The sequence below is a fragment of the Bradyrhizobium sp. 164 genome (genome assembly GCF_023073715.1).
Classification (GTDB): Bacteria; Pseudomonadota; Alphaproteobacteria; order Rhizobiales; family Xanthobacteraceae; genus Bradyrhizobium.
Window position 1 is genome coordinate 1 of record NZ_JADPKA010000038.1, and the last position, 57,671, is coordinate 57,671.

52 protein-coding genes and 6 pseudogenes (1 of these 58 running past the window's edge) are annotated in these 57,671 nt (G+C 58.6%); 33 read left to right on the forward strand and 25 right to left on the reverse strand.

Going from position 1 to position 57,671, the window contains the following annotated elements:
- The 3 genes and pseudogenes from IVB01_RS14435 to IVB01_RS14445 all read left to right on the forward strand — a co-directional run.
- Nucleotides 1–437, forward strand: a pseudogene (locus IVB01_RS14435) (IS3 family transposase); the annotation flags it as partial.
- A 215-nt stretch (nt 438–652) separates the two neighbouring features.
- Entirely contained in the window at nt 653–1,375 is a 723-nt protein-coding gene (locus tag IVB01_RS14440; protein WP_247494626.1) for a hypothetical protein, read from the forward strand.
- Between the two features lie 28 nt (nt 1,376–1,403).
- Nucleotides 1,404–1,707 (forward strand): annotated as a pseudogene (locus IVB01_RS14445) (IS3 family transposase); the annotation flags it as partial.
- Between the two features lie 272 nt (nt 1,708–1,979).
- Here IVB01_RS14445 and IVB01_RS14450 read toward each other — a convergent pair.
- The gene (locus tag IVB01_RS14450) at nt 1,980–2,261 is read right to left on the reverse strand and encodes a helix-turn-helix transcriptional regulator (RefSeq protein ID WP_247296147.1); all 282 of its coding nucleotides are present in this window, start codon (nt 2,259–2,261) and stop codon (nt 1,980–1,982) included.
- A 433-nt stretch (nt 2,262–2,694) separates the two neighbouring features.
- Here IVB01_RS14450 and IVB01_RS14455 point away from each other — a divergent pair, with 433 nt between their 5' ends.
- Together IVB01_RS14455 and IVB01_RS14460 are read left to right on the forward strand one after the other, a co-directional pair.
- Nucleotides 2,695–2,973, forward strand: coding sequence for a DUF2285 domain-containing protein (locus tag IVB01_RS14455; RefSeq protein ID WP_247296149.1), 279 nt, complete (start codon nt 2,695–2,697; stop codon nt 2,971–2,973).
- 414 nt (nt 2,974–3,387) lie between these two features.
- Nucleotides 3,388–3,927 carry a DUF2285 domain-containing protein gene (locus IVB01_RS14460; protein WP_247494627.1) on the forward strand — a complete coding sequence of 180 codons (540 nt, stop codon included), beginning with the start codon at nt 3,388–3,390 and terminating at the stop codon, nt 3,925–3,927.
- A 226-nt stretch (nt 3,928–4,153) separates the two neighbouring features.
- On the opposite strand, the gene IVB01_RS14465 is transcribed toward IVB01_RS14460, so the two are convergent.
- The 3 genes and pseudogenes from IVB01_RS14465 to IVB01_RS14475 all read right to left on the reverse strand — a co-directional run bounded on the left by IVB01_RS14465 (nt 4,154) and on the right by IVB01_RS14475 (nt 7,496).
- Nucleotides 4,154–5,062 (reverse strand): LysR family transcriptional regulator, encoded by a 909-nt coding sequence (locus IVB01_RS14465; RefSeq protein WP_247293801.1) that lies wholly within the window; start codon nt 5,060–5,062, stop codon nt 4,154–4,156.
- A 361-nt stretch (nt 5,063–5,423) separates the two neighbouring features.
- Nucleotides 5,424–6,296, reverse strand: coding sequence for an isocitrate lyase/phosphoenolpyruvate mutase family protein (locus tag IVB01_RS14470; RefSeq protein WP_247494628.1), 873 nt, complete (start codon nt 6,294–6,296; stop codon nt 5,424–5,426).
- 12 nt (nt 6,297–6,308) lie between these two features.
- A pseudogene (locus IVB01_RS14475) lies at nt 6,309–7,496 on the reverse strand (pyridoxal phosphate-dependent aminotransferase).
- Nucleotides 7,497–7,884: 388 nt separating this feature from the next.
- Here IVB01_RS14475 and IVB01_RS14480 point away from each other — a divergent pair.
- The 6 genes from IVB01_RS14480 (at nt 7,885) to IVB01_RS14505 (ending at nt 13,654) form a co-directional block, all read left to right on the forward strand.
- Nucleotides 7,885–9,465, forward strand: a complete 1,581-nt coding sequence (locus tag IVB01_RS14480) for an ABC transporter substrate-binding protein (protein WP_247494629.1) — start codon at nt 7,885–7,887, stop codon at nt 9,463–9,465.
- Between the two features lie 74 nt (nt 9,466–9,539).
- Entirely contained in the window at nt 9,540–10,526 is a 987-nt protein-coding gene (locus tag IVB01_RS14485) for an ABC transporter ATP-binding protein (protein WP_247494630.1), read from the forward strand.
- A complete protein-coding gene (locus IVB01_RS14490; protein WP_247494631.1) occupies nt 10,523–11,521 on the forward strand; it encodes an oligopeptide/dipeptide ABC transporter ATP-binding protein in 999 nt (332 codons plus the stop codon). The genes IVB01_RS14485 and IVB01_RS14490 overlap by 4 nt, the downstream gene beginning before the upstream one ends.
- Nucleotides 11,521–12,453: an ABC transporter permease gene (locus IVB01_RS14495; protein ID WP_247494632.1), complete on the forward strand. Its 933-nt coding sequence runs from the start codon at nt 11,521–11,523 to the stop codon at nt 12,451–12,453. The genes IVB01_RS14490 and IVB01_RS14495 overlap by 1 nt, the downstream gene beginning before the upstream one ends.
- A 39-nt stretch (nt 12,454–12,492) precedes the next feature.
- Nucleotides 12,493–13,329, forward strand: a complete 837-nt coding sequence (locus IVB01_RS14500; RefSeq protein ID WP_247494662.1) for an ABC transporter permease — start codon at nt 12,493–12,495, stop codon at nt 13,327–13,329.
- 4 nt (nt 13,330–13,333) lie between these two features.
- Complete coding sequence (locus IVB01_RS14505) at nt 13,334–13,654, forward strand: hypothetical protein (RefSeq protein WP_247458676.1); 321 nt, start codon at nt 13,334–13,336, stop codon at nt 13,652–13,654.
- A gap of 533 nt (nt 13,655–14,187) precedes the next feature.
- Here the strand turns inward: IVB01_RS14505 and IVB01_RS14510 are convergent.
- The 4 genes from IVB01_RS14510 to IVB01_RS14525 all read right to left on the reverse strand — a co-directional run bounded on the left by IVB01_RS14510 (nt 14,188) and on the right by IVB01_RS14525 (nt 15,710).
- Nucleotides 14,188–14,472 carry a hypothetical protein gene (locus tag IVB01_RS14510; RefSeq protein WP_247458674.1) on the reverse strand — a complete coding sequence of 95 codons (285 nt, stop codon included), beginning with the start codon at nt 14,470–14,472 and terminating at the stop codon, nt 14,188–14,190.
- 235 nt (nt 14,473–14,707) lie between these two features.
- The gene (locus IVB01_RS14515) at nt 14,708–15,025 is read right to left on the reverse strand and encodes a DUF1778 domain-containing protein (RefSeq protein ID WP_247494633.1); all 318 of its coding nucleotides are present in this window, start codon (nt 15,023–15,025) and stop codon (nt 14,708–14,710) included.
- Between the two features lie 78 nt (nt 15,026–15,103).
- Nucleotides 15,104–15,445: a type II toxin-antitoxin system PemK/MazF family toxin gene (locus IVB01_RS14520; RefSeq protein WP_247450926.1), complete on the reverse strand. Its 342-nt coding sequence runs from the start codon at nt 15,443–15,445 to the stop codon at nt 15,104–15,106.
- A gap of 19 nt (nt 15,446–15,464) precedes the next feature.
- Nucleotides 15,465–15,710, reverse strand: a complete 246-nt coding sequence (locus tag IVB01_RS14525) for an AbrB/MazE/SpoVT family DNA-binding domain-containing protein (RefSeq protein ID WP_247281279.1) — start codon at nt 15,708–15,710, stop codon at nt 15,465–15,467.
- A gap of 617 nt (nt 15,711–16,327) precedes the next feature.
- Here IVB01_RS14525 and IVB01_RS35700 point away from each other — a divergent pair.
- The 3 genes from IVB01_RS35700 (at nt 16,328) to IVB01_RS14535 (ending at nt 17,186) form a co-directional block, all read left to right on the forward strand.
- Nucleotides 16,328–16,627, forward strand: a complete 300-nt coding sequence (locus IVB01_RS35700; RefSeq protein ID WP_346659337.1) for a helix-turn-helix transcriptional regulator — start codon at nt 16,328–16,330, stop codon at nt 16,625–16,627.
- On the forward strand, nt 16,534–16,923 hold the full coding sequence (locus IVB01_RS14530) for a hypothetical protein (protein ID WP_247494634.1): 390 nt from the start codon (nt 16,534–16,536) through the stop codon (nt 16,921–16,923). Before IVB01_RS35700 ends, IVB01_RS14530 begins: the two co-directional genes overlap by 94 nt.
- An 83-nt stretch (nt 16,924–17,006) precedes the next feature.
- Complete coding sequence (locus tag IVB01_RS14535; protein ID WP_247473851.1) at nt 17,007–17,186, forward strand: type II toxin-antitoxin system HicA family toxin; 180 nt, start codon at nt 17,007–17,009, stop codon at nt 17,184–17,186.
- 73 nt (nt 17,187–17,259) lie between these two features.
- Here the strand turns inward: IVB01_RS14535 and IVB01_RS14540 are convergent, their stop codons facing one another.
- Both IVB01_RS14540 and IVB01_RS14545 read right to left on the reverse strand, forming a co-directional pair.
- Complete coding sequence (locus IVB01_RS14540) at nt 17,260–17,433, reverse strand: hypothetical protein (RefSeq protein ID WP_247473848.1); 174 nt, start codon at nt 17,431–17,433, stop codon at nt 17,260–17,262.
- A gap of 139 nt (nt 17,434–17,572) precedes the next feature.
- On the reverse strand, nt 17,573–17,797 hold the full coding sequence (locus IVB01_RS14545) for a hypothetical protein (protein WP_247494635.1): 225 nt from the start codon (nt 17,795–17,797) through the stop codon (nt 17,573–17,575).
- A 1,251-nt stretch (nt 17,798–19,048) separates the two neighbouring features.
- Here IVB01_RS14545 and IVB01_RS14550 point away from each other — a divergent pair.
- The 4 genes from IVB01_RS14550 to IVB01_RS14565 all read left to right on the forward strand — a co-directional run bounded on the left by IVB01_RS14550 (nt 19,049) and on the right by IVB01_RS14565 (nt 27,558).
- Nucleotides 19,049–20,458, forward strand: coding sequence for an MATE family efflux transporter (locus IVB01_RS14550; protein WP_247494636.1), 1,410 nt, complete (start codon nt 19,049–19,051; stop codon nt 20,456–20,458).
- Nucleotides 20,459–21,360: 902 nt separating this feature from the next.
- Nucleotides 21,361–22,863 carry an alkaline phosphatase family protein gene (locus IVB01_RS14555; protein ID WP_247494637.1) on the forward strand — a complete coding sequence of 501 codons (1,503 nt, stop codon included), beginning with the start codon at nt 21,361–21,363 and terminating at the stop codon, nt 22,861–22,863.
- Between the two features lie 520 nt (nt 22,864–23,383).
- Nucleotides 23,384–24,412, forward strand: a complete 1,029-nt coding sequence (locus IVB01_RS14560; RefSeq protein WP_247296178.1) for an endonuclease/exonuclease/phosphatase family protein — start codon at nt 23,384–23,386, stop codon at nt 24,410–24,412.
- 1,430 nt (nt 24,413–25,842) lie between these two features.
- Nucleotides 25,843–27,558, forward strand: a complete 1,716-nt coding sequence (locus IVB01_RS14565; RefSeq protein WP_247494638.1) for an outer membrane beta-barrel protein — start codon at nt 25,843–25,845, stop codon at nt 27,556–27,558.
- 177 nt (nt 27,559–27,735) lie between these two features.
- Here IVB01_RS14565 and IVB01_RS14570 read toward each other — a convergent pair.
- The 6 genes and pseudogenes from IVB01_RS14570 to IVB01_RS14595 all read right to left on the reverse strand — a co-directional run.
- Nucleotides 27,736–28,032: pseudogene (locus tag IVB01_RS14570) on the reverse strand (IS21 family transposase); the annotation flags it as partial.
- A 131-nt stretch (nt 28,033–28,163) separates the two neighbouring features.
- On the reverse strand, nt 28,164–29,255 hold the full coding sequence (locus IVB01_RS14575) for a histidinol-phosphate transaminase (RefSeq protein ID WP_247494639.1): 1,092 nt from the start codon (nt 29,253–29,255) through the stop codon (nt 28,164–28,166).
- 250 nt (nt 29,256–29,505) lie between these two features.
- A complete protein-coding gene (locus IVB01_RS14580; RefSeq protein WP_247494640.1) occupies nt 29,506–30,111 on the reverse strand; it encodes a CDP-alcohol phosphatidyltransferase family protein in 606 nt (201 codons plus the stop codon).
- Nucleotides 30,112–30,118: 7 nt separating this feature from the next.
- Nucleotides 30,119–30,919 carry a phosphocholine cytidylyltransferase family protein gene (locus IVB01_RS14585; protein ID WP_247494641.1) on the reverse strand — a complete coding sequence of 267 codons (801 nt, stop codon included), beginning with the start codon at nt 30,917–30,919 and terminating at the stop codon, nt 30,119–30,121.
- A gap of 366 nt (nt 30,920–31,285) precedes the next feature.
- Nucleotides 31,286–32,158 (reverse strand): phosphoenolpyruvate mutase, encoded by an 873-nt coding sequence (aepX, locus tag IVB01_RS14590; protein ID WP_247281334.1) that lies wholly within the window; start codon nt 32,156–32,158, stop codon nt 31,286–31,288.
- 695 nt (nt 32,159–32,853) lie between these two features.
- Nucleotides 32,854–33,307, reverse strand: a pseudogene (locus IVB01_RS14595) (transposase); the annotation flags it as partial.
- Nucleotides 33,308–34,310: 1,003 nt separating this feature from the next.
- On the opposite strand from IVB01_RS14595, the gene IVB01_RS14600 reads away from it, so the two are divergent.
- From IVB01_RS14600 to IVB01_RS14610, 3 genes are all read left to right on the forward strand, one after another.
- Nucleotides 34,311–35,033 carry a hypothetical protein gene (locus IVB01_RS14600; RefSeq protein WP_247494642.1) on the forward strand — a complete coding sequence of 241 codons (723 nt, stop codon included), beginning with the start codon at nt 34,311–34,313 and terminating at the stop codon, nt 35,031–35,033.
- 471 nt (nt 35,034–35,504) lie between these two features.
- Entirely contained in the window at nt 35,505–35,654 is a 150-nt protein-coding gene (locus IVB01_RS14605; protein WP_247463599.1) for a hypothetical protein, read from the forward strand.
- Between the two features lie 11 nt (nt 35,655–35,665).
- A complete protein-coding gene (locus tag IVB01_RS14610) occupies nt 35,666–36,409 on the forward strand; it encodes a LuxR family transcriptional regulator (RefSeq protein WP_247281335.1) in 744 nt (247 codons plus the stop codon).
- Between the two features lie 2,486 nt (nt 36,410–38,895).
- On the opposite strand, the gene IVB01_RS14615 is transcribed toward IVB01_RS14610, so the two are convergent.
- Genes IVB01_RS14615 through IVB01_RS14625 form a run of 3 tightly spaced genes read right to left on the reverse strand, consistent with a single transcriptional unit; the run spans nt 38,896 to nt 42,114 of the window.
- Nucleotides 38,896–39,822: an NAD(P)-dependent oxidoreductase gene (locus IVB01_RS14615; RefSeq protein WP_247494643.1), complete on the reverse strand. Its 927-nt coding sequence runs from the start codon at nt 39,820–39,822 to the stop codon at nt 38,896–38,898.
- An 11-nt stretch (nt 39,823–39,833) separates the two neighbouring features.
- A complete protein-coding gene (locus IVB01_RS14620; protein WP_247296196.1) occupies nt 39,834–40,517 on the reverse strand; it encodes an HAD hydrolase-like protein in 684 nt (227 codons plus the stop codon).
- 4 nt (nt 40,518–40,521) lie between these two features.
- Nucleotides 40,522–42,114 carry a class II glutamine amidotransferase gene (locus IVB01_RS14625; RefSeq protein WP_247494644.1) on the reverse strand — a complete coding sequence of 531 codons (1,593 nt, stop codon included), beginning with the start codon at nt 42,112–42,114 and terminating at the stop codon, nt 40,522–40,524.
- 1,800 nt (nt 42,115–43,914) lie between these two features.
- On the opposite strand from IVB01_RS14625, the gene IVB01_RS14630 reads away from it, so the two are divergent.
- Entirely contained in the window at nt 43,915–44,169 is a 255-nt protein-coding gene (locus tag IVB01_RS14630; protein ID WP_247494663.1) for an arylamine N-acetyltransferase, read from the forward strand.
- On the forward strand, nt 44,162–44,431 hold the full coding sequence (locus tag IVB01_RS14635) for a hypothetical protein (protein WP_247494645.1): 270 nt from the start codon (nt 44,162–44,164) through the stop codon (nt 44,429–44,431). Before IVB01_RS14630 ends, IVB01_RS14635 begins: the two co-directional genes overlap by 8 nt.
- A 181-nt stretch (nt 44,432–44,612) precedes the next feature.
- On the opposite strand, the gene IVB01_RS14640 is transcribed toward IVB01_RS14635, so the two are convergent.
- The 6 genes from IVB01_RS14640 to IVB01_RS14665 all read right to left on the reverse strand — a co-directional run bounded on the left by IVB01_RS14640 (nt 44,613) and on the right by IVB01_RS14665 (nt 49,295).
- A complete protein-coding gene (locus IVB01_RS14640) occupies nt 44,613–45,041 on the reverse strand; it encodes a LysE family translocator (protein ID WP_247494646.1) in 429 nt (142 codons plus the stop codon).
- A gap of 162 nt (nt 45,042–45,203) precedes the next feature.
- On the reverse strand, nt 45,204–45,833 hold the full coding sequence (locus IVB01_RS14645) for an FMN-binding negative transcriptional regulator (RefSeq protein ID WP_247494647.1): 630 nt from the start codon (nt 45,831–45,833) through the stop codon (nt 45,204–45,206).
- Nucleotides 45,834–45,894: 61 nt separating this feature from the next.
- Nucleotides 45,895–46,389, reverse strand: coding sequence for an ester cyclase (locus tag IVB01_RS14650; protein WP_247494648.1), 495 nt, complete (start codon nt 46,387–46,389; stop codon nt 45,895–45,897).
- A gap of 38 nt (nt 46,390–46,427) precedes the next feature.
- On the reverse strand, nt 46,428–47,636 hold the full coding sequence (locus IVB01_RS14655; protein ID WP_247494649.1) for a PLP-dependent aspartate aminotransferase family protein: 1,209 nt from the start codon (nt 47,634–47,636) through the stop codon (nt 46,428–46,430).
- Between the two features lie 98 nt (nt 47,637–47,734).
- On the reverse strand, nt 47,735–48,718 hold the full coding sequence (locus tag IVB01_RS14660) for an MDR family oxidoreductase (RefSeq protein WP_247494650.1): 984 nt from the start codon (nt 48,716–48,718) through the stop codon (nt 47,735–47,737).
- 13 nt (nt 48,719–48,731) lie between these two features.
- On the reverse strand, nt 48,732–49,295 hold the full coding sequence (locus tag IVB01_RS14665) for a TetR/AcrR family transcriptional regulator (RefSeq protein ID WP_247494651.1): 564 nt from the start codon (nt 49,293–49,295) through the stop codon (nt 48,732–48,734).
- A 291-nt stretch (nt 49,296–49,586) separates the two neighbouring features.
- On the opposite strand from IVB01_RS14665, the gene IVB01_RS14670 reads away from it, so the two are divergent.
- The 10 genes and pseudogenes from IVB01_RS14670 to IVB01_RS35350 all read left to right on the forward strand — a co-directional run.
- Nucleotides 49,587–50,627, forward strand: a complete 1,041-nt coding sequence (locus tag IVB01_RS14670; RefSeq protein ID WP_247494652.1) for a tripartite tricarboxylate transporter substrate binding protein — start codon at nt 49,587–49,589, stop codon at nt 50,625–50,627.
- Nucleotides 50,628–50,645: 18 nt separating this feature from the next.
- A complete protein-coding gene (locus IVB01_RS14675; RefSeq protein ID WP_247494653.1) occupies nt 50,646–51,824 on the forward strand; it encodes an acyl-CoA dehydrogenase family protein in 1,179 nt (392 codons plus the stop codon).
- A gap of 20 nt (nt 51,825–51,844) precedes the next feature.
- Complete coding sequence (locus IVB01_RS14680) at nt 51,845–52,507, forward strand: 3-oxoacid CoA-transferase subunit A (RefSeq protein WP_247494654.1); 663 nt, start codon at nt 51,845–51,847, stop codon at nt 52,505–52,507.
- The gene (locus IVB01_RS14685; RefSeq protein ID WP_247494664.1) at nt 52,504–53,181 is read left to right on the forward strand and encodes a 3-oxoacid CoA-transferase subunit B; all 678 of its coding nucleotides are present in this window, start codon (nt 52,504–52,506) and stop codon (nt 53,179–53,181) included. The genes IVB01_RS14680 and IVB01_RS14685 overlap by 4 nt, the downstream gene beginning before the upstream one ends.
- The gene (locus tag IVB01_RS14690) at nt 53,178–54,836 is read left to right on the forward strand and encodes a thiamine pyrophosphate-dependent enzyme (RefSeq protein WP_247494655.1); all 1,659 of its coding nucleotides are present in this window, start codon (nt 53,178–53,180) and stop codon (nt 54,834–54,836) included. The genes IVB01_RS14685 and IVB01_RS14690 overlap by 4 nt, the downstream gene beginning before the upstream one ends.
- Before the next feature lie 19 nt (nt 54,837–54,855).
- Complete coding sequence (locus tag IVB01_RS14695) at nt 54,856–55,365, forward strand: MOSC domain-containing protein (protein ID WP_247296228.1); 510 nt, start codon at nt 54,856–54,858, stop codon at nt 55,363–55,365.
- A complete protein-coding gene (locus tag IVB01_RS14700; RefSeq protein ID WP_247494656.1) occupies nt 55,366–56,316 on the forward strand; it encodes a PDR/VanB family oxidoreductase in 951 nt (316 codons plus the stop codon).
- 48 nt (nt 56,317–56,364) lie between these two features.
- Nucleotides 56,365–56,940 carry a helix-turn-helix domain-containing protein gene (locus IVB01_RS14705; RefSeq protein WP_247296234.1) on the forward strand — a complete coding sequence of 192 codons (576 nt, stop codon included), beginning with the start codon at nt 56,365–56,367 and terminating at the stop codon, nt 56,938–56,940.
- Between the two features lie 84 nt (nt 56,941–57,024).
- A complete protein-coding gene (locus IVB01_RS35345) occupies nt 57,025–57,429 on the forward strand; it encodes a tripartite tricarboxylate transporter permease (RefSeq protein WP_346659338.1) in 405 nt (134 codons plus the stop codon).
- Between the two features lie 40 nt (nt 57,430–57,469).
- Nucleotides 57,470–57,671 (forward strand): annotated as a pseudogene (locus IVB01_RS35350) (tripartite tricarboxylate transporter permease) (it continues 184 nt past the right edge of the window).

Below are 57,671 nucleotides of genomic sequence, written 5' to 3' on the forward strand. Positions count from 1 at the left end.
CTCGCTCTACGTCGCAGCGGTGATCGACCTGTTCTCACGCCGGGTGGTGGGTTGGTCGATGAGCGCCGCCATGACAGCTCAGTTGGTAACCGATGCCCTGCTGATGACCGTCTGGCGACGCGGCAAGCCGGACGCCCTGTTGCACCACTCCGACCAGGGCAGTCAGTACACCAGCGAGCAGTTCCAGCGTTTGATGGCCGACCACGGCATTCTCTGCAGCATGAGCCGTTCCGGCAACGTCTGGGACAACGCGGCGATGGAGAGCTTCTTCTCGTCGCTCAAGACCGAACGGACCGCCAACAAGATCTACCGAACCAGAGACGAGGCACGAGCCGATGTGTTCGACTATATCGAAAGATTTTATAACACGATCCGCAGGCACTCGACTCGGGTATCTCAGCCCGGTTGAGTTCGAGCGCAAGGTGGGATTAGCTTAACCTGGTGTCCATCAAACCGGCAGCAGCTCAGACTGTATAGTTCCACCCTACTTGGCTTGTAAGAGACGGCAATGAAGATGCTTAGGCGCTTCAAGCCTCAGATTATTCAGAGCGCGCTTCACCCGAGCCTGGAGCGATGAGACTGCTTAGCAATTGCTGCTAGCTCAAGCTCGTCAGCGACTAGCGTACGTTACACATTACACGAGGCGAAAAGCGTGCCCGGTGCTAATACCCCCAATTCGAAGCCTTCGATTGCCACGAAGCCGGCAGCTGGCCGGCTATTTTTTCTCGAGGTCAGCACCAACCGCATTCAGACCATGAATCCGGACGGCTCCAATCGAAAGGTTATTGTCACCGATTGTCAACTTCCGGACAGTCTCGCCGTCGATGTCCGTGCCGGTCAAGTCTATTGGACCAATATGGGTTCAGCTATCGATGTCAACGACGGGTCAATCGAGCGGGCTGACATTGATGGAAGGGCTCGGAAAGTGATTGTCCCACTTGGTGCGACGTTCGCGCCAAAGCAGATCCAACTCGATCAAAAGAACAACAAGCTCTATTGGTGCGACCGCGAAAGAATGCGCGTGACCCGCTGCAATCTCGATGGGTCAGAGATCGAGACGCTCATCGAGGCCGGTCGCGGCGAAGTCGATCGACGGGATCCAACCAAATGGTGCGTGGGCATCACGATCGATACCGAGCGTCAGCAGATGTATTGGACGCAGAAAGGTCCAGAAAATGGCCGCCCTAGAGCAGGCAACGAAGCCGCTGCGCGCCGGTCGCGGCGTCGAACACTGGCACCTTACCGCCCACGCATTCGGCGCCAGAACACACCGGCAGTATTCGGCGGAAGAGAAGATGCTATCATCTTGGAAAAGACTGCGGGGGCGAGGAGAATATCTTTAGGCGCGGGGGCATTGCCGCCTCGATCGATGTAGTATGGCGGGCCAAAGGAGTTCGTGGGGTGCGGCAACTTCTGGCGAGATGAAAGATCTGCGTCGTGAGACGACGGCGCCAAAGGAAATCGGTGGCCGACCTTAGGCTGGGGAACCGGTCGCCCAAAAAAGCATGAACGGGGATGGGGGAGGACGAGGCATGAGATATCCTGCGTCCGAGGAAAACCGATCATTTAGCTGGTGGAGCAATCGCATTTCTGGCCAGGCGGGACAGTCTTGGTATCCCACGCGCCACATTCTATCGGTGGTATGAGGGTTACCGGGAGGGCGGCAGCGACATGCTGACCGATCATCGATTTCGACCGGAGCGGGTCTCGGCGAAGACGAGAACTGGCTGTCAGACGTCGCCTTTAAACCTTAAATGGACCCCGAGGACGGCCTCATCTGATCTTCGGTCTCGGTGACCGTGGCATCATGGCGTTGCGAGAACCTTGGTGGAGCTCATCAGGATACACAAGGAAAGCCTGAACTCCTCAAGCGGTGAAATCGGCGGGTCCACTGTCCGCCCCCCGGGGAGGTTTGCGGCAGTCGCGAAATTGATGTGAGCGGCTTGGGCAGCAAGTACAATGCTCGTGCGTGAGGAGTGTCATTTCTTTCTGCTACGTGGGGGTAGGGGCTTTCGACCCTTACGCAACGGCTTGGGAGCCGTCGCCCCTTTGGGTGGCTGAAGAAAGAATTCAGACAAATGAACCCCAAGCGTTTCCGCGATACGGTCGAGAAGATCGATTGTCGGGTTCTCCGATTGCTGCTCGATACCGCCCATATAGGAGCGGTCGATCTTGGCATCGTATGCCAATCGCTCTTGCGAAACACCGCGATCTACGCGGATCCGGCGCACATTCCAGGCGACAAGCGCACGAGCTTTCATGCGCTAAAGCAGCCATTCCGACGGCCATCAAACCACTGGCTATAACCATACTATTGCGGTACGTTCGCCCAACATGCAGATGAGCAGAGTCCGCGCGTAATCCGAATAATGGAGCGGTACTGGATTCAGATGGCGCGCCGAATCAGCCTGTGCTGACGAGCTACGACGAGCTGCGTCCCATTTCGCCTCTTGATTCGAAAGGCTGGACGACAGTTCTGCTGATGGAGCGGAACGGACTGCGATCAGATGCATTCGGACGATGGTCGGAGCGAACGAATTGAAGGGAACGACGGCAGTCAGCGCTGTTAGGTATTCATTGACTTTGGCAAGAATGCTCCTGCAGGCCGCGACAATCGGCTCTCTACGAAAAGGTTCTGAATACGGCTACCGTCCCTAAAATCGAGGCTTCTCAATCTGTTAGGACTTTCAGGCCGTGCCGTCCGATCCCAAGATCGCAGATTTCGCGCCTAACGCGCCGCAGCTCACGCCCTATGACGAGCAACATGCCGTCACGTATATGCGTCTGCTGGATGCCGAGGCCGATAATGCTGATTGGCGAGAAGTTGCGCGCATTGTGCTTGGTATTGATGCCACCCTGGATCCGGATCGCGCCCGACGTATCTTTGAAAGCCATCTGGCTCGCGCCAAGTGGGCGGCACGTCATGGCTTTCGGCAGCTCCTGCAGCGCGGTTGGCCGAAGAGTGAGGAATAAGTGCGTTCGAAACGGACGTCCCTTCTGGTGATGACCGATCGCAAAATTAGATCGTCATATCGCGCAAACTGCATGAATCGCGAAGACCTGCATTGGGTCAACCAGAAATAGTCACATTCGTCGGGCTGCAATTCCCTGCATGTGTGTTATCAACATACGGGGAAAGTGGTGCGATGCCAGGTGCTGACTGGAGATCAGAGAAGGCCTATCCCGATGCCAACAAAGCAGGGGCCGCGGACATAGCTTGGGAGTGGCTACGCCGCAACGGCGAGTACCAACGAGACTATTTGGCTCTCGCCATGAGCGAACGATCCGACGCGATGCCGGACCATTTCCGGCAGCAGTGGGGACTGTCTTTTCGCAGCTGATCCGCAAAAGACGTTCGACCAACAAGCCATTTTCTGGGCGCCCGAGGTGCTCGCGACCGTGCTGCCCTTGCGCGCGGCTGTCCGCTCGGTAGCGTCGTACGATCTGGATTTCAGAAAATTGGGGGGTAGCGAGCTTCGCCATGCGCCGGATGGATGGCATGCCATCGTGGCGCTCGGAGGAGCAAAGCATCGCCTGTGGCTAACAGAACTTCCACCGAGCGGCTCCTCGCTTGCCGTCGACCTGCCGTTCGACGGCAGTTTCGAGGTTCGTTTGTGGGCAGCACATCGTTTTTGGCTGGCGCTCGAACGGCGCCCCATCGGACCACCGCCTCTGACGCTGCCAATCTTGACCCGCCGTCGGCTCATCCTCGCCTTGCGTGCGGTCGATGGGTCGTTGGAGGGACACAGCTATCGCGAAATCGCGCAAGGCTTGTTCGGCAAGCATCGCATTCCCGATCGCGGCTGGAAAACGCACGATCTGCGCAGCCGGACCATTCGCCTGGTCAAGAACGGGCTGCTTCTGGTGCGAGGCGGCTATCGCGCCTTGCTCCGTCGCAAGCGTAAAGGCGAGGGCGACCCGTCCTGAGCTTTGGCTGATCGGCTAAATTTAGCCCGTATCTTACAAAAAAACCATCGTAGTCGGCCGGTTTGAACGCGTTTTGGCAGGGCGCGGGTAACGTCTTCACTTGCAGGCTGGCCGCGGTGCTCGCAAAATGACGAGCTCGCCGGCAATCGGAACAGTCAGCATGTGCAAATGGACACGCTAAGATTCCAAAGATTGATCAAACGTCTGCCATCACGCAAATACGCGATTAGGCGGCTTCCGGAATCGCGGCCTTCTTACAGAGCCGCGCGACCCATCGGCAAAAGGCGCGAGCGACTTCGAGATTGTCACTTCGGTCCACCGCATAGGCCCGATATTGCATGCCGCTTGAAGTACGCGATCCCGGTATGACATGGAGCGCCCCTGTACGCACGAGATCGCTGACAATGATTTCCGGCGCCACCAGCAGGCATTTCCCGGTTATGACGGCGGGCAAAGCAAGGTAATTATGATCGTATCGCGCCCCCGACTTGATGTCCTTCGCGGTCAGGTTCATGGCTCTGAGCCAAGTGGGCAGTATGTCGGGCCTCGATGTGATATTCAGAATCGGCATTGAGCGGGCAGTGGAGAGCGTTTTTCCCATGACGTGATTTGGAGCGCCTACGCATACGAGCATCTCATTGTAGATCGCCCAATCGTCGGCCGGTTCAGCGACACAAAGATCGCGAGTAAGCAGGATGTCGAAATTGTCGGAGGATCTCGGTGGAGACAATGAACTGATCACGTCGACGACGACGCCGCCCATCTCGGCAGAGAACGCCTGGAGATTGGGTATCAGGAAGGAGTAGGCGAAGGTGGAAAGAGAGGTATGGACTACGATACGATTGGCGTCCGTTCGGTTCCTGCGCCGCATTCTCTTCGCGGTGAAACACACTGTATCAAGCGGTTCGGCCACGGCGTTCGCAAAGAGCCTTCCAAATTCTGTCAATTCACTGCGTCGACCCCGCCGTTGAACGAGATCCGTGCCAAAGTAGTCTTGCAACACAGCCAAATAGCGGCTGACCGAGCTCTGTGTCGTTCCCAATGTGCTCGCCGCACGCGTGACGCTTCCCTCGCGCGCAATGGTCACAAAGACCCGGATAGCATTGAGGGGCACTTCATTGTGTTCGGCAGCCATTTTCTGCTCCGGTAGCTTCTGGGCTCTCCGCTGATTGTCACGGCGGGCCATTGCCAAAAGCTCCATCACATTATTCGATGTCTATAGCCGGATTGCCGCTTATAAGTGATATCTCGCGCACAAAATCTGCCTTCTCGAGGATTCGGGCGATCTGCTCGGCGACTTCGATTGCTGTCGACGGCTTTCTAAGAGTGATCTCCAGGTGCCGGCAAGCGGGATGACTGCTGATGTCGCGATCGACATCGAGGGCCGTCGAGATGACAGGCCCGAGACTTCTTAGGTGCGTTCAGGATTGCGTGCGAATCAGAGCTCGCTGCTGACTGCCGTCTCAAAATCTCGCTGGCAGGTATCAGTTCAGCGTTCAGCGAAGGAAGCGAGCTTCAGCCGCCTTGACCTCTTCCATCTTCTGGATTCTGAAGATCTCATCCACCGGCAGAATATCCTTGTGGACATTCTGGACGCCACCATCCGCGATGATCCGGCGGAAGGTCTCCTGCATGGCGGTTGCAGCAGCACGAATGCCGTAATTGCCATAAATCATCATGCGGATGTTGCCGAGCATTTTGACCCGTTTGGCATCGAGGTCAGGGTAGGCGTTCGGCACGATGACCAGCGGCACCGTTCCGGTCCAGGCGCGCGCAAAGCTTTCGATCTCGCAAGGGGTCTTGCTTTTCGAATGGATCAGGATCATGTCCGCGCCAGCTTCCATATAAGCATGTGCCCGATGCAGGGCCTCCACTTCGCCGAGGCCGGCGATCAGGGCTTCTGTGCGGGCGATGACGAGGAAATCCGGATCCGATCTTGCCGAGATGGCAGCCTCGATCTTCCCCTGGAATTCTTCAATGCGCAACAGGTCTTGGCGGCCCTCGGCAGCAAGGCTCGTTACTTTTGGAAAGGTCTTGTCCTCGATGACAACGGCACTGGCGCCGGCCCGCTCATATTCCGTGATAGCGTGAATGACGTTAATCGCATTGCCATAGCCTGTATCAATGTCCGCGACGATCGGAAGCCTCGTGCGTCCGGCGATCGCCCGCAGCATGTCCAGATGCTGTGTCATTGAGATCAGGCTCATATCCGGCAGCCCATAAAGCGCAGACAGCTCGAAGCCGGACGCCCACACTCCGTCGAATCCGGCTTCTTCAGCGAGCATCGCTGAGAATGGGCTGTGGGCGGCCATGACGTTGACAAGGCCAGTCTCGGCCATGCGGGCACGAAGGCGTTCGGCAGTGGACATCGGAAAATCCTTTTAGGACAGGCTCGCGCAGGCGGCGATGATCCGGTCGCAGGCGCGCGTGAGGTCCTGGAGCGAGGAAGCATCGGAGATGCGAATATAGGGCGAAGCCATGAAGCCGCTGCCAGGCACGACAGTCACGGCGAAAGCGTCGAGCAGATACATGGCAAAATCACTGTCGGTCTCGATCATCTTGCCGTCGGGCGTGCGCTTGCCAATGACACCCGCGCAGGAAGGGAAAATATAAAAGGCACCGCCCGGTACACGGCAAGCAAGCCCCTTGGCCTGGTCCAGCTTGCGGATAACAAGATCGCGTCGCTGCATAAACGCGCGCGCGAACTCTGTGATATGGGCCCGTCTCCCTGACAGCGCCTCGAGCGGCATATTGAGAAACCGAGCTGGTGTGCGAAGAGGCCTGGCTCTGGATGAGGTTCATGGCCTTGATCAGCGCCAAAGGCCCGGCGCCGTAGCCGACGCGCCAGCCGGTCATCGCGTCTGCCTTGGACACCCCGTTGACCGTTAAGGTACGCTCGCAGAAGTCCGGCGCGACTGCGGCTATCGTTGCAAAGTCGGCGTCATAGGTGAGCTTTTCATAGATGTCGTCGGATAGCACATGCACATGGACATGCCGGCGCAACACCGCAGTGAGCGCGAGCAAATCACTTCTGCTGTAGACCGCACCGGTCGGATTGCATGGCGAATTCAACATCAACCATTTCGTGCGCGACGTGATCGCCTGGTCCAGTACCTCGGGGCGCAGCTTGAAGCCATCGCGTTCACTGCAGGCGACGAGCACCGGCTTGCCGCCGGCGAGGGCCACCATGTCGGGGTAGGAGACCCAGCATCGCGTCGGGATCACAACCTCGTCGCCAGCATCGAGGCGGGCAAATAGTGCGTTGAACACAACCTGCTTGGCGCCGCAGCCCACCGTGATCTTGTCGACACCGTAGTTGAGGCCATGATCGCGACGGAGGCTCTCGCCAATTGCTGCCCGCAATTGCTTGATTCCGGCGACCGCCGTGTACTTCGTCTGCCCGGCACGGATGGCCCGGATACAGATGACGGACGGCGTATCGAATCCGGCTCGCCTTGGCTAAGCGTGATCACATCGGTTCCCTGATCTCGCAGCTCGGCGGCGCGAGCCGTCATGACCTTGGTTTGAGAGGGACTGACGATCTTGAGCTGTTCTGAAACGAGAGACAAGACAGAATACCCTACGCGTTCGAATGAGCGATTGGGGATCTATCCGAACTCGAATGGCCAGACGAGCCAGGTGATCGCGGCTTTGGATATAATCATCGAAGATTACGATAATTGTATCGCTTCTTCGTGCGGCTCTGTTAGCACTCGCATGAGTCGTTTGCGTCTCAGCTCCTCCTCATCATCGGCCTGCCGATCATCGGATAATTGCAAGCACACATCGACTTATTCGATGTGTGTCATTCTGGCGTAGCAGTTCAGGCTTTTAAGCTCGCGCACAATCGCGAAATTGAGCAACACAAGCGCTCGATTTCAAGAATTGAGAGTCTGTGCCGGTCGAACAAATCGCGGGCTGGCATTCGCATCAATGAACGTGGAAGCGGAGGCGGTTATGACCCGTATCGATCTGACGCGACGGCAAGCCATCGCAGGTAGCCTTGCCGCAAGCGTGGTAGCCAGCACAGGCGCCGGCGCCGTGGAGAGCGAGCCTAAGACATTGCCGCGTCGCCGCCTCAAAGTCGGCATGTCCGGATTTCCGCGATCGTTCGACCCGGTTATCGCGACCGATACTGCCATTCGTCGGGTCGTGCCGCAGCTTTTTGATACGCTGATCAGAGTAGACCATGCTCACGACATGACGCTACGGCCGGGCTTGGCCGAGCGTTGGGAGCGGATCAACGCGCAGTCGTTGCGGCTGTTCTTGCGCAAGGAAGTCGTTTTCCACGATGGGGCGCCTTTGACGGCTGAAGATGTTGCCTTTAGCCTTGGTCCTGACCATCTGCTGGGACCTGGACGCAGCGGCATGTCCGAGGCGCTTCAGTCGCTTGATCGGCTCGAGAAGGTCGAAATCCTCGATCCTTACACCGTCATTGTGCATGCAAAGCGCGCCGACGCGCTCCTCGAGCAGCGTCTGGCTGCTTGGGCATCGGAGATCGTGAGCCAGCGCGCCTTTTTGGCGGCGGGCTCGTGGGAGCGCTGGACCACCGCCCCTGTCGGAAGCGGTCCCTATAAGCTTGTCGATCACAAGCTCGATATTCGTGTCTCATTGAGCGCCCACGATGCGTATTGGGGCGGGCGGCCGCCATTCGATGGCATCGAATACCGTATCATTCCCGAGCTTTCCGCGCGCGTGAACGGCCTGCTCGCCAGCGAGCTCGACATTGCCACTGACATTCCGCCCGACCAGTTCGCGGGCATCCAGAAGCGTGCTGATCTCGAGATCGTGGGTGGTGCCGTGCAGAATATCCGCTCGCTCGCCCTCGATCAGACTGATCCCATTCTGAAGGATGCGCGTGTTCGCCGTGCGATGAGCCTTGCGCTCGATCGCAAGCTGATCGTGCAAAGCTTGTGGGAGAACCGGGTCCCGATTCCGAACGGCTACCAGCTGCCGAGCTACGGGGAAGGCTACATCCACGAATTCCCCTCGCTTGCCTACGATCCCGGCAAGGCCAAGGAGTTGCTGGCTGATGCGGGCTACAAGGGAGAGCAGATCACCTATCGTCTGCTCAACAATTACTACCCCAATCAGGTCTCTGGCGCGCAAACGATGATCGAGATGTGGCGCGCGGTTGGCCTGAACGTCAAAGTCCAGATGATGGAAAACTTTGCGCAAGTTCAGCGCCAGCCGGTCCGTGCCATCTTCGATACGTCGAATACGGCGCTGTTCCTTGATCATCTCGGCCATCCCTGGCGTGAATTCGGGCCGAGCGGCACTCTGCCAAGGTCGATCGGAGTCTGGAGGAACGAGGAATATTTTGCGCTCGGCGCCAAGCTCCTGGACACCGTGCAGAGCGAACAGCGCCGGCCGATCATCCGTCGCATGCTCGAGATCATCAACGAGGTCGATCCCCCTTGCGTGATCCTGCACGTCTCAGGCCAGTTCTATGGCAAGCGCCGCGATGTGCCATGGCTGCCGGGATTGACGCTCGACCTCAATTTCGGCCCATTCAACAGAGCTCTGATCCGGACCTGATCGCGATGGCGCATACCTTGAATCGGCTTAAAGCCGATGCGGCCTCTATGATGAGGGACGAGCAGGGGCCTTGCATGGAGGCGATTCTTCAGATCGCAGGTTTGCGTGTCGCGTTCGACGGTGTGCCGACGCTGCGCGCAATCAATCTCACGCTCGCGCGCGGCGAGTCGCTGGGCATGGTCGGTGAAAGCGGTTGCGGCAAATCGGTGACATGGCTTGCTGCGCTTGGACTGTTGACGCGGCGCGCTAAAGTAACGGGCAGCGTACGCTTGGCCGGAGAGGAGCTGCTCCATGCACCAGCCTCTCGCCTGGACAAGATGCGGGGTGGGCAGATCGCCATGATTTTCCAAGACCCGGCGAGCGCGCTTAATCCTGTGCACAGGGTGGGCGATCAGATCATAGAATCCTTGCGGCTTCATCGTGGTATGGATCACCGCACGGCCCAGGTCGAAGCGCGACGTCTGCTCGACCAGGTCGGCATCCCCGATGCAGCGCGCCGGCTTGGCGCCTATCCGCACGAATTCTCCGGTGGGCAGAACCAGCGCGTCATGATCGCCATGGCGCTGGCAGGACAGCCCGACATCTTGATCGCTGATGAGCCTACCACCGCCCTGGATGTCACTATTCAAGCGCAAATCCTTGAGCTTCTGCGGCAAATCCAGCGCGAGACGGGCATGGCGCTGGTCTTGATCTCGCACGATCTCGGTGTCGTCAGCGAGATCTGTGAACGTGTCATGGTCCTTTACGGGGGGCACATCGTCGAAGAATTGCCCGCCGACCGTCTCTTGAACCAACCTGCTCACCCATATACGAAAGGTCTTCTTGCGGCTCTTCCAAGCCTGGATGGGCCGCGGCAACGCCTCTTCGCCATTCCCGGTGTCGTGCCAAACGCAGCCGCGTTTCCGCCAGGCTGTCCTTTCGCCCCTCGATGCGATCGGCGGATCGGACGCTGTCGTGAATGGGCGATTGAGCTCGCCTCGCTGGATGGCGACAGCAGACACAGGGCCGCCTGCTTGCATGTCACGAGCGAGCCACCCGCGGGCGAGGTCGTGGCTGCATGACCGGGGCTGCCCCGCCGATCCTCCAAGCAGACTCGCTTGTCCGAAATTATCGCTTGCCACAGGGCCTTTTCCAACGTCCAGCGATGGTCCAGGCGGTCAATGGGCTCTCCCTGCAGCTGGCTCCCGGCGAAACCCTCGGACTGGTTGGCGAATCCGGCTGCGGCAAGTCGACTGCGGGCCGGCTCCTGATCGGCCTGGACCGGCCGGATGCCGGCAAGGTGATCTTCGACGGAGAAGCTTTGTCTGCTATCGGCGATAGTCGATGGCGCCGGCTCAGGATGCGAATCCAAATGGTGTTTCAGGATCCGCTGGCTGCGCTCGATCCCCGCCTGACGATCGGCGCGCAAATGGCCGAGCCGCTCGAAATTCACGGGCTTGGCAGCAAGTCTGAACGAGAGGAGCGGGTCAATGCGCTTCTTACGGATGTGGAGCTCAGGACCGACCACCTCGGGCGCTTTCCGCACGAGCTTTCAGGCGGCCAGCGCCAGCGTGCCGTCCTGGCTCGTGCGCTGGCCACCGATCCGGATCTCCTTGTCTGCGACGAGCCAGTATCGGCACTCGACGTCTCGATCCAGGCGCAAGTGATGAATCTTCTGCGGGACCTGCAGGGGCGGCGGCGCATGGCGATGATCTTCATCAGCCATGATTTGCGAGTGGTCCGGCTGATCAGCAATCGGATTGCTGTGATGTATCTCGGCAGCATCGTCGAGGAAGGATCGTCTGAGGCGGTTCTTCTGGATCCTTTGCATCCTTATTCGCGGGCGCTCGTTTCCGCGGTGCTGAGGCCAGGAAGACATCGCTCTCGCACCATCCTTCAAGGAGATCCGCCCAATCCGGCTGCGCGACCGGGCGGCTGTGCATTTCATCCTCGCTGCCCGGTCGCTCTTCCGCTTTGCGCGCGGCTCGCTCCAGAGCTCAGATCCGCTCCTGACGGGCGGCGCGTCGCCTGCCATCTGATCGGCGATCATGGTGCCGAACTCGACAAGGAGACATGATGGCTCGTTTTATTCTGGTCCGCTTGGCGCGCGCGTTCCTGACCATCGCAATTGTGGTTACATTCGCATTCGTGGTGCTGCGTGCCTCTGGCGATCCCGCACTGGCGTTGTTGTCGCCGGAAACCCCCGCGGAAGCGGTGGAGGCCTTCCGAAAGGCCTGGGGGCTCGATGCGCCACTCTGGGTGCAATACGTCAGATACCTCTTTGCCGTCGTGCATGGAGATCTTGGCCAATCGATGCGTGACGGACGTGCCGCGATCACCGTCGTTGCCGAGCGCATTCCTATCACGCTGATGCTGACTGCGCCGGCGCTGATCCTCAACCTGATGATCGGCATTCCGGCCGGCGTCTACGCGGCCCTCAAGCGGGATAGTCTGGCAGATCGCTTGGTGATGATGGTCGCCGTTATCGGCTTCACCGTGCCATCTTTCGTGCTTGGCCTCCTGTTCATACTCGCTTTCGCAGTCGAGCTCCCCTGGTTCCCCTCGGGCGGCGCCGGCACTTGGCACCATGTGGTGCTGCCGGTCATCACGCTCGGTCTGGGCGGCGCGGCCGTTCTCGCCCGCTTCAGCCGCAGCGCCATGCTCGAGGTGCTTGGACAGCCCTATATTCGTGCGGCCAGCGCCAAGGGCGTGCCTTGGGCCAGGGTCGTGACCGGTCACGCTCTGCCCAACGCCGCGATAGCGGTGCTGACCATCGTCGGCTTCATGGTCGGCAATCTCATCGCGGGAACGGTGCTGGTTGAAAGCGTGTATTCGTGGCCAGGCATTGGCAGTCTGCTGGTCGTGTCAGTCGCCAGTCGCGATTTGGCTGTCGTCCAGTGCATCCTGCTCGTCGTGGCCGCCGCCATGATCACCACCAATCTTACGATCGATCTGCTCTATGGCATGCTCGATCCACGTTTGCGCCAGTTGCACTCTGGGAGGCGATAATTGAGCATTTTCGCAGACCAGGTTCTGCCGTCTTCAAAGATGCGACAGGTGTGGTGGTGGCGCGACCGCGCGATCGGAATAGCAGTCGCCTGGCTGGTTTTCATGCTTCTTGTCGCGATATCTGCAGATCACCTCGCTCCGTATGACTATGCAGCCCTTGACCTTCATCATCGCCTCGCTGCACCTCTTGGCCTTGGCGGAACTATCGCGCATCCCTTCGGTTCAGATGAACTCGGTCGGGACGTACTGGCACGCCTGGTCATATCCATTCGCATCAGCCTCCTTATTGCTTTCGGGGCGACGTTGATCGGCGCCATCCTTGGCATCACGCTCGGCTTTTTGGCCGCTCACTTCCGCGGCTGGGTAGAGCAGATCATCCTCGGCTGTGTCGATTTTCAGGCAAGCATGCCGTTTCTCGTTTTGGCGCTCGCGGTGCTTGCTTTCTTCGGCAACTCTCTGCTCCTCTTCGTTGGGCTCATCGGTCTCCACGGATGGGAACGCTACGCCCGCGTCACCCGCGCGCTTGCGATGAGTGCCAACGAGCAAGCCTATGTGATCGCCGTACGGCAGCTTGGCGCAAGTCCATGGCGTCTCTACCTGCGCCACATCATGCCGAACATCGCTTCGACGTTGATCGTCACTATGACACTTGCCTTTCCAGACATCATTCTGCTCGAGAGCGGCCTTAGCTTTCTTGGACTCGGAGTGCAGCCGCCGCTGACTTCCCTTGGCAATATGGTCAGCTATGGTCGTGACTATCTGACCCGTGCTCCCTGGATCCTTGTTCTGCCTTCGCTGGTCATCTCGCTTACGACCTTGTCGATTTCGCTGGTCGGCGACTGGCTGCGCGACCGGATCGACAAAACATTGTCGTGAGACTTTGAAACGCGAGATCAGAGATATCTCATCGCTCGCATGGGAGACGATCGTACTTTTCGGCAACATAGCAGAGAAGTTCATGCCTTCGTCGGATCTTTCACGTCTCAAGGTTGTTCTTGCAATGGCAAGGCAAGAGAAGCGCCGGGCGCCGGGTTCGGCTTGGAGTTTCCTGGCTGGCAAACCTCAAGACGCGTGTCTCACCAGCGGGGCTTGTTCGACAATGATCGTCAACAACAATACCGCTAAGGCGGGTTGGACGTGCAGCAATGCGAGTTTGCTTTGTGCCGACCTCGATCTCGATTTACATGCTGTTGTAGCCTGATAGGGGTCGCACGCCGCGGCCTCGAGCGCGCAGTTTGGCTCAAGCTGATGTTGGATGCTGTAAAGCGGCTTGCTGTGCGCGGGTGCCCGCACGAGCCGTCCAGGTACTTCGCGGGATACTTATTCCAGTCGAGCCTCTCCCACTGCATGCCGCAGGGAAGCGTAGCAAGGCGATGTTGAAGGTTATTCAGAATTCGTAAGACGTCGCAAACCTCCGAAAGGAGCGGTGGTCCCTATGAGCAGGGCATGCTTTTTGGCAACCTTCACAAGGTGCGTCGGTCCTGTTCTTTCAACAAGCTTTTCGCATTATGAGTGGGGCTCGACGCGAAAGAACCAGTAAAGCCTTGCGCAAATTGCCGGTCGAGACCTGCACAATACCAGCCTTCTTAAGGCTTGGCGCGTGCCACGCGACTCGTGGCGCTCATCGCGCTCACTCGGTATTCTGGCCGGGCGCGCCTTTGCGTTGCTTTTCATGAGGCCCTCCTCAATGGCTGAATGGGAGGTAATGGGTCAGTTCTAATATGACGCAGGGCCTTACGAGGGCATGGCGTCAATTGCTGTTTCTAGCGAGAGAAAAAACGTTCTTGATCCCATCGGACTCTCGATAAATTCGGCCTCCGTCCAAAAGGCGGGGGCCTTTTCATCGATGGCATGCACCAGAATAGCGCGGATGCCGATCGTTTCTGATGCGTGTACGATTTGATGTAGCGCGTGCTGAAGCAGGTCTTGGCCAAGACCTTCACCCTTATAGGTAAGGTCGCGAGCCAACCGTCCTATGATGGCGACTGGCACTGGATTTGGCAGGCCATGTCTTTTCATCGGAGGCTTTGGGATCGCTGCCCGTTCAACGCTGCCAGATGCTATGCAGTATAGCCAATGATTACATTGTCCTCACACACCACGTATGTGCGAGCAGTTTTGCCCTCGCTTTCGAGAGAGCGGTTTTTGAGCCAATCGTTCAGCGCTTCATTGCCACAGCCAAAACGGCTGAAGTCGTGCGTAGGCTTGAGAAGCGTGGAGGTTGTCATGCCCCCACGTTTCCCCGGATGTTGGATTACTTCTGCCAAAGCGGCTTACGCTTCATCAGTGCCTTCAGCTTGGTTCCGGCCGGAGGCGGGTTATCAAGCGCATTCAAGAAGGCGGCGTGCTTCTCTGGATCGAGAATAAACAATCTTTGAGCCAAAAGCATATCAATGGCATGTTGCCGCGCGCTATCCAGCATAAATTCGCTAAGCGTCTTACCGACTGCAACGGCGGCAGTATCGATCAGATGCTTCACCTGTGCGGTAGTGCGAATGTGGATATTGGTTTCGCTCCGGACGCGGCGCGACCTTACCCGCGCCCTAGGGCGCTCCAGTACTGCTGCTTCCATTGCGGTTACTCCTCACTGTCTCTCTGGACCTCTTATATTGCCGCCGCAGGACAAACAAAATGCACGTCTAAACGGGCGTTAATCTCCGAGGGGGAGCAATGTCCTGCACTTTGCGATGGCATCTTCCAGAACGCCATCGGGGGCCCGGCACGCGTAGTCCGACTTTCTTTCAAGCCAAGACATACTTTTGAGCTGATCGGCCACAACGCAGCCGCCGCGCTCCGTGCCGCCAGGAATTTCAAATTCCTCCGGGAAAAGCGACTCGAACGGATAGCCCTTTACCTTGCTAGTGATCGGGAAAAGAAGGCAAAGGCGGGAGAACTGATTATATTTGCGGGGCGACACCACTAACGCGGAGTGTCGTCCCGCCATTTCACGACCAGCCTGCGGATCGAAGTTGAGCCAGATAATATCACCCACGTCTGGGCAATACGGCTCTTTAGGAGCCGAACTCTTCGCCGACTGCAGCAGTCGTGTTATATTCCTCATGCAAGTTCTCGGGAGTCATGCCAGCTAGAAGCCCGTCTAACGTGTAAACGGGAGTCTTGCGCGGTTCTACGACTAATCTGCCGTTTTGAACCGTGATTTCGGCTTCCCGACCCGCGAACGCATGGATTTCCTTTGCGTAGGCGCTCGGAATGCGGAGAGCCAAGCTATTGCCCCACATTGCAAACTGAACGACCATCGCTACCTCCAAACGAGATACCCGGCAGGTATCAACAACGAAGATACACTAATAAAGTTGCTGCGCAACTAGATAGTGTAGATACATTGTATCGACAGGAGGATCAAGGTTCGATGTAATAAGACTATACCGATAATTCAACTATGGAACCGACGAATGAAGGCCCAAAAGGCGAGAAGCGCCACGCCGACACCGTACATCGGCAGGATTGCGACCGGTGAGGTCGCGGACACGCCCAGCAAGGCGCCGGGACGGGCTGCCGGCGGCCGCGCGGGAGGTCCTAAGCGCGGCTTAGTTGACTGGAAGGCTCCGGCCGCCAAAATGAGTGCTGCCGACCCGAAAACCCTCTGCGCTTAAGCTATTCGAGCGCGCTGGCCGGGTCAGGGAGATAGGTGCGAGCCAGTCCTCGGCTTTGGGGCGTCCGACATCGCCTCCTTATCCTCTTTCCAGTTCCGGCCCGATACCATTCCTTGAGCCCTGCAGACCATACTTGGCCAGAGTTTGCCTGGGCGGCGAAGCCCGCCGGCGTATGTCCCGTAGCCGACGCATAGCGCCTCTGGGCAGCGCAGATATATGGGGAATTCCAAACCTCTATTGCCTCAAATCGGGCTTACAGGGTGATCTGTTTTGGCAGATCAAATGCCAGTCGCGATCTGTTTTTACACATCCGAACGGCCCGGGAGGCCATCGGCTTGAGTCAACGCGATCTGAGTGCCCGGATCACAGTACCGCAGAGCCACATTTCCAAAATCGAGAGCGGCGGCGCCGATCTGAGGCTCTCCAGCCTCGTCGAGCTCGCGCGCGCGCTCGACCAGTGGTTCTGGTGCCGCGCAAGCTTTTGCCGGCGGTCGAGGCTATCGTCCGGAACGCTTCGTCTGCACTTTCCGATGACGCGCGCTTGCGCTCCAGCGTGCTGAGCCGCGCGCAGGCAGCCGTAACCAGGCTAAATCGACTGCATCAAAATGCGATGGGCCTAGAAGGCCTGAACCAAGCCTTACGCGAGCTCGCAAATTTGCAACTCGGAAGCTCAGAACTTGAAGCGATCCGGCGCATCACCGACCGGTTGATGAAGTTGCCGACGGGTCCGAACGCGCTACTTATGGTCCAGAGCGCCTCAAAACAACTGAGAGAGTTGCGCAACCGCATCGCCGACGCGTTGCCGGAAGCGCCGCGCCCGGCTTACGCACTCGACGAGGAGGAGGACGATGCCTGATGTTTCCGTCCTCGAGGTTCTGCTGTATGGAGAGCAAATCGGAACCCTGACACTCGTCCAAGGCACTCAAACGCTATGCCCCAATGAAGTCGATGGACATCATTGCAGCCCTAAAAGCCGACGGTTGGACGCAGGTAGCCCAGAAAGGCAGCCAGGTTCAGCTCAAGCATCCGACCAAACCGCGCGTGACGGTCCCTCGTAATTTTTTCCTGCTTATCGCGGCGGCAGAACTCGGTACCTCAGCTTCGTTTGGCTCGGGGTAAATGATCATCGCGCTCGCTTGCATAAGCTTGAGCTGATGCCATCGGGACAAAGCCGATTTGGAGGCCGAAGGCCTTACCAATTTTGGCAAGAGTCTCCGCAGTCGGCTTGGCTGTCCTTTTCCTCAAAGCCCTTCCACTTTTCGCGCTTGATCAACACCTTTAGCGCGGCGTCGACAATTGCGAAGTAAAGTGTCGCCGCTTCAGCAGGACCGTTGCCTTTGACGAAGGTCATCGGCAGGTACGCCATGGACGCTTCCTCCGAGCGATCGGTCGTGGCGGCGCAGCCGGCAACGGCAGTCTCTCATCGCCCAGCTGTCCCCTCGGCCTGTCCCTGGGGCTGTCCTTTCGTCACAGATTCATTGAGCTTCTCAGCGGCGTCAAGGACCTCAAGCCTCTCGAGGATCTTTCGTCCGTGCGCAGTGATGATCCAATATCCGCCTTTGTCCAAAGATATCGAGGTTCGGCTCGCGGCTCGCGATGCGCTTCATGCGCGCCGGCCACTCGGGCCCACTGGTGTAAAAGATCGCCAAGTGCTGTTTGACGATTTCAAGACTGGCTCGGCCGCCCGGTTGCCCGGCAAGTATCTTCAGGATGGACAGCTGAAAGCTCATGTGGGCACGTAATGATTCAACGAAAGCGAGACAATGCCGGCGTTACCAGAGGCACGTAGCGCACATCATCGGTTTTCAAACGGAAACCTTGCCGGCTAGGCCAGAGTACCGCATTTCATGTGCAGCTTTCGAGCGTTCATGTTCCCTTGCAGCTCGGAATCGTGCTGCTTGTCGGAGCCGAGTTGCGCGTCGCCTCACGAGACTGCCGATCGGAGACCTGACTCTTCGTTCATAATATGTTCTCGTGGCCTCGGCGGTCGATCCGCAAGCTGGCGCATGGCATCGCCGACGGGCGCGAGATCGTCGTGGCGCGATGGAGCATGCCGCCATTGCACCAATCGCTACTGGACGCCACTCAGAAATAGAAGATCGCGAACGGCAAGACAGTCGATCCCGAGCAACTGCTTCGCATAGGCCCGGACAGTGGCACCACCAATTTAGCGTCAATAGCGCTCATTGGAGGCGCTGACTTGGTCAGGAGCACCGGTGGCTCATGCCGTTCGCGAGCTTCAAGCCAATACGATGGGATTGACGACAGGAAGGTGCCGGTCTGATTGGCCCCAGACAAGACCCGTTCCGTGCTCGCCTTCGCCGGGCCGCCATCGAGGCCGCGCAGCTCATCGATATGACTGCATATCGATATCTGTGATCCAGTCGAGCAAGCGCGAACATTCAGAGCTCGTGATGATCATCCCGGCAGGTCTTCATAACCGGTGAAAATCGCCACTCACTGTGGTCGCATTGGCGCCCACTCGGGCTGAACGTGCGATGCCGATCGTCTTATTCGCGACATGCTGTCGATCCCCCGACAGGTCGGTTTGGGATGAATGCAAGCATCCAGCTGTCGCAGTTGGCACGAGCTTTGAAGGATTGGGATCTCATCGATCGCTCAGGAATGCAGGAATGGCTTACGGGATGATGAGCCTTCAGTTCATCGGGTTGATCAGGTCCAAGTTCGGTCCTCCAACCTTTGGCATCAACTCAGGAGCTCGCGCATGAATTCGCCTCCCTGATCGAGCTCGCTCGACTCCGATGCGCGCCGTCACCATTGCGCGAGTGGTAATCGGCCAATCAGTTTGAGACGGCATCTGCAAGCTCTCCTCTACTTATCGCATGCGACAATCGCTGGCCGCGCTGGTCGAAGCCCAGCGCGAACGTATCGTCGACTGACCCACGAGTTCACTCAGTAGGTGGATGCTTTCGAGAAAGAGGCAGTGCTTCGCTCGCCGAGCCAAGCGGCGCCATGATGACATGGACAAAATAGCCGAGACAAAGCCGACATCAAATTTGCGCCCGGAAGTGACGAGACGGGCGGCCATGCATTGTCTCGCTGTCGAGCTCGGCGAAATCGCGAAACTCGCGTGGCCAATGGTGCTGACGCAGGTTGGGCAGATCGCGATGATGTCGACTGATCTTGCCTTGATCGGTCGGATCAGCGCCGAGGCGCTTGCTGCGGCCGCGCTGGCAGGCCGGTTCTATCTCATTAGCTTCGCCTTCGGCGCGGGGCTACTAAGTGCCATCGCGCCCATGGCGGCGCGGGCGTTTGGGGCAAATAATCTAGCCGCAGTACGGGGTGCGCTGCGCATGGGGTTATGGGCCGCCATGATGCTGTCTTTCCCAATTATTGCTGTGGCGCTGCGAGCAGAGCAAATACTGCTTGCGTTGGGCCAAGCCCCAGATGTTGCGCGGCTCGCCCAGCAATACCTCTTTGGATTAGGATTCGGCGCCGCGCCGGCACTTTCGTTCTTGGCCATCCGCAGTTTCATGGGCGCGGTCAATCGGCCACAGCCGGTCTTGTGGATTACGCTATCAGCGACTCCCCTGAATGCTTTGCTGGTCTATATGCTGGCCTACGGAAAGCTTGGACTGCCTCGGCTGGAGCTGCTGGGGGCAGGTCTTGCGACCACGCTGGTGAACTGCAGCATGTTTTTAGCCGGCTTGTGGTTCGCTGCACTGCGTCGTCCGTTCCGTCACTACCATGTACTTGCACATCTCTGGCGTTTCGATTGGCGCACAATGCGACAGCTCATCGCAATCGGAGTGCCGATATCAATGGCTTCATGGATCGAGTCGGGACTATTTTGGGCCACATCGATTCTGGCGGGCTTGATCAGCACCAGTGCACTGGCCGCTCATCAGATCGCTGTACAGCTCGCCGCGATCCTGTTCATGATTTATGTGGGCGTTGGCACGGCCGCAGCCGTGCGCGTTGGCTATGCGGCCGGCCGCAACGACTTTGCAAGGGCCAAGCAGGCATATCTGGCAGCGATGCTGATCGGTATTGTCATAGCTGCATCGTTAACGCTCGCACTGATCGCTGCGCGCTTTGAGATCGTCGAGCTGTTTCTGGGCAGATCGGCCGGTTCGCCGGCAACGATTAGCCTTGCTGCAGAGCTCCTCGTCGTCGGCGCAACGCTGTTTATCACTGACGCTGTCCAGTGCATTGCGGCGGGCGGCCTGCGCGGACTAAAGGACTCGCGAATGCCGCTTCTGTTTGCGATCATTGGTTGGTGGCTGATCGGCTTTTCCCTCAGCTATTGGCTCGGCTTGAAGGTCTGTCTTGGCGCCACTGGTATATGGATCGGCTTGTCGACCGGAACGACAATCTATGCGGCGCTTCTCGTCCTGCGATTCCGCAACTTGACAAGCCGCGCTCACTGATGCGGGCGTATCGCTGATCCCAAGCGGCGACGATATGCCAGGATACTTGCACTGGCCGATACGAGCGGGCCGAAACTCGAGATTGGCTGAAAATTGGACGTTGCTCCTGATGGCGCGACTGCAAGCGTAAAGAGACGCCTAGCGCATCGCGTTATTCGATCATTCCGTTCCAAAAAGCGATACGCAAAGTGGTTAGCTCGTTCGGGAGCTAGTAGGACTCCTCAAGGCGTCCTTCGCAATTCGCGAGCTTTCCAACTTGGTACCCCCGACAGAATGGCTCAACGGGTTTTCCCTTCGAAAGCGTTGCTGTGACAGGTAGCCACATGCAAAACGCGCTGACGCGATGACTCTCAATCAGGGCATATCGACTTTCCAGACGCCGGCCGTTGACTGCGAGCTCCGCAGCCGCGGAATTCCTGCCAAGCACCAGCGATATATCGCAATCGCCGGAATCAAGCTGCCACACAATCCGCGGCAGCAGCAGTCACAACGCCGGGCTCAACCGCAATGTCGACCAGATCAGGATCGGCTACTGCGCCGAGCGAGCTTGATTCGACGAAGCATTTGTTATTTTTGTTTGCGAGGCAAGGCTGCCCTTGGCTTGTTGGATGTCTCACCTGACGTCCTCGCTCAGAAGCCGCTAGCGATGCAGTCGCTGTCCAATCTCACCCGGTGCAGTCTAAGACTGAGGAGAGCTGCTGGCGCTCGCACGCCACTGATCCCGGCACGGTGCCGGTCGGCACGCCGGCCAGGCGTTGGTCGGCATGACTGGGAGCTCCATACCGGCATCACCCTCGCGCAAGCGATCAGCGTCCATCCCGAAGACAATGGCGCTAGGCTGCGTCAGGTCAGCCAAGCCCCGGCCGATCCGCTACGTCCCAGCTAGACGAAAGCTTACGATCATGTTCAACCGACCGGACCGGTATCGGGTTCTCATCGTGCTATTTGATGGGCTTCGGCCGGATCTCACCAAACCATCGCTGACGCCGAATCTGGTCAGGCTTCAGCGCCGCGGTGCGGTGCTGGCCCGGCAGCGCACCGTTTATCCCAGCGAAACACGGATAGCGCTCACGAGCCTCATCACGGGCGCAACGCCGGATCGCCACGGCATTGTTGGCAATCAGTATCTCGACCGGCACTTTCCGGCACCGCGCTTGGTTGACACAAGTAATGCGCGTCTGATCGAGGACCTCGATGCCGCGAGCGACGGCCATCTACTCGGTGTGGCGTCACTTGGCGAGATCCTCGCGGCGAACGGCAGGACATTGTCAGTCCTGGCATCCAACTCGGCGGGGGCAACCCGTCTGCTGAACCATAAGGCCCGAAAGTTCGGCCAGGTGACGCTCTCGGGCCACTTCCCTTCTATCGCGACCTCGGCCGAGATGCTCAGACAGGTGGAGAGCCTGCTTGGGCCGACGCCTGCGACGCCACCCCCCGGCACCCCGGATCTTGCCTCTCAAGCCTTTCTGACTTCAGCGTTCCTCGACGTCATCTGGCCTCAGATTCGGCCCGACGTCGCAATCCTCTCGTTCGGCGAACCCGATGGTTCCTCCCACGATTGTGGAACCGGCGCGCCAAGAACTCTGGAAGCGATCAGCTTTGTCGATCGGCAGTTTGGCCGGGTGCTCGATTGGTGGGAAGCTGAAGGCGTGTGCCAGGGCGTGCACCTGATCGCAGCCTCCGATCACGGGCACGTGACGGTGCATGCGCGGGCCGATCTCTTGCAGACGCTTGAGGCTGCGGGGCTGCGCTGCGGCCCGGCACCGGCGGCTGGGATCGACGCCATCGTCATACCTGGGCAGGTCGGAGCAATTTACCTGGCCGAGCCCTCGCAGATCGTTATCCGCCGCGCCGTCGGGGCAATGATCGAAAGGCCCTGGTGCGGTCCGGTGTTCACCGCTGGCGGCGCGGTCGATGGCATTGCGCCCGGCAGCTTCGCCCGTCATCTCGTGTTCGCCGACCATGCCCGATCGGCAGATATCCTGTTCTCGTTTCGATCCGATGGCGGCCTTGATCGTTTTGGTCTTATCGGTCGCAGTTGGAGTGCGGATGGGCCAGTCGGCTTAGGAGTGCACGGCGGGTTGCATGCCAAGGAGATGTCGTCTGTCGGCATTTTGGCAGGACCGCTCGTCAAAGGCGGCTTCGTCTCAAAAGTCCCCTCAAGTATTTGCGATTTTGCGCCCACAGTGCTCGGTCTTCTGGGCATCTCGCGGCCAGCAACGATGACCGGCCGCGGCCTCACTGAGGTCTTCATCGACGAGGGAGGGGACGTGCCTCGGACGATCGAAAAGGTCTACGAGACCAGCAGCGGCGCATACCACCAGCACCTCCGTCATGTGCAGGTCGGTGAGGCAGTCTATCTTGATTCTGCTGACGTGGTGGGTCGTCCCAACAATCTCACATAAACTGAGCGTCGATCCGTAGGCCTCATCAGGGCGATAACACGCAGAAATCTTTCTTTTTGCTGCGTAGCGCATCGGTCGAACGTGATCGGCAGCCATGCGCAAGCGTGGCGCGCAGGTGTCGCCATGTCACAGAAGCGCAAGAAAGTGGCGTCGGGGACGGATCATGCGCTGACAGTGCACGCAAGAAGACGGGCAGGAGTGCCAGTCGCGGCCGCCGTCTAGCGTAGAAAAGCTGTATGCAGCAGCTTGGCTGCCTCGATCAAGCCGCCGGTGAAGTCATCGCTGCCTTAGGACGCGGCGGAACGACACCGGGCCGGTGGCCGCCAACGGTACGCCCGGCGCTCAGGGCGCCAAGCCAGCGCTATGCAGCAATCTTCCGCGAGCGATCCAAGTTGTGTCAGAGCGCCGCAGGGTTTTTGCCCGCCCCGTCGGCCTTCCTCTATTTCAAATCGATAAAATCAGTGGTTGTATACGGTGATTTCAGCGACCGCGCTCGCTCTATCGTTTTTTGGAGTTATCGATGAATTACACAGGCCTGAGGTGGATCAAGGACGACAAGCAGCGCCAGAGGATTGTTGCGGGGCTCAGCAAACTGCGCACCGGGCTTAAGAAGAAGGTGCCTGCCAAGAGTGACGGTACGCTGCTGCTGGCAACCTGGAATATCCGCGAGTTCGGCGGGACCAAGTATGGCGGCCGAACGACCGACGCAATGTACTACATCGCGGAGTGCATAAGCCGCTTCGACTTGATCGCGGTGCAGGAGGTACGGGCCGACCTCAAGGCGCTCAAGGAAATTCTACGCCTGCTTGGCCGGCAGTGGGACGTCATCTTCACAGACGTCAGTTTCGCCGACGGCGGCAATTTCGAGCGGCTCGCTTTTGTCTACAACACGGCCAAGGTCAGCTTCACCGGACTTGCCGGCGAACTGGTTCTGCCGAGCAAGACCGCCACCGAGCGAATGAGCCAGGTCGCCCGTACCCCCTTCGTCTGCGGTTTCCAGGTGGGCTGGGCCAAGTTCAACCTATGTACGGTCCACATCTACTACGGTACCGCCAAAGCGGAGGATCCGCGGCGTGTCGACGAGATCAACGCGCTTGCCAAGCTGCTTGCCACCAAGGCCAAGGATTACATCAACACAAGCGCCCCGGCCGACTACTCGCCCGAACACCTCGTACTGCTCGGCGACTTCAATATCTTTTCCCGCACGGATAAGACTTACGAGGCGATCACCAGAAACAGGTTCGAGGTCCCGGCCGAGCTGCAAAAGCTGCCAGGGAGTAACGTGGACCAGAACAAGTTCTACGACCAAATCGCATTTTTCAAGCAGAAGGTAGGTGTGAAAAGCACTAACGCAGGCGTTTTCAATTTCTTCGACTATGTCTTCGACGATCCGAAGGAATTCAGAGGCGGTAAAGGCGCGCCGACCGCTAACATGTTCAGGCAGTGGCGCACCTTCCAGATGTCGGACCACCTGATCATGTGGTGCGAGTTCAGCGTTGACCAAACAGATGCCTACCTGAAGGCGTTGGCCGCTTGGAACGGCAAGTAGGACGGCCGATCGCAGCTGGGTCTCTCGTTACGTTCGGCAGAAGAGGGCGTTGCGTGTCCCGCTGCAAAGACGATCGCGAAAATAGCGTCTTACCTCGGACGCTGCTGATGGACGAGGGTATTTCTAGTTTCAGATCCGCCGAGTCTGCTGTTGGAGGCTGTGAAGAGGTACCGTCCGGTTCCGTGCGCGATAGGCGTTGCAGGCGTCGGTGCCGCCGCAGCTATTGTCTATACTGCGTTAAAAGAGGACAGCAGAAGCGCCGCCAACAGCGCGGCTATCATGCTGGGCTTCATGATCGTGCTGCTTGTGTTCGCGAGCCTGATGCGAACAAAGAGCACCACATACGTTATGCGGGCTTTCCTCATGATGTGGGTGATGGTGGCATGCTTCTGCACCATCTTTGTGCAACTGAGTTCATTCATTTTTCGGTGGTCAACGGTTAAATTTGGCACCGGCGAGTCTTTGGAGTGCGAGGAAAGCAGAAGAAAAAGCTGCGGAGGGGGCTTGTCGGACAGTTCAACAGATCAATGCGTCCTCACGTATAGGAGTTCATCTTTCCTCAAAAGCGGCTCGCCTAATGACTGGCAAAGGCTGACCGAAAAGGCGAGGACCTACGCAAGATCGGTTAGCCAGCTCCCAGTCAGATGGCCAGCGAGCCGAACCTGTATGCAGCGCTGGCGGGCGCGCGTTTCACGCACTTCAATCAACTGCTGGATCGGAAGAGTGGGCTGGCCGTCGATCCACTATTGTGGAATGCGGTACCGCCGCTTGAACTCCGACGCTTAGAGAGATAGCGGATGAGCTGAGGAATAAAGCCGCTGTCATTTGACGAGACCCTCGCGCGTATCCTCGCGGCGGTAAGAGCGAGGAGGCGCTCGAGTCGACGATCCTTCGCTCAGGCATGCCGATTGAGTACGACGTCGTGTGAGAAGAAACCGCCGAGGAACACGGAGAGCCGCTCACCGCTCACCGCACATCTGACAACTCCTAAAAGGCTTGCGGGTCGAGGCCCGAACCAGCAAGGTACTCTGCGGTCTTCCTGAGCGCCCTTGCGTCGCCGTCTCCGAGCTCGTCGCCTGCGATGTGGACGTCCTCATCGGCTTCCCCGGCGTCCGGGACGGCCGAGCCGTGCGACAGCCGAGGAGTGTGGAGCAAGAGAAAGGGCTCTTCGCGGGAGCATTCACCACCTATCCGATCGGCCGGAGCCGGCGTGCAGCATGCGTTTCGTGTCCGACCTCAGACGCTCGGCCCGTTTCAAAATCCACCGATCTTGTTGCGAAGACAACATCGAGGTCGAAAACCGCAGCGAATGCGCATTGCGTCCGCTGGCCTAGATCCTGCAAACCGCAACCGCTGTGGAAGCGGCGCTAACAACGTCGGCCATTTGGCTGTCGTTGCAAGGTGGCGCGCGTCTGTGTTCGTGAGGTGAAATGCGGTCCCAACTTCTTTTTTACGCTGTCGCAACAGCTGCGCTCATTGCAGGCGGCGCTGTCAATTCGGCCGATCTCAAGCCGGCAGTAAAGGTCCCACTCGCCGTCTGGAGCTGGACCGGAGGATATATCGGCGGGCACGTCGGTGGGGGCTACGGGCGAACATCATTCAGCGACCCCTATGGCCAGTCACTCTATGGTGACGTTGTCGACACCCCTGTGTTCCTGGCCGGAGGTCAGATCGGCTACAACTGGCAGAGGGAACGCTGGGTTTTTGGCGTTGAACTGGACGCCAGTCGCGCTGTCTCAGACGGCAGAAACACCTGTCTTGCCGCCTCCAGCTCTGTCATCAGCGCAAACTGCAGCGCTGGTCCAAGCGTCTTTGCGACCGGGACGGGTCGCCTTGGGTATGCGTTCGGCCCGCATGGCCAAACACTTGTTTATCTCAAGGGGGGCGTGGCCTGGCAGCACAATAGCGGCGTTGTCGCCAACAATAACGAATTCCGTAGCAGAAGTCACCCATTTGGCTTGGCGCCACAGAATGCCACCGATTTCGATTATGGTCGAGTCGGTGGCACGATCGGCCTGGGCGTCGAGCAAGCACTCGCGAACGCATGGTCCGTGACGTTTGAGTACGATTATCTGGGATTCACCGGTCCAAGTGTCGCGACCCCTCCGACCCTACAGAGGCCGCCCTTGGCAACCATCCCCGCCAACACCACCAGCCTGTCCAGCAGCTATCACATCGTAAAGCTCGGTCTGAACTACCATTTTGACGCACACCCACGGACGCCAGGATGGTCAGATACGTCGCTATACGCAACGAAGCCGACCGTCAGCGCCTCGCCGATTGGCTTCGCTGATGGGTGGTCGCTGGAAAGCGGCACACGGCTGTGGTTAAGCCGCGGAAGCTTTCAATGGGACCACGGGAGTACTGATCTAGTATCAAAGCTCACCTACCATGGGCAGGATGGGATTTCCGGTGAGTTGTTCGAGCGGCTGGACAGCCCCTGGGGAATCTTCCTGAAGGGCAATATCGGGTTTGGGCGCTTCAGCAATGGAAAGATGAACGATGAAGATTGGGGCGTGGGCCCGCTCGCTTATCAAAACACACTATCGGGCCAGGGCAACGGAAGGTTCACGTACTTCACCGCGGATGCCGGTTACGATTTCCTGCATGGCAGCACCTACAAGGTTGGTGGGTTCATGGGCTGGAGCTACTACGGCCAGAAGTCTGACACGATCGGATGTGTGCAGACCGCCTCCCCCAACGTTGCACCTTGCCTTGTGCCGGGCGATAGAAGGATTGTCGGCAGCCAAGACACTGATTGGAATGCGCTGCGCATCGGCCTTAGCGCTGAGACCATGTTGTTCGATCTCTGGCGCGTAAGTGCCGACGTTGCTTACTTGCCGTGGACGGACTTCCGAGGGCGCGACAACCATCTGATGCGCCAATTCACGACCTTCCTTGATCAACGCGGGAGTGGTGGCGGTGGTGTGCAGGTTGAGGCAGCCCTATCCTACTTTATCACTAAGAACGTCAGCGTTGGCTTCGGTGGCCGCTATTCGGCTATGTGGACGCCAAACCAACGTAAGACGCTCGCTACCGGAGCCAACCAGGAGAACCGCCCTCCTGCTACCTCTGGGCCCCTTCCGGGGGACTATCGCATGGAACGATGGGGTACGTTCTTACAGGTCTCCTACAAGTTTAACTGAACTGCTTGCTCCTTGCTCTAAGCGTCGAACGGCATTATGGCGCGGATACTGGTTACGCCTCCGTATTCTTCGCGGATGCGGAGGGCGTGATCAGCACGAAGCCGATCTTGAATCCGAACGCGGGTCCGATTTTGTGAAGCGTCTCTGAGGTCGGATTGGCCACACGCGTTCGATCTCGGCTCGGATCCGACGCTCCAGTGTGCGACGGGTGCCGGCTCGGAGTTCGGCATGGCGCCGAAACATCTCCTCGAAGATCCCGACGGGCCGCAGCCCGGGATCGGCCTTCAGCATCGGCACCATCTCTGTCTCAAACACGCTGGCCAACGGGCTCAGCCGGCGACGGCCGCGGGGAGCCTTCTCTGCGATGGAAGCCGGGGATCCTTCTCGATCCGGTAAGCGGTCGAGGTGCTCAACGACGCCTTGCCGCGGCCGCTGGCGGGCTATCGGTCTACGGTACTTCATATAGAGCCTCAGCGCTGTCTGGCTGTTTTGAGGGGCGAGCGCCGGAAGGCCACTAGCTTCGCTCCCTCGGAGCGGAGGCTGTGCCTTTCAATGCAGAAGGATGTCTCAAGTCTCGAATGCTCGGTGACTGAAGACAAGTTGCGCTAATCAGCAACTTCTTTCAATGCTTCCACCAAGAGTTTATTGTCTTCATCAGTGCGGCATGCGATGCGCAAGAACCGCTTGCCATTTTGAAGCGTCTTTCCGCCACTGTGCCTGATCAATATGCGTCTATCTTTTAAAAGCGTTGAGGCGATCACGTCCCCATCCGGCCAGTGGGGCGGCAGTTCGCAGAACACGAAATTCGCGTCGGGCTTTAGAACTCTCATTCCGTCGATGCTGCGCAGGTCTGCGTATAGTTTGTCTCTGTCGCTGCCTACCCTCATCCAACTCTGCTGTGCCGCGTGCGCGAGGTGAGGGAGCCTGCTCAGAAAAAACTCGCCAACCGTATTGACATTCCACGTGGGGAGCGCCGCTCTAATTTCCTTCATCATCTGTTCATTTGCGGATGCCGCATACCCCATCCGCAAACCGCATGTTCCGTAAATCTTTCCGAGGCTTTTGAGAACGATCACATTGGGAAATTCGAGCAAGTGATTTTCCAGGCTAGCACTTCGTCCGAGCTCACTAAACTCTATAAATGACTCATCGATCAGTAGCAGTTGCTGTTGAGCTCGAAGCGCGGAAGCGAGATATAGTAAATCCGCATAGGGAACCATCCGCGAAGTGGGATTATTCGGCGATATCACGACTGCGCCGTTGACGCCATTTGTACGCGCAAATGCTGCGTAGCGGTGCACATCGAGTTCAAAATCTGGCGGTGACAGAAAAAAGCGTGACAACCGCCCGGGCAAGGCGGTGGTTTCATAAGGATTGAAGGTTGGGACCGGGACAGCAATCCTCATTCCCAGTCGACCAAGGAAGATGGGAATGAGTTCAGCCACGCCATTGCAAATGACAAGTTTATTCGCTGGCGTCTTCACCGCATCCGCAAGAAGCTGGACCATCTGCGCATTAGGAGAGGGATAGCAGGTGATAAGCCGCGGTAGCGCGTTCTTAAGTTCGTCAAGGAACGCCTGCGGCGGAAAATAAGAGTTTACCAGAAGGACGAAGTCCTTGATGTCATATTTCCAATAGCCGCCGGGGAATCGGTTGATCAGGTCAGAGACCTCGTCCGACCTAAGGGGTGGGTCCATTTGTGCTGCCCTCTTCATGCGTGCGACTAGCTCAACATTTCAGGACAAACGAAAATTGCAAGATGGTCGCCATCTCTCGACAAGCTCACGGCGAACAAGCATCGAGCAGTGCCGATTGGTGCGGAAATGCTCTCGGCAACAAGTCTGGTGCACGCCGCGGTTGGCGAGACTACACGTCATCATGTGACCTGCATGGAGGGAAGCCTGCAACACGAAGAAGGCAGTCGCTGGATCATACTTCCATCCGCAATCAAAAGGAGCGACTGACTAAAACCACCGACGACGCGACGGCGAAGATGCTTATTGCCGTATACATTGTTGCGCCGAGTGGTGGCACGCGAACAGGCGCGACATGCGCTGTAGCGAGCAGCAAGAAGCCAATGTTTACGACGTCAGTAAATGCTTCAGCAGGAATAAGAGGCTTAAAAAGAAATAGGAGCGCCAGGAGCGGCACGTCGTATGACAAGGGGACGCCCAAGAAGCGTCCATCGCGCGATCTGCCGAAGTTCGCAAAGTAGCTAAGCCTTATTGCTCCCGTCACCAGTAGAGCGGTTGCGGTCGCAAGCGCGAGTTGTGAAGCTTGGCTAACTTGTACCACAACTACCGCAGGCACAACGGCTCCATAGACGATATCTGCAAACCCATCGAGGCTCGCTCCCATTCTTGCGACATCTGGATCGCGACCTTTCGTGCGACCTGCCACAACCCCGTCGAGGTGGTCCGATAGAACGGCCCAAAGCGCTGCTGCCACGGATAGCTCAAGGCGGTCAGAGAGAGCTAAAAACAGGCTGGCGGAGGAAAAGAGAAGGCCTGTGATCGTTATGGCGTTCGCTGGATCCCAAAGGTATTTTAGCATTGCACTCTCACCTCGTTTGCAAATCACGTCTCGCCGTGTAGGCCTTCGTTCGGTCCTTGAAAATGCGCTCGGCAATCTCCAAATCGTCAGCGTTATCAATTTCGTACCAGCTGAGGCCATCGCATCGCGCCGCGGCGAGCTGGAGGCCTCGCCTCTCTATCAGATAACCCAAAAGTTCTTCGGTGTAGGTCTGCCGAGCTCCAGCGGCGACAACATCGTCCAGTGTCGGAACGATCGTTGCCTTGAGTGTCGGCGCCGAAAGCCGTAGAAGGTTCATCGTCTTGAAAAGCTGTGGGCCATCCGCAACAAGATTTGCCGCGGTTTGCTTCAATCGAAAACCTGAGATGAAGCCGTTCTGCGACAACAGAACGGCCGACCCTTCCATTGAATCATCGAAGGGAACGACTGCAGCTACGTCTGTCCCCCGGCAGACCATCAAGTGTCGCAGCGCATCCTCTTCGAAAAAGACGTCGCCCTCGAGAAGAAAGCAGTCTCCGGAGAGAAGAGCGTCGCGCGCCAGCCACAAAGAATAGGCGCTTCCGGTCCGGTCGAAGACGGTCGACTCGACATATTTGATTTTGAGTTCGCCAAAGTGGCTACCGCAGGCATATTGAATGGCATCTTTGCGGTAACCCACCACGATCGTCACCTCTTCCACGCCAACAAATTCCAGATTGCGCAGAGCGTTGTGAAGAATCGAAGTGCCGTTGACCTCGACCAGCGACTTCGGCCGCAGATCTGTCAGAGGACGCAGGCGAGAGCCGCAGCCAGCGGCGAGAATGACGGCGTTCTTGGGAGCATCGATCACCGTTTAGTTCCTTTTTCGTCGCGCCTCTAGGGTGAAACACCGACAGCTTCTTCGTCGCCAGCGTGGGCATGCTGAAGCGACATCAGGTCTGCGGGAGCCATCTGAAAATGGAGCACAAGCGTGAAGACAGGCAAATGGCCCTCGTCGGTCCTTTCTCCAGAGAGAAGGAAGGCGCTGGATCCGGTGCCTCGAGCTGCCGAGATGGCAAAGTGCGCATTTCGGTTGAGTGAGGCGTGCTACGCCATCTAAGAACATCTCAGTGCAATGGTTAGGGATTTGAGATTGCAGTCGAACCGGGCCAGCTAGGAGGAAGTCCAGGACAGTAGGTCGTCGACCATGACTATGCGCTCCTATGTCGACGAAACCCTATTTGCGCAGTTCAGCGTCGGGCCGCAAATATCGCGTTTCCGCACGGGCCAGTTCGTCGTACTTGAACAGTTCGAAGACTTCCTCGAGAGTGGCAATATGCGGCTCAATGCTCGCGGTGCTTTCCTCAGCGATGATGCGACCGCAGACTTGACGCATTGCCGCCGTTGCCGCTCGCATGGAGTGGTTGGCCCAGATCACCGTAGAGATGTTGGCTTTGCGGTATGCAGAGATCGGTGTTCGATAGTATTTCGTCGGAACGATCACGACCGGCAATCTGTTCTGCCAAGCGCGCGCGAACGAAAGGATTTCGTCCGCGGTGCTCTTTCGCGAATGAATAAGGATCGCATCGGCTCCCGCGTCGGCGTAAGCGTGAGCGCGCGAAAGTGCTTCGTCCATCTCATGCCCAGCGATCAATGCCTCGATCCTTGCCACCAAGATCAAGTCGTCCGCGACTGTATCCTTCACTGCCCGGAGGCGGCCAGAGAATTCGTCGATGTCGGCGAGGGGGTGCCGATCCCCAACAAACGAGTTCATCTTCGGAAAACAGCTGTCCTCGAGCGCGACGCCGGCTGCTCCACGCTGACGAAGCCTGCGTGTGACGAGGCGTGCATTGTTGAAATTCCCGAAGCCGCCATCTCCGTCAACGAGCACAGGCAGTTCGCTCGATTCCACGATCCGCTCGACTACGTCTACGAGTTGGCTCCACGACGCTTCGTTGGCATCGCGGTAGCCCAGGGAGCAGGCAATAGACAGGCCAGACGCCCAGAGGCCTTTGAACCCTGCGCGCTCAGCGATCGCGGCGGAGAGACCATCATGCGCTTCCATGAGGAACGATAGCTCTCTGCGGGAGCAGATTTCGGCGCGCAGGATTTCAGCACGTGAGGAACCGGCGGATTGATCAGGGCCGTTGGCGAGAACAGATGGTAATCGGTGTTGCATGCCAATTCCTTGTGATGACCGGCGTAATGTGGAGACCGGCCGATTTCATCAACCGATAGGTGACATGCTTCCGTCATCTAGATCAATTACGAGGGTTGGTAGTTGATCGGGCCCGCAAACCTGTTCCGTCTCGCAGTGCTCGAGGGATCACTGCTAAGCTCCGCCGATCATTTGAGTGATGGCACAAATTGAAAGCACAGTTGTGCCCTGGTCGAGGCGCCGACCAACGCCGTCATCGATCTTGCATTTGTCCACGCGGTATTGAGACTGCACGATCTGCGCGAAGGCTTCTGAAGTCGATAGCATTCTAGAGAGTGCGGGCTCAAGCAAGTCAGGGCGCGAATTCATTGTGGACGCGCGCGCCTTTAAGGTTTGGGGAGGGCGCAGTGCGCCAAATTCTGATCCCCGCAGCGGCGGCATACCATGGCGACCGTCGCTTTCTAGGGGCGGGAGACGCCTCGGTGGCATACTGAGAAAATTGGTGGCTCAGTGCCCCGAACTTGAAGAGAGCTCTTCGGCCAGCTTTAATTCGAGGATCGGGATGATGTTCGCGCTGAGGGTATTATGGATTCGCTTCCTTCGGGGCATGGAAGCACGGCGCGGTTTACTCAGCCGGAGATTCGGCGGTCGATCGGGCGGGCGAGGAAGGCCTTCACCTTGTCGTCGATCTCGCCACACAGCCGGCTGACCTGGCTTTGGAGATGCCAGTCATGCCCATCGCCTGCATCAGATAGCCCGCCGAACGGGTCGAGACGCCCTGCACACAAGCTTCCTGCACCACGGCGGTGAGCGCCTTCTCGGCCATGCGGCGCGGCTCCAGGAAAACCCGGGAACTAGGAGCCTTTGCGCAACTTTGGAGTGCGCAGTTCGACCGCACCGGCGCGGGTCTCCCAGATGCGCTCCCGGTAACCGTTGCGCCGGGCCAGGCGCTCGGGGCTCTTCTCGCCGTAGCTCGCCCCGGTCTGGCCCTCGACTTCCAACTCCATAGACGCTGGGCGGCAAAGCCGATCATCTCGCGCAGCAGATCGGCACCAGGATCTTCTCTCCGAGTGCGCGCAGGTTCATCATGTCGTCGGTCATCGGTGGTTACTCGGTTGCGTTGGCGTGTCGCAACCCGATCTTACCGGAGAACTGCCGGTGACCAGCGCAAGACCGCCCGCCCGCTACGGCGGTATTGGGGGCGCGTCCGGGCGGCTTTGCTCTACCGAGCTACACCACCACCGGGAACACGACCCGGTGTTGCCCTGCTGAAGGAATTAAAGTCAATACCGTGGCCGTCGTCGAGCCGCAATTCGGAAGTGCCTTTAACTGGTCTCACATTGTCCAAGATTGCCGAGTTCGAGAAGGCGCATGCGGGCGGCGATTGAGCAATGGCATTCGCATCTTTCAGCGCCCGGAGCCAATTCCCGAAGGTGTCTGTCTGGCAGACTTCGAGCATGCGTCCTAATACACAGGGGAGCCGGGAAGTTGGCGGCTACAACACACAACCGAGAGGAGGGTCCTTCCATATTCCCAAATTTCTGGATCACCTTGGCGTTCCCCAACTCGACGCTCGATGGATCGGTCGTCCTTGAGAAGGCGAGGGTGCAGGCAGACCTAGCTTGCGCGAGAGAGCTGCGGCGTGCCTGACAGTCGCTTGGCGCTGAAACATTCCGTCGCCTTCCGGGCGCGTTGCCTTCGTCAGAGGGGGCGAAGGACAAAGCAAGTAGCAAGTTACTTCAGACATCAGTCGTATCCGCGAGCTAAGCGCGCCTCTTTCAGGGTACTCACTCGATAGTCCCTCCACATGGAGTCCAGCCGATCTGATAGGATGTGTATTGAGCCAAATCGTAGATCCCCCGGTTCATCCCGCCGCGCAGTTCGCAAAGAAAGCGATGGGATACCGCAGCCTACACTGCACGTGAACTCCAAACCGTTGACGGCCCCTATGAGCTTCTGTTGATGATCGCGAGTTTCAAACCGTTTCGATGAGTTGCGTCTCGAAATTGCCCACCAAAACAAGGGGGCGACAGCATACTTGGTGTGCGGCAAGTATGCTTTGCGAGCGTCCTCTGCTAGGCCGCTTGCAGAGAAGGACAGTCGGATGATTGCGCCGATTCGACGTAACTGGAATCCAAAAGACTTTTTCGATGAGTTGACGCCGGCGATGTTCACGGCCGGACCATCGACTGTGCGCGCACGTCGGGACAAGTTGTGGCCTGAGTTGTATACTGAATACGACGCGAGGCACTTAAAACAAGAATTGTTCAACCGAAATCTGATCGCCACCAACGAAGCTGAGGCGTTCTTTAGTGCCTGGGCCGCGGATGAAGAGCGCCACACCGATGCTTTCATCCGGATCATGGAGCTTGTCGCTGGTGAATCCGAAAAAGATCTTCGAGACAGATTGGAAGCTCGATCGCATAGTTTTTCTGCAATCAATGAATACTTGAAGGACGAATTCTCTGTGATCGTTATGATCGCATTTGATGAGATGTGTACTTGCCGGGCCTATGCTGCGGATAGAGAGTTCTATGCCGGACTTGGCAGCAGCTTCCTTCGTTGCCTGAGAGAGGTGATTGCCGACGAGGCAGTTCACTCGATGAACGCTGTTAATGTTCTCCGTGCCCGTTACTGCGAGCGCATTCCCGAAATCGGCGAGATTCTCGACAGCATAATCTGCAGCGTGGGCGATGATCCGGATTATACCGGCACCTTCGTGCTGGATTACTTCGGCGGGAATTACACGAAGCAGATGTTTGTCAACTGCCGCGCCGCTGTCCTGAGAAACGTTGCTAAGCCGCTAAAAGCCGCAGTGACGGATTGAAGCGTCGGCGCGCAAGTGGACCAACGAGCGTCTGCGCCTCATCTCCTGTCGGTGCCTCAGAACTGCATGTATTGGTCGGTCAGAGCGGATCGGCTCATAGATGAGTCAGATAGCCTGCCTGCGCTGCCCTTGAACTTTTCCGCTTGTTTCAAGTTTCTTGGCAAGCGACAGGCAATAATGAGCGAGCCAGCGGTGCCTTGCACAAGCGGTACCGATCAGACGTCAAGAGAAAATTCAGTCAGGCAATCATCACGAACAACAAAGCCAAATCGCGCTTGTCGGCTTTCCTCCTGATGTCGCGAATACTTCAACGCACGCGCCCCCGGAATCTATCCCAATCCTCAAGTCATTGTCGTTAAATACGATTTTTTGGGCGGTGCAACTGGTACGACACTTGCTGTTCTCATCGCCAGGTTCTCGCCCTTCCGGAGATGCGTATGCAAAGTGCCCTCTGCACCAAGCAGAATTTTCATGCTCGCCGGCAAGCCGAACATCGGCGGTGACACCGGGCTCCTTGAGCTCGGGATCACGGAGCGGCTCGGCGACGGATTGGAACTTGCCTCCGCTCAAAACCAGCTCAATGGAGCGGCGCAATACCGACCTTTCGGGCCAGCCTGCTGAGGCGCCACAAAATGGATCTTTTCAGCTTCACCGAATGCGCGACGCGAACACAATGCCTCAGACCGCTTTTCGAGCTTCTCGTTAGCTGTGCGAGCGACGAAGGCTTCAGCGAAGTCTCTTACGGAGCGCTCAATTTCGCGGAGCCACTTCGTCTACCGGAGTATCCGCCACCGGCGGTGGCCGTAAAGTGGCCGCCCGAATGGTGTGAACGATATTTTAAGCGAAAGTACCACAAAATCGATCCAGTAGTCCGGCGGACACCGACGCTTTCGCGGCCCTTTCTGTGGGATCAACTCGCCGAGCAATATCAACTACAGCCCGACGAACGGCGCGTACTTGATGAGGCCAGAGAGGCCGGTCTCAAGCACGGCATGAGTGTACCGTTGTTTGGGCCATTGGGTCGGTTATCCGTCGTATCGTTTGCATCTCGGTTCGACGATGCCGATCCTCAACATTCCAAGGGCCATCTCAACGCACTAGCCTGGCACTTTCACACCGCTTGTGTGGAGATCACACGTCCGGCCGAAGATAACTGCAATATGAGAGTTGCGCTATCGCAGCGGGAACTAGATTGCCTACGGTGGGTGGCAGAGGGCAAATCGTCATGGGAAATCGGGAGGATATTACAAATCAGCGAGAATACGGTGAACTTTCATCTTAAGAACGCGATGCGAAAGCTGGGCGCGACCAGCCGGATCCAAGCTGCCATTGTGGCGATCCGCCTCAACCTTATCTTTGACGTCCATGTTGCGTGAGCATCTTGACGATGATTGTATCGAAGCCAGTTTGCGTATGAAAACTGCTGTGAAGACAAAAAGCGATCCTATGGGCAATCGTTCGCCAAGGCATTGAGCAAGCTCGACCTGCCATGTGAGGAAGCCACTTTGCTGCTAGCGCGCACGTTGTATACGGCAACTACGGGCTTAGTCTCGGGCATTCTTTGGAGCGGCAAGTTAGAATAGGTCTGGCTAGGGAGTCCAGCATTTGCAGGTGTTCGGAGGACGTGAGGGTTTCAATCGATCGTAGCTAGGCGCCAATGAAGATCGGTAGTTTGATTCGAGCTGATCGGTTTGCTTCAGTTGATTTTTGTCATGAGTTTAAAACTGCTACTTCCTTGACTATCTTATCAAGTATGAATCGATCAAAGGCCAGCTTCTAGACCTAGTCGACAAGCTCCTTCTGGAGGGCATTGCGCGCATCCAGTTTTTAGCCAAGCGCCGGGCAGCCGGCATCGGTGACGGCGGTACGAAATGAAGCAAGCAGCGTGCCGTTTGAAAACTGAGGGTTCTCTAGTCGCCTCATGTTGCGCGGGCGCGTCAGATTGGAAACATCGATATCTCGAACCTGACAATCGCGTCATTAGCCTTGACCGTACACACCACGCCGTCAAAGGTCGAAGGCTGGGATCTGGCGCGTACACCCAGTGTGCCGCTGCCGACGGAGCGTATGTCGCCGGCGCCAGTGCAGAAGATCATGTCCCTTGCGTAACTTGGAAAGGCGGCGCTTCGGCAAAAGCGGCCAGTTAGCGCTGCGCGAAAGAGCACTCCGAAGAAAAAGCCCCGACCGAAGGTCGGGGCTCCTCGATTCGCCGCAAACGTGCTGAGATCGCCATTTTCCAACCACCGGAAACAGCTTGTAGTAAAGCCGAAGGGTCATCATATCGACATCCTGGTGAATGCGATCCGTCCCGACAGCGGGGAAGGTCACGTTGCTCTCCGGCATGAACAGGTGGTCATACTCGACGCCAACTGACCAGCTGGGCGCGAAGTTATCTTTCCAGGCCAGCCCCTACGGCGCGCCCCCAACGGACATTATCGCTCTTAGCAAGCTCCGCCCCAGCGACCGTCGGAGTTGATCTGGTCTGTTTTGCTGGTCATCACAGCACCGCCTGACCTAAAGCAGCACGGTTTTGAATGCGTAGCCGAGCTAGCCGGTGAGCAAGCCGAACGCATCCGTCTTGGTTCGATTGATGTTCGACGGGAAAGCGGTGCTGATATTTGGAGCCGCTGAAGTTTGCCCAGTTGCCCTGGCCTTCAACGCCGTGACCACATTGAAGATCTGCCAGCGATGGCCAATCTGGCCACCGATAGTGCCGGCCGTCGTACCATGGCAGCCTTCGGGAGTAACGCCTGCGAAATCCTAGCAGTTATGGCTCGAACCCAGCCGCCGTTAATGCCTATATATAGTAACCGGTCCAGTCACAGATCGCGGGAGCGACCGACAGCTGCGGCGCGTTGGTTTGGACAGGCTGTGGAGCGAGATCCGCGCCAAGTGCGGGACCGCCGCGTTGGTTGCGACGATACTTGCAGTCAGAAGCAGAAAATTCTTCATTGGAGTGCTATTCCACACTTGAGCCCGGCTCTGCGCGTCTTGGCAACATCATCGTGAATTGCTGTAACTTCAGCACAACATTCCTCAGAGACGAAATCGCCCTAACCTCACGTTGCGTTAGGTACTGGAGCTAGAATCCAGAATTTTAGCGTTGATGCGCGTATTGGTTCAGGCACGTGGGAGTTAGCTGCCCAACTTGGGAAGGCGGCTCGCATCAAAAGAGCGCAGTTAGTGCAGATCTCGGCAAAGCGCCCGAGAACGAAATGCGCGTCCACGGTCCGTGAGCAGCGGGTTCCGATCTGGGCATCGTCGACTAACTTCGGAAAGCGTTGAAGGCATCGACCCTTCCGAAGATTGCCTGTCGGAACGACCACCGAGCTGCGCAATCATGGTCTTGACGCATCGATGATGGGCCATCAGTGATCATCGAATGCTGCCGCGCACAATGTCTGACGTCAAACAACCCTCAACTCCTTAAAGCTTTGCGGTATGTTGAGGAGATGTCTGATGCTCAGCTCCTTGAGCATCCGGCTAAACATGTCCATCGACATATTCCAAACGCCCGCTCAACAACCTCATCAGCCAGGACACGTTCGCGGTGCCATTCCGCTCCGGCGTCGTCAGAAAGTTATGCAACCGCTTTGTGGCCGGTGACGTCCTCGAGCACTTTCACTTCCGTATGTGGCTGTTGCGCCAAATCGCGGTCTCTCGTGATCGCCTGGTATTCTTCAAAGAGCTTGGAGAAAGCGGGAACGATGGCCGGCCCTGCGTGCTCAAAACAGCAGCCCGAGATCGAGCATCGCTTTGAAGTACAAAAAGCACCTAGCCGATGCTTTCGCCATCCGTGTGAAGGCGACGCTGGAGAACAGGAAGACATGGATTGTAGAGATTTGTTTTGGGTGCGTCGCTGCTAATTCTGCCGTGATTCGTCATCCCTTAACGAAAGCGCAAGATGAGGCAAGGTCAATTCACCTTTGCCTTCGGCGAGACAGGTTTGGAACTTTTGCGCGGCGGCAGTCAGAACTGGCACCTTCAACGCGGTTTCGTTCGCTAATCGCACGCTGCAGTCAATATCCTTTTTGGCGTTTCTGATCGATATTGCCAAAGCATCCGGCTTTTCGTCCAACAAAAAGGCTGCAAAGTTTTGGAATATCCCGCTGTTGGTCGCGCCGCGACTGACCAAGGAGCGTAAGATTGCAAGGTCGACGTCAATGGCATCGGCAAGCTGGCAAGCTTCCGCTACCACCGCCGCCATGCCCATCGTCATGCTATTATAGACAAGTTTGAGCTTATGGCCCTGTCCAACATCACCCACATGGACGATGTTCTCGCAAAATGCGGTAAGAACACGAGCCGCCATAGGAAACGTGTTCTGATCAGATCCAACGATGGCGTTGAGACGCCCTTGCTCTGCTTGTTCAGGGCTTCGTGTTACGGGGGCATCTATGAAGTGCAATGCATGCTTTTTGGCCTGTTCGGCTAGAGTGAGGGTTGAAGCAGGATAGGACGTGGTGCAGTCAAGTATCAAACTCTGTCGGGGCAAATGTGCAAATAGCCCATGTTGCCCAAGGCAGACTTCCTCGACCTCGCAACTTGAGGGCAGGGATAAAACGACGGCACTTACATGCCGGGCCAATTCGGAAATTGCGGTGTGCTCATGAGCACCCATGCCAGTCAAGCGCTCCGCGCCAACACGAGTTCTGTTGACTTTGATATGCAGTTCAGCGCCATGACGCAAAAGACTGAGTCCTATGCCTGTTCCCATGCGCCCTGCGCCGATTAGGCCGATTCGTTGTCCGACTTTCCCAGGCGTTTCAGTTGACGGAGTTTCAGTCATGCTCTGCGTCGTTATGAGTTCTGAAAAAGGCCACGCTCCTGCAGAATGGGCAGCAGCTTATGATGGTCCTCGATGAGATAATCCGGCTGCGCCGCTCGCAGACGCGTCTCGGAAACAAATCCGCCCGTAATGGCTACGCTGATCAAGCCAAGTTCGCGTGCAATATCCGTTTCGACCGGCATGTCCCCGACGATGAAAGTTGAGCTGGGGTCCAGATTGTATGCTCGCATATACAGACGAAGCCGCTCTCCTTTGCTTATGCCTTTATATTGAGTAGCGCGGCTTTCAAACGCCAGAACCTCCGCGACACAATCTTCGATTCCATGTCTTCGCAATTGGGTAATAAGGGGGTCGACTATATGGTTACTGACAATAATGCTGGAAACGTGTTGTTGACGTGCCGTTTCCAAAATGCAACGCGCGCCGTCGCGCAGATCGGCTTTGCTCGCCAGTGGTTCGTAGGTGTCGTGAAAAATAGCACTGTCATGGCTATCCACCGTTTCTATTTCACTCTGCGACATTCCTAGATTGCGGAAAAAAACCGAGAGTGGAACATCGAAATGATCCCGAAAGGTTTGCATATCAATGGCAGCCCGGCCTAAGCGACCCAAAATGGTGTTCGTCGTTTGCAGCAAGGCGTCGGCGTCGTCAAGGAGAGTGCCGTTCCAGTCGAATACAAGAGCAGGTTTCATCATGGCCTCATGCTGCAGACGTTTTCGTTGAGGTGAGCTCGGCGATCAATCTATTCAAATTCTCGTCTGCGCGTTTTTGCCCGCCAAGGGTTGGCATCTCGAACGTAAACGCAGAAAGATCGATTCCCTCATGTCCCCGCGGCAGCAAGGAAAGCAGATCTTCAAAGGGCAAATACGTAATGGTAGCAGCGTTGATCGATAGAGCAATTTTGCGTTCGATCACCCGAAGCGTTTGCGGCGCGATCCTATGAAAGCGCAGGCTATCCTGCCGCGTTTCGGGTGCCAGGCTTTTCCATATTTTCCAGAACGCTAGCTCATCTATGGTCTCGATACCCATGCCGTAGTAATTTGGTGCAACGATAGGCGGCGAACCGATTGCCCAATGCACAGCCTTTGCCCCAGCGGCAAGGAGCATCTCCGTCACTGCGCGGCTTGTATCGCCACGAATAAGAGCTTCATCGGCTACGACGATGATTCTATCCGTAACGTCGTTCGTTGCGACGCGGTACTTTTGCCAGATGAGCGAGTTGCGCTCGCCAAGAGACCCGATAAGTGTGCGCTGAGAGCGGTTTACTGCGATCACCTCGTGCCGTTGGACGAGCGCACTTTGCTGCTTGGCCAGCGATGCAAATAGACCGTCGGCATACGGTGTCCCGGTGCGCGGCATGGAAGAAACGATTATGGGAGCGGAGCTTGTTTCGACCGCTAATCGCGGCCAGACAATTCGGCCCAAGGTCATGCCTATATCATGACGAGTTGCTAGATGAGATTGCCCTTGCACCAACGTTCTTGCATTTCCCAGATAAAGCGTTTCGTAGGCGCAAAGCTTGGGACTGTGCCGAGCCTGGCCCACAAAGTGATCAAGGCAGTCTCCTGTTCTGCCGTTCACATGCTTGATGTGACTTGGCCGAATTTCGTCGACTCGGCCTTGTAGACCAGAGAAAGCACTGTTTTCTGAGGCAAAAAGTAGAAAACCATCTTCGGTTTGCATGAATTCCAAAGGCCGCAAACCCCTGCGATTGCGGAAGGCGGTCAGATTTCCTAGGCCATCCAACAAGAGTGCACTGACGGCTCCGTCAACACCCTTGTCAATGTCTTGGAAGACCTTCTCGTAGTTAACCGGCAGACCTTGCTGCCAATAGTCTCTTTGACAAATGTTCTCGATAAGCTTGAGCAAGAGCTCCGCATCGGTGTTGCCGCTGATGGAATGACCTTCGGCGTGCAGTTCTTTCCTAAGTTCATCAGCATTGACCAGAGCCCCGTTCAAACAAACCGTCAAACGGCGGAAGGAGGTTTTATGATTGTCAAAGGGCTGGAAGTCGGCGTCACTCTTCTCTCTGTGAGAGGGAGTGCGAACGTGTGCTATAGCTACATGCGGTCTGAAATGGGCGTCCTGCTCAGTGAAATCAACACCTGCTAGTGTGCCTGCTGGCCGGCATGACTTTGTATGTTGAAACCGTTCTTCATGCATAAACGCGGCAACGCCGAACCCCTCCTGTCCACGGTTTTCAAGCCTCGGCACCATGTGCTTGAGCTGATCGTAAACCGTCCTTTGTGAGCGGCTTGAAGGCAGCAGAAATGCGCCTGCAACACCGGACATGCTATGTCTCCTTGATCGACGATTATGGCTATCGCCCGTTGCGCGTTGTTGTTTTTCACCCTGTCCGGTTGCAGACATCCAATGTCTGAAACCGACACCGAGCGGAGGTAATCCGTCGGCTCGCGCGAAGCACATGGTTTCGCGCCTCAGCAAGCAAGGCTCGTACCAAGCCCTCTTTCGCGCGCATGAGGCTTCGCCGAAATTGGCAAACGAAGCGTGTGATTCGAAAAAGCCGCCCTGATCCGGCTGCCGGACTTCCGAGATGGCGGCCACCAAAAGTCAGCTTTGGTGGGCACGGTGCCTGATGGGGGCTATCCCGCGATGCTCCGCCTAGAAGCCGCAGCAAAGAGGGTTACGCGACTGTTGACGCGGCGGGAATGTCTTTGTCCAATCCTCAAGCGGCCAGTCCCAACCGTACGCTGAAGAACGACGACGTTCAGCGAACTGGACGCCCCACCGAGGGACCATCCGGCCCTGTGCTGTTTGAATTCGTGCGCGCTCCGATCTCCTTGATGTCACGGAGCGAACAGCGCTGTCCGCCGTTGTTGCCGCTTTGAAGGGGTAGACGCTCCGTGACGGCATCTATGCGCAAAGTGAAGGCTATTGAAGCGTCACATAAATGAGGAGGCGTTTGTGAACGAAGCTCGCACGATTGGGCTAGACTTCACAGAATGTTAGGTTCAGGCACATGGCGCAGACGCGAGCGAGGTCGGCAAGGGGACCGTATTTTGTTTTGACTCGCCTATGTTTGTTTTCAGCCGTGTCGTCTTGAAGACGTTCATGTCTGGCCGCTGACATCAGGCTAAAATGTTTCCGCGCGCGCTCGCAAAGCACATGGTGTTGTTGTCTTGCAGCAAGACTAGCATAACGGTTTTCGGCATGTTGATTGCAGCGACGGTGAAGGACGCATTTCAAGAACAGCGGTCTCTCGCCGTCACGATTCAAGAGTTCAGATGAAAGCTATCTATTCTATCGAGCAACTCCGTCATTCTTCGAACGTTGGCGGCGCTACGCAGCACAATGGATGGCATCGCGCGACCGGCCATATTGCCGACACGGTGGAAATCTCGAAATCATCCAGGATCTCAGCCCAGCGCGGCAGGTAATCGCAGATCAGGTGGCGACAAGCGGCCGTTCCGACGGCCAGGGGCATCATGTGGATTGCCGAAATGCAGAAGCGCCCGCAGATCAACTTGTTCGCGCAAGAGCGAAGCAAAGCGCCCGGCTAGGATATTTGATGAGCTCAACGCAGGCGATTCGTAAACGCCACGCCTGTATCTGGCAACCAGGCGCCCTGTGGATCTGGAAACGCGGAGCGTTCGCGGCGAGGCGAGACGACATGATTCGCAAGGCTGGAAGATCGCCGTTGCAAACCGCCGCGGTCGGAAGTCCTACGGGCTGTTCCGGCCGTGCACAAATTGCCCGTTGGCTCGATACCGGCACTGAAGCTGTCGTCGGAGTGCTCAGGCTGTTTCATTTCTATAGGAGAGATGGTCACCTTCTACACGTTGCCCTGCGAAGTCATCGCGCGTCCGGCCCCTTAATCAAACGAATCCAGATATCAAGGACGTGCCATGGCATTTGAAATTGCGACCTATCCCGATCGGATCGGCCTTGCTCAAGTCCCGACAACGCTTGATGGCCTTCTTGCGCTACAGCAGGCTCAAATGCGTGCGATCCCCTACGAGAACTTTGATGTTCTGCTAGGCGATATCGCCGATCTGACTGAAGTCGATCTGGGCCAAACTGATCCATGCCCGGTGAGGCGGCTATTGCTTCGAATTGAACAAGTTGTTTGGCTTGGCGCTCGAAGCACTCGATTTCACGGTCTGGGCCATTCTTTGCAGGGGGCGCATGGGGGCTCCGGAAGGTGGCCCACGCACACATCAGGCATTGATCGTGACCATAGAGGACTGCGACTGGCTTGCCGATGCCGGCTTTCCCGGTCCGGCACCGATTGCACCGCTACGAATCGATACGAAGGAGCAGCAAATAGTTGGCCATGACGTGTTTCGTCTGAGGGCCGACCCCCGTCAGTGGAGAGCTCGTGCTTGAACGCAAGAACGAAGATGAATGGTTCGCTCTTTTCGGTATCGATCGAGCCGTCGCCCTGCCACCAGATTTCGAGGGCGCCAACTTCATCTGCGCACGCTGGGACCGTATGCCCTTTCCATCCGTCCTCATGATGAGTGTGCTGACATCCGAGGGGCGTGCAACCTTGCTTAACAGGAAGCTCCGATTGACTCGCAGCCAATTTAAGGACCACGCGTTCGTCAAACGCCTGCACCCGCGAAGCTTGCGCAGACGCATCGCTTAATCGGCTGTGCAGCCGTCGTGCCCTACCAGTTCTTCCGAGGTCGGCAAATAGTTCGTCGAAGCCATTTATCTTCAACAGCCGGAAATTTGTGCCAAGCCTCCGTGCGAACGACTCGGCACAAGGACGCAGCGTTTCGCCATCACGTATGCCCCCTTGTATGTATGCCGTGAGGAAATTCGAGCTACCCTTCCTGTTCTGTGCAACGTTGCTCACCCATTACGGGATCGCTTGTCCCGATGTAGAGACCCGTCGGTCGCCCGGCGAGTCGATCCCTCGCTTTTGCCGCCCAACGGGTCACGATCAGGTCTACGCCAGTGTTCAAGGCGACGGAAATCGTGCCGAGCACAACGAACTGCAGCGCCACGTTCACGCTCGTGTCGACGAACTGCGGAATAAAGGCCAGGAAGAACGCGGCCGTCTTTGGATTCACGAGGATGCCTTTTGGGCAGTGCACGGCCAGCGCCGTCGTCTGGACTTCGGCCGGCGCGGGGACTCGCGCTTCCCTCCAAGTCTTGATGCCGAGCCAGATGAGAAAGAGCGCGCCGGCGATCTTCAGCGCAGTGAACGCTTCCGCGCTCGCCATCACCAGGGCCGAGATGTACGAAACCACCGAGACCCAAGCCGACGCTGGATGCTGATCCCTCGGTCCGGCCGCTGGCCAGCGTGCGGGCGACGATGTAGAAAATGCCCGGCCCCGGCGTGACCGCCACGACCGTAGCTGCGGCCAAGAACAGCGCGAACGTCTGAAGCTCGAACATCGTACCTCCGAAAGCTAGACAGGTACGGGAATTAGAGGGGCCGCGGCGCGATCCGCAGGATTCTCGCTGGCCGCCAAACCCGCCGCGACGCCGACGCGATCGGCCATTGGACGGTTCTGGCTCATCTTGCGCTTGCCTTCGAAGCGCACGACGGGGATGCGGATCCCGACGATGCCGCGCAACTGGCCGGCAATGAAATCCGCGGGAGCGTCCGAGACGGCCCATGGCTTCGCACGCGCTGCTTCGTGCTTCCGCGTCAGGCGAGTCACAACGTCGAGCAGACGCTCTGGATCCTGGAAGAACTCGACGGGCCCGTACGCGTGCACGGCGACGTAGTTCCAGGTCGGCACGACCTTGCCGGTCTCCTGCTTGGTCGCGTACCACGAAGGCGTTACATAGGCCTCTGGACCCATGAAGATCGTGACCGCGTTTCCGATCGGAGGAACCTGCCACTGCGGATTGGCCTTCGCCAGATGCCCGTAGATCACGCCGCGCTCGCCCTCGCTTTCGTCGAGAAACAATGGAAGCGGCGTCGCAAGCGGGCCCTCGGCAGTCGCCGTCACCAGATTGGCCAGGCGGGCGTCGCGGATGGTCGCGCGGATACTCTCGACGTCTTCGTCCTTGAATGCGGGAGGCGTATACATGGCTTGTCTCCGTTAATGGGTCAAAGGTGGTCCGCTCCGCGCGAGCGCTCATGGAGCAGGGCTACTTGTCCGTTGTGAATTCCGCCTTGCTCGTCGCATCCGGCGGGGCGAGATGACCGATCAGTCCGTGGATGTCGCCCAAGACCCACAGATCGCTCACCTTGTCGCCTCGAAACGTGAAGATCGGCGCACCGTACCACCACACGTGGCGTCCGGTGGGTGCATGGCCGAACATCGGCTTCCGATGGATGCCGTGGAAGCGCAGCTTTCCCGAGACCGCGTTGCCCTCCTCGAGCAGATCGAGGATATCAGACGTGTAGTTCTCCAGAGAGTCTGTCACCCATCTGACGTAGTCAGCGAACTGATCGAAGCCGACGAGGACAGGACCGAGGGAGCCCCGGAAGGTGAATCCGGGCTGAAATATTTCGGGGATTAGAGCAACGTCCGCATTGTCCCACATGTCCTTGTAGAACTTTCGGACGACTTCTTTCTGCGGGGTTAGACCAACCCGAGCAAAGTCCATGGCGGGCTCGAGTCCTGGCGGCGGGGCAATCATGTTTGGCCTCTCCTTGACGAACACTCGTTGCGGGTGAACTAAAGACGGTTTAGGGACTGCCCGAGGTCGCCGAGCAAATCTGCCTCGTCTTCCAGACCAACCGACAGGCGAATCAAGTCATCTCCGACGCCCCTTTGAAGGCGTGCTTCGGGACGAACAGCGCGCCGGGCATGAACCAGGCTCGCGGGATGCATGATGAGCGTTTCAGCGTCTCCGAGACTGACGGCAAGCGTAATTAGCTTGAGATGGTCGAGAAAACAGCGGGCAGCATCAAAACCACCACGAAGACCAAAGGACAGCATTCCGGATCCCGCTGACATTTGTCTCTTTGCGATTGCATGCCGCGGATGGGACGGCAGAAATGGATAATTCACCCACTCTACCGCCGAGTGGGCGTCGAGCATGCGCGCAATCGCGAGTGCGTTGGACCCGTGGCGGTCCATCCGGAGAGGAAGTGTCTTGATCCCGCGCAAAATCAGAGACGAAACCATCGGCGACATGACGGCACCGGTGATGTAGCGCAAGCCGCGATCACGTATTTTTTCGATCAGTTCGCTCCGTCCCAGGAGAGCCCCTCCGAGAACGTCTCCATGCCCGCTGATATATTTGGTAAGGGAGTGGAGCACGATGTCCGCCCATTGGAGAGGCCTCTGCAGCGCGGGAGATGCAAATGTACCGTCGACGATCACCAGGAGGCCGGCCCGCCGCGCACGTTTCGCAATGGCTTCGATGTCGAGGACGTCCCCTGTGGGATTGACCGGCGTCTCAAAGTAGACGACTCTACTGCGAGATGTGAGAACAGCATCCAGATTGGCGGGATCACTGAGATCGACAGGGATGGTCTTTATGCCGAAGCGAGGCAAGCCCTGTTCCGTCATGGTTGTCGTATTCGAATACAAAGTCCGATGGACGATGAGTTCGTCATCTTGGGATAAGAGCGAAAGAACCAAGGCACCGAACGCGGCCATTCCCGAGGCCAGTACGACGGCGTCTTCGGCACCCTCCAAGTTTGCCAAGCGGGATTCCAGCAATGCGGTCGTCGGATTGAACTCCCGCCCATACAGTTTGCCCCCCAATGCGGCCACCGCATCCAATTCGGCGACGCTGTCGAAGGCGAAGGTCGACGTCATATGAATGGGATGAGATACCGCGCGAGAGTGATGGGCAGGGTCATACCCATGGTGGATCGCTCGTGTCGAGAACCCGAACCCAGGTCCATCCCTTGCAATTAATTCCGAAGCAGCCATGTTTGGGGATCTCCCATCTTTGGACGAGCGGTCATTGCCTTCAGGTTTGTTTCGAGGTGCGACCGCCCCAGTCGCATCGCTCTACTTTTCGGTCGATGTCATCTATTGACGTTGACGACCGTGCGCCCGCGCACTTGGCCACTCATCAGGCCGCCAGCCGCGGCGACGACGTCGTTCAGACTGATCTCGACCGCCGTCTTCTCCAGATCGGCTTCGGTAAGCAAGGAAGCGAGACGATCCCAGGCTTCGACACGTTCTGCCTTCGGGCGGGTCACGCTGTTGATGCCGAACAGCGCCACTCCTCGCAGGATGAAGGGGGCGACGCTTGCGGGAAAATCCAATCCCTGCGCCATGCCGCACGCAGCAACCGCTCCGTCCGCTTTGATTCCGGCGCACACATTGGCGAGTGTATGGCTGCCTACCGAGTCGATCGCGGCGATCCACCGTTCCTTCTGCAGCGGCTTGCCGGGCTGCGACAATTGTGACCGGTCGATGATCTTGGCAGCGCCCAGGCTCTTAAGATAGGGCTCCTCGTCCGGTCGGCCGGTCGAAGCCACGACGCGGAAACCGAGCTTGTGGAGAAGCATGATCGCGATGCTGCCGACGCCTCCGCCGGCGCCGGTCACCAGCACGTCGCCCGCGCCGGGACGGATGCCATACTTCTCGAGGGCTACGACCGACAGCATCGCGGTATAGCCCGCGGTACCAATGATCATCGCGCGGCGGGAAGACATCGAGGGCGGCAGCTTGATCAACCAGTCGGCCTTGACCTTTGCTCGCTGCGCCAGGCCGCCCCAATGTTGTTCGCCGACACCCCAGCCGTTGAGAACTACCCGGTCCCCCGGCACGAAGGTCGGGTCGGAGCTGGACGAGACCACGCCAGCGAAGTCGATCCCGGGCACCAGCGGGAAGGATCTCACGATCGGGCCCTTGCCGGTAATCGCGAGGCCGTCCTTGTAGTTCAGCGTGCTGAACTCGACCTCGACGGTCACCTCAGCGTCGGGCAGGCGGCTGTCCGGCAATTCGGCGACGTCGGCGCGATATCCCCGCTCGTCCTTCTCGATCAACACGGCTTTGAACAACTCGAACTCCTCTTCACGATTTTCTTCTGGGCCTGGCCTTCGGCTCGTCCGGACGCGGCAGGCCGGCGACGAAGCCGGCGATGAAGGTATCGAGCGGGAGGCCATTCTTGACGAGGCGCGCCCGCATCACCGCTCCCTCCCAGCCGATCCAGAAGAACTCAGCCAAGGCATCGCAGTCCGCGCTGCCGATCTCGCCGGCCTCGTATGCGCGTTCCAGGCAATGCGCCACCTTCCGCTGCCATCCCTTGACGATCTCGTCCAACGCGGACCTGTAGTCCTCGGGCAGCGCTTCGACCTCTTGGCTGAGGTTTCCGACGAGGCAGCCGCGCGTATAACTGTATTTCGCCATGCCCGCTTTGGCGTCTTCGACGAAAGCTCGCATGCGCGCCAACGGCGCAAGCCTTTGGTCGTTCAGGGCGCGGTCCAGCTTGTGTCGGAAGAAGGAGTCGTAGGCCTTCATGATTTCGCGGCCGTAGTCGGCCTTGCTTTCGAAGTAGTGGTAGAATGAACCCTTTGGCACCGTGGCACGGCGCAGCAGCGCGTCCAGACCCGTAGCTGCGAAACCTTGCTGGGTCATCACCTCCATTCCGCAACGGATCAGAACGTCACGGGTCGGCGCATAGCCGACTTCGTTTCGGCTCGACACGTTCAGCTGGCGGTAATTATCTGCAGATTTAACCATTGCTCCTCACTAGACCGATCGTCTAGAACACAATCATTGGGCTTGGCAAGCATGTAACTCGGCTAGCGGGCGGCAAAATCGGCCCATTTCTTGCTAGCTTTCGCACATTGTATGCTTATTCGGCAGCTTTTGCCGAGTCATTGTGCGCCTCGGGTCTGGTCACGTTAGTTTCTTACTTGACACAAAGTGTCATTGGCTCGAAGGTGGATCGTCCTTCGAGGTAGGCGCTGCATGTTTCGTTCTTTCCGAAAAGCTACGTCGATTGCCACCGGCGCCGCCATTCTTTGTCTCGGCTTTCTTGCTGAGCCGGCCGATGCGGCCGATGCCTACCCCTCGACCACGATCAAGCTGGTCGTCGGATTCCCGGCTGGAGGCCCGACTGACATCATTGGCCGCGTCATCGGCCGTTTGCTCTCGAAGGAGTTGAACCAGACCGTCATTGTGGAGAACAACGGCGGCGCCGGCGGGATGATCGCCGCGTCAAACGTCTCCCGCGCGAAGCCCGACGGGTACACGCTTCTTGTCGCGGTGGAATCCTCGAATACTCGAGCCAAAGCGCTGTATTCATCCGTGCGCTACGATCAGCAGAATGGCTTCACCTACATCCGGAAGGTCGCGAAGCAGCGGAACCTACTCGTCGTGAACCCGAAATTTCCCGTATCCAGCGTTCCTGAGCTCGTCGCCTATCTGAGGGCGCACCCGGGGGAGGTGAACTTCGGCGGTACGTTCGGGGCGACATCCCACATCGGTGGCACGCTGTTCGACATGGCCTACGATACGAAAATGTCGTTCATCAACTATTCCGGCGGCAATCAACCGATCGTGGATTGCATGTCGGGGATATTGCAGGTGGGCTTCTTCACCGAAGCCACGATAGGTCAGCAGGTCAAGGCAGGATCCCTGAAGGCGCTCGCGGTGACGTCGGCCGACCGGTCGCCGGCCTTCCCGGATCTGCCGACGATCGAGCAGGCCGCTGGCAAGCGTCTCGATATCTCGCCGTGGTTCGGGGTCGCGGGTCCGCCGGGCCTTCCCGCGGACCTCGTCGCCAAGATTGGCGCCGCCCTCGACAAGGCTTCGAGCGATCCGGAGTTCCTGAAGCAGTTGGAGACGATCGGCGCAACTCCGATCGCTGGTTCGACGGTGGAGACCTTCACGGCCGACGTCGGAAAGGAAGAAGCCTACTGGAATCAGTGGGCCAAGGACATCGGAGCGCCGCTTCAGAAGTAGCTCGCCGAAGGATCTTCTATGGACTTCTATCATCAGTACGATGCTCATCTTTCCGCCGACGAGCGTGATCACGTGGCGAAGGCGCGGGCGTTCTGTGCTGGTGCCTTTTCCGCGAGCGTCTTCGCCGCGCACATGGGGGGCGAGGCGTTTCCGGAAAAGTGGATCGCCGAGTGGGCGGCGCTCGGCATGCTGGGACTTCAGGCCAAGCGTGCTCACGGTGGACTGGATGCGTCCTACCTGTGCAAGATTCGCGTGGCGCAGGAGATGGCGCGTCACGGCTTCGCAGCGGCGTTCTGCCTGAACCATCACCAAGGCGGAGCGACGCGTCTTTCCCAGACCGGTACGCCGGTCCAGATCGAGCGTCTCCTGCAGCCCGCGCTGCGCGGCGAGCTTCTTCTGACGACAGCCATGACCGAGCCGGCCGGCGGCAGCGATGTCTCCGCCCTTACCACGACGGCCGTTCCGGTCGACAGCGGCTGGGCTCTGAGCGGCACCAAAGCGTGGATGACCGACGGCCTGCTGGTGGGTGGTCTCATCGTCCTGGCCCGCGTCGGAGACGCTGCCGGGGCGGGTGACATCGCCAGCTTTTACGTGCCTTTCGGCGAGGCCGAGACGGTGAAGCGGACCGAGATCGTTGTTCCCGGAGCGCGTTCCTTCCGTCTGGCCGAAGTGGCTTTCGACGCTCACTTCATTCCCGAGTGGTGTCTGATTGCAGCGCCGGGCGCCGCGCTCAAAGCTTCGATGGCATCGGTCAACGCGGCCCGCGTTCACGTGGCCGCCATGTGCGTGGCGACTCTGCATGCGGCGCTGTGCGAGGCGGTGGACTACTGCGAAGGCCGGCAGGCCTTCGGAAAGCCGCTGACCGGACATCAGGGCCTGCGCTGGGAGCTGGCGGAGGTGTCGGTCCGGCTCGAGGCCGCCAACGCGCTCGTCTTCCGCGCCGCCGAGCAGATCCAGATCGGGGGAAATCCGGTCGCGCTGGCTGCGCAAGCCAAGAAGTTCGCTGTCGACACCGCGCTTTGGGGCATCGATCAGTGCGTCCGGATCCTGGGCGCGACGGGCGCCGGCGCGGGCCACCGCCTGAACATGCATTTCGCCGAGGTCCGGATGGCGGCCTACGCCGACGGCACCAACGAGATGCTGCTCGACCGGGTCGGCCGCGGCCTGTCCGCGACGTACCCCAAATCAATCCCGTAGCAAACACGGCGGACGAAACGATGCGCAACGTAGTGGTTGAAGACGCGGCGGCGGCCGTGGAGGGCATCAAGGACGGCGACACCGTCATGATGGGCGGGTTCGGCGGAGCGGGTCTTCCGCTCGGAGTGGTCAAGGCGGTGCTCGACCGCCGCGTCCGCGACCTGACGCTGATATCGAACAACGCCGGCTCCACGGAGGACGATCTGTCGCTGTGGTTCGAAGCCAGGATCGTTCGCAAGATCGTCTGCTCCTATCCGCGCAGCGCTAAGCAGTTCGCCGAACAATATCGTGCCGGCACGGTCGAGCTCGAACTCGTTCCGCAGGGCACGTTGGTGGAGCGCATCCGGGCGGGCGGCGCCGGTCTCGGCGGCTTCCTTTCTCCCGTCGGCGTCGGAACGGTATTCGCTGACGGCAAGGAGAAGATCGTCGTCGACGGACGCGAATTCATTCTTGAGCTACCGCTTCATGCAGATTTCGCTTTCGTCAAAGGTCATCTCGCCGACACGCTCGGCAACGTCACCTACAACAAGACGGCGCGCAACCACTGCGCGGTCATGGCGACCGCCGGCCGGACGGTCGCCGTGGAAGTCGACCGCGTGGTCAACGTCGGCGATTTGGATCCGGAAGCCATAGTCACTCCATGCATCTTCGTCGATCGCGTTTTCGCAAGGAGCTCCCGATGATACCGCTTTCACGCGATGCGCTGGCGCGCATGGTCGCACTTCATCTGCCGCAGGAAGGATTCGTCAATCTCGGTATCGGCGCCCCGACGCACGTCGCTGACTACCTACCGGAAGGGTCTGGCGTGATCCTTCACAGCGAGAACGGCGTGCTTAACGTGGGTCCGAAGCCGGCGGCGGGCGAAGAGGACTGGGATCTCATCAATGCAGGGAAGATGCCCATCTCGCTCCGGACCGGCGGTTCCTACTTCGACTCCAGCCTCTCATTCGCTATGATGCGAGGCGGTCATCTCGACGTCGCCGTGCTCGGAGCCTTTCAGGTGTCCAAGGCCGGCGATCTCGCCAACTGGACGACCGGTGACAACGGGTCTCCGCCCGGCATCGGCGGAGCCATCGATCTGGCGGTCGGCGCCAAGTCGATCTGGGTAATGATGGACCACACCACTAAGGATGGCCGCTCCCGCATCGTGGAGCGATGTGGATATCCGCTCACGGCGCGCGGAGTGGTGACCCGCATCTTCACCAACCTCTGCATTATCGAAGTAACCGAGGATGGCCTGGCCGTTCGGGCGCTACTCGACGGCCTCGCGATCGAGGCGCTGCGAGATCGGACGGAGGCGCCACTGCGCGTCATGGGCGACTCCCTGACCATCACGCAGGACGGGAGCGTCGCATGATCTATCGCGTCGCGGAACTCGTCGCGGACTGTCTCGTCGCGCACGGGGTGGACAGGGCCTTCGGCGTACCGGGAGAAAGCTTTCTGGCGCTGCTGGCCGCGCTGCGCGACCGCAACGATTTCGATCTGGTGACCTGCCGGCACGAAGGAAGCGCGAGCCTCGCGGCGGTCGCGGACGCCAAACTCACAGGGTGCGCAGGCGTCGTGATGACGAGCCGTGGTCCGGGCGCCTTCAACGCAGCGCTCGGACTGCACGTGGCCGCGCAGGAGGCAATTCCGCTGGTAATGCTGGTCGGTCAGGTCGATCGTCCGAACCTCGCAAGGGACGCGGTGCAGGAGATCGACTGTGGACGATCTTTCGATGGCGTGCTGAAGTGGTCGGTGCGTCTGAACTCGGCGGATCTCGTTCCAGAGATGATCGCCCGCGCGCTCGCGGTGGCCCATGCGGGAACGCCCGGTCCCGTCGCCATCGAACTGCCGGAAGATCTCCTTGAGGACCCGGCCGAGAGATTTGCGGCCACAGCCAACGGAGCTGTGCGTCCGGAGCCGGGCGCTGCGGCCATCGAACAGGCCAGGACGGCGTTGATGGCCGCGGAGCGACCGATCCTGCTGGTCGGCGGCGAATGTCGGACGGCATCGCTCCGCGAAGATCTGGTCGCGTTTTCCGAGAAATGGAACGTGCCGGTCGTCACTATGAACAAGATGCAGGACCAATTCCCGAACTCTCACCCGCTGTGGGCCGGTCAGTTCGGGTTCTTTACGTCTCAGCCTGATGTGAAACTGCTCGAACGCGCCGACCTCGTCGTTGCCGTCGGAACGCGTCTGGGCGATCTATCCTCGCTTGGCTTCGCATTTCCCAGACAGGCCAAACCGCGCCAGCCGTTGGTCCACGTCTATCCGGATCCCGATGCGATCGGAAAGCGCGTTCGGACCGACGTCCCGGTGGTATCCGGATCGCACGCGTTCGTGTCGGCCATGCTCGCTGCTCCCGTGACGGCGCGGGACCGCGCCGAGTGGCTTCACGCGGCTGCCGCGGCGCGGATGGCCACGCATGGTTGGCCTCGGTTCGGCGTACCACCGGCGGACGTCTTCGATCACGTGGTGACGGCCATCGCTGCGCACTTCAGGCCCGATGGCATCGTCACGACCGACTCCGGCAATTTCGCCGGATGGGTCCATCGCATCTTCAGCCTCGAGCCGACCGCGCGGCTGCTCGGCTCGGCTTGCGGAGCGATGGGCAGCGGAGACCCGTACGGGCTCGCCGCAAGCCTTCGTTTTCCGGGGCCGCAGGTGGTCGCCTTCTGCGGAGACGGCGGCTTCCTGATGACGGGCAATGAGCATGCGAGGACTGTCGCCAGAGGCGCGAACCTCAAGATCGTCGTATCCAATAACTGGTCCTACGGGACCAACCGGTCGCACCAGGAGCGGGCCTTTCCCGATCGTCCGTACGGCACGGATCTTTCGAATCCCGACTTTGCCGCTTTGGCGCGCGCCTTCGGCGCGACGGGCTTCGTCATTGAGGACGCGGAACGTGCCCCATCGACGGTCGCGGAGGCGATGACGACCAAGGGGCCGGTCGTCTCCAGGTACGCTCGGACGTGCGCCAGACGCTCGATAAATCGCTCGCCGCTTCACGATGAAGCCAATTCGGATTAAGACCCAGGGAGAAAACACGATGGACGCGATCGCAATCGATCAGCCCGAGGTCACGATGTCTTGGCAGGGCGTCGTTCGCTTCTTGCACAAGACCCCGCGCGCCTTTTTGCCGATGCGCTCGTTTCCCTCGCTCGAGCTCGTCGCTGGACGCGGTATCGAGGGCGATCGATATTTCGTCGGCCACGAAGCAGGCTTCTACTCCCACAAGCCGGAGGAGGGACGGCAGGTCACCCTGTTCGAGATGGAGACGTTCGAGGCCCTGCAACGCGACCACAAGATCGAGTTGCTGCCCGAGGAACATCGCCGGAACGTGACCGTCGAAGGCGTCCCGCTGAATCATCTCGTCGGCCGTCGCTTCCGGCTTGGAGAAGCGATTGTCGAGGCGACCCGCCTTTCAACGCCGTGCCGCCACATCGAGGAGATACTCGGCAAGTCCGTCTTCGATCCGTTGATCAACCGGTCGGGCCTGAACTGCAAGATCATCGCGGGGGGCACGCTGCGCGTCGGCGACGCCGTGAGGCCGATCTAGATGGCGAAAGCGGTAAAGACGGTCTCCACCGTTGTCTCGAAGGTCGAGGATCTCGGCAACGACACCAAGCGCTTCACGCTGGTCGACCAGGACGATTGGGAGCTGCCACCGTTTAGGCCCGGGGCGCACATCGACGTTCACCTGGGGCAGGGTCTCGTCCGGACCTATTCGCTCTGCAATGAGCCGGACGACGATCGGCGCTACGTGATCGCAGTGAAGCGCGAACGCGAAGGCCGCGGCGGCTCGAACTTCCTCCACGACCGGGTGGAGGTGGGACAGCCGATTTCCGTCTCGCTGCCGCGCGGCGGGATCGCACTGGACCAGGAGGGAACGAACATATTCCTTGCGGGAGGCATCGGCGTAACCCCGTTCATCTCCGCAATTCGGCATCTCGAGCGCCGAGGGCGCTCAAACTACGTGCTGCACTGGACCAGCCGCGGACGACCGGTCCTGACTGACATGATCGCGCCGGCCATCGAAGCAGGCCGTGTCCGCCTGTACGACACGAACGCGCAGGCCAAGCCCGTCATCGCCGCGATTTTCGAGGAATTCGCCGGATCTGGTCTGGCGGCCTGCTGCGGACCCGCAGCGATGTTGAAGACCTTCGGAGATGCCGTTTCGGCCTGGCCGGACGAGCGCAAACACATTGAGATGTTCACCCCGCCGAAGGTCATTGCCCGAAGCGACGTGCCTCCCTACGAACTCTATCTGTCGGCGAGCAACAAGCTGGCGACTGTCACGCCAGATGTTGGCCTTCTCGGAACTCTGGACGCGCTCGGCGTCGACGTACCCGTGTCCTGCGGCGGCGGCATCTGTGGTGCCTGCCGCACGCGCTGGACCGAGGGGCCGCCCATCCATCGCGATCGCGTGCTTTCGCCTGCTGAGCGGCAGAATGAGCTCATCGTCTGTGTGGGCGATTGCGCCGGACAAAGACTGGTGCTGGACCTGTGATCGGACGGGGGTCCCGTTCCACGGTTTGAATTGTCGATGGTTTGGAGCGTGATCGATGCAGGCAATAACTTCGAAAAAGAGCCGAGCGCAATGACACTCAACCTCAAATTCCTCCGCGTGCAGAGCGGCATGACGCTGGAGCAGCTTGCCGCCGATTCCGGTCTGACCCGTAGCTATCTTTCCAAGCTGGAACGCGGGCTCTCCTCTCCGTCGATAGGCTCCGCGCTCAAGATCGCCGAGGCTCTCGGAACGACCTTAGACCGCTTCTACGGCCAGCCGGACGACCACGACCCGATCACGATTGTCCGCGCGAAGAACGGGAAGGCGGGCGACGTGGACACGCACCTGTCGCTAGTCGCCGGACTGGCTCCCGAACGCACGATGCGCGCCTTTATCGTGCGGCCGACCAAGACGGCGAAACGCGGTCGCATCATGAGTCACCACGAAGGTGAGGAAATCCTGTTCATCCTTACCGGCCGGATCGAGCTCGTCATCGGAAAGCGCAAGGAGACATTGAATCCGGGCGATTGCATCCAGTTCGACTCCACGATTCCGCACAAGCTGACGCAGGTGTCTTCCGAACCGGCGTCGGCGCTCGTCGTGATAGCGACCAAAACCGCATAGAGGTGCCGAGATGCCGATCATACTGCAAAAGAAGGACTTCTACGCCGGGCTGCTCATGGTGCTGCTGGGCCTGTTCTAGGAATCGTGGGAACGGATGTCGAGACCGGCTCGGAGCGCTTCACGTTCGGCATCCCGAATCTCCTTGACGGCATCGAACTCGTCGGACTCGCTCTCGGTCTATTTGGTATCGCCGAGTTCATGAAGAGCGTGAACCAATGCTCCGAGGTGAACACGCGATATTCGAACGTCGGCCTGCGCGATCTGCGCCCATCGCGCGATGAGCTCCGCCGCTCGATCCCCGCGATGTTGCGCGGCACCATCATCGGGAGCCTTTGCTCGCTCATTCCCGGAACGGGACCAACGATCGCTTCCTTTATCTCCTACGCGCCTGAGAAAAAGGTTTCGAAAACGCCAGAGAAGTTCGGCACCGGCATGATTGAAGGCGTCGCCTGTCCGGAGGCATCGAACGCATTCGTCCGTGCAGGGTGACTTCATCCCGACTATGAGCCTCGAGCCCCGGGACGCTGTCATGGCTCTGATTCTGGGTGCGCTGATGATCCAGGGCATCGTGCCCGGTCCCCAACTGATCAAAGAGCACCCCACATCTTCTGGGGCCTGATCGCGAGCTTCTGGGTCGGCAACATCATGCTGGTCCTGCTCAATGTCCCGCTGATCGGGCTCTGGGTGAAGCTCCTGATGATTGCCTACAAATATCTCTACCCAAGTGCGGT

Coding starts and splice junctions, on each gene's coding strand:
- IVB01_RS14450 (WP_247296147.1), bottom strand. CDS start 2,261: ATGAAAGCTCGTGCGCTTGTCGCCTGGAATGTGCGCCGGATCCGCGTA.
- IVB01_RS14465 (WP_247293801.1), bottom strand. CDS start 5,062: ATGGCTGCCGAACACAATGAAGTGCCCCTCAATGCTATCCGGGTCTTT.
- IVB01_RS14470 (WP_247494628.1), bottom strand. CDS start 6,296: ATGTCCACTGCCGAACGCCTTCGTGCCCGCATGGCCGAGACTGGCCTT.
- IVB01_RS14480 (WP_247494629.1), top strand. CDS start 7,885: ATGACCCGTATCGATCTGACGCGACGGCAAGCCATCGCAGGTAGCCTT.
- IVB01_RS14485 (WP_247494630.1), top strand. CDS start 9,540: ATGGAGGCGATTCTTCAGATCGCAGGTTTGCGTGTCGCGTTCGACGGT.
- IVB01_RS14490 (WP_247494631.1), top strand. CDS start 10,523: ATGACCGGGGCTGCCCCGCCGATCCTCCAAGCAGACTCGCTTGTCCGA.
- IVB01_RS14495 (WP_247494632.1), top strand. CDS start 11,521: ATGGCTCGTTTTATTCTGGTCCGCTTGGCGCGCGCGTTCCTGACCATC.
- IVB01_RS14500 (WP_247494662.1), top strand. CDS start 12,493: ATGCGACAGGTGTGGTGGTGGCGCGACCGCGCGATCGGAATAGCAGTC.
- IVB01_RS14510 (WP_247458674.1), bottom strand. CDS start 14,472: ATGAAAAGACATGGCCTGCCAAATCCAGTGCCAGTCGCCATCATAGGA.
- IVB01_RS14515 (WP_247494633.1), bottom strand. CDS start 15,025: ATGGAAGCAGCAGTACTGGAGCGCCCTAGGGCGCGGGTAAGGTCGCGC.
- IVB01_RS14525 (WP_247281279.1), bottom strand. CDS start 15,710: ATGGTCGTTCAGTTTGCAATGTGGGGCAATAGCTTGGCTCTCCGCATT.
- IVB01_RS14535 (WP_247473851.1), top strand. CDS start 17,007: ATGAAGTCGATGGACATCATTGCAGCCCTAAAAGCCGACGGTTGGACG.
- IVB01_RS14540 (WP_247473848.1), bottom strand. CDS start 17,433: ATGGCGTACCTGCCGATGACCTTCGTCAAAGGCAACGGTCCTGCTGAA.
- IVB01_RS14545 (WP_247494635.1), bottom strand. CDS start 17,797: ATGAGCTTTCAGCTGTCCATCCTGAAGATACTTGCCGGGCAACCGGGC.
- IVB01_RS14550 (WP_247494636.1), top strand. CDS start 19,049: ATGGACAAAATAGCCGAGACAAAGCCGACATCAAATTTGCGCCCGGAA.
- IVB01_RS14555 (WP_247494637.1), top strand. CDS start 21,361: ATGTTCAACCGACCGGACCGGTATCGGGTTCTCATCGTGCTATTTGAT.
- IVB01_RS14560 (WP_247296178.1), top strand. CDS start 23,384: ATGAATTACACAGGCCTGAGGTGGATCAAGGACGACAAGCAGCGCCAG.
- IVB01_RS14565 (WP_247494638.1), top strand. CDS start 25,843: ATGCGGTCCCAACTTCTTTTTTACGCTGTCGCAACAGCTGCGCTCATT.
- IVB01_RS14575 (WP_247494639.1), bottom strand. CDS start 29,255: ATGGACCCACCCCTTAGGTCGGACGAGGTCTCTGACCTGATCAACCGA.
- IVB01_RS14580 (WP_247494640.1), bottom strand. CDS start 30,111: ATGCTAAAATACCTTTGGGATCCAGCGAACGCCATAACGATCACAGGC.
- IVB01_RS14600 (WP_247494642.1), top strand. CDS start 34,311: ATGATTGCGCCGATTCGACGTAACTGGAATCCAAAAGACTTTTTCGAT.
- IVB01_RS14605 (WP_247463599.1), top strand. CDS start 35,505: ATGCTCGCCGGCAAGCCGAACATCGGCGGTGACACCGGGCTCCTTGAG.
- IVB01_RS14610 (WP_247281335.1), top strand. CDS start 35,666: ATGGATCTTTTCAGCTTCACCGAATGCGCGACGCGAACACAATGCCTC.
- IVB01_RS14615 (WP_247494643.1), bottom strand. CDS start 39,822: ATGACTGAAACTCCGTCAACTGAAACGCCTGGGAAAGTCGGACAACGA.
- IVB01_RS14620 (WP_247296196.1), bottom strand. CDS start 40,517: ATGATGAAACCTGCTCTTGTATTCGACTGGAACGGCACTCTCCTTGAC.
- IVB01_RS14625 (WP_247494644.1), bottom strand. CDS start 42,114: ATGTCCGGTGTTGCAGGCGCATTTCTGCTGCCTTCAAGCCGCTCACAA.
- IVB01_RS14645 (WP_247494647.1), bottom strand. CDS start 45,833: ATGTATACGCCTCCCGCATTCAAGGACGAAGACGTCGAGAGTATCCGC.
- IVB01_RS14650 (WP_247494648.1), bottom strand. CDS start 46,389: ATGATTGCCCCGCCGCCAGGACTCGAGCCCGCCATGGACTTTGCTCGG.
- IVB01_RS14655 (WP_247494649.1), bottom strand. CDS start 47,636: ATGGCTGCTTCGGAATTAATTGCAAGGGATGGACCTGGGTTCGGGTTC.
- IVB01_RS14665 (WP_247494651.1), bottom strand. CDS start 49,295: ATGACCCAGCAAGGTTTCGCAGCTACGGGTCTGGACGCGCTGCTGCGC.
- IVB01_RS14675 (WP_247494653.1), top strand. CDS start 50,646: ATGGACTTCTATCATCAGTACGATGCTCATCTTTCCGCCGACGAGCGT.
- IVB01_RS14680 (WP_247494654.1), top strand. CDS start 51,845: ATGCGCAACGTAGTGGTTGAAGACGCGGCGGCGGCCGTGGAGGGCATC.
- IVB01_RS14685 (WP_247494664.1), top strand. CDS start 52,504: ATGATACCGCTTTCACGCGATGCGCTGGCGCGCATGGTCGCACTTCAT.
- IVB01_RS14690 (WP_247494655.1), top strand. CDS start 53,178: ATGATCTATCGCGTCGCGGAACTCGTCGCGGACTGTCTCGTCGCGCAC.
- IVB01_RS14695 (WP_247296228.1), top strand. CDS start 54,856: ATGGACGCGATCGCAATCGATCAGCCCGAGGTCACGATGTCTTGGCAG.
- IVB01_RS14700 (WP_247494656.1), top strand. CDS start 55,366: ATGGCGAAAGCGGTAAAGACGGTCTCCACCGTTGTCTCGAAGGTCGAG.